Below are 57,671 nucleotides of genomic sequence, written 5' to 3'. Positions count from 1 at the left end.
TGGCCGCACGACATGCATCACGCCTCGCGCCTCGCCTGGGAGGTGGACGATGAGCAACTCGCTCTCCATCGCGACGGTGACGGCGACGCTGCGCACCCTCCTGTTCAACCACCTCCAGGTGGACACGCCGGACGTCACCGTCACCACGCTGCCTCCGGACAAGGCCCGCGCCCGGGACGCCACGCACCACCAGCTCAACCTCTTCCTCTTCCAGGTCGGTCACGACGCCGCGCTCCGCAACACGACCTTCCCGCCCCAGGTGAAGCCCGGCGAGTCGGGCCTCCCGCCCCTCGCGCTGCGGCTCACGTACCTGCTCACGCCCTACGCCCCGTCCGATGACGACGTGGAGAGCCACAAGCTGCTCGGCAAGGCGATGAGCGTCCTCCACGACCATCCGCTGCTCGGGTACGAGGAGCTCCGCGTCGCCGTCCCCGGCAACGACCTCCACCGTCAGGCCGAGCGCGTGCGCATCACCTCGGAGCCGCTCTCCCTGGAGGAGCTCTCCAAGCTCTGGACCATGTTCCAGACGCAGTACCGCGTCTCCGTCGTCTACCAGGTCTCCGTCGTCCTCATCGAGAGCACCCGCCCGCGCGCGACGCCGCTCCCCGTGCTGCGCCCCGTCCTCTCCGTCCAGCCGGACACCCTGCCCCCCTTCCCCCTGCTCGAGGCCATCACGCCTCCACAGCAGCAGGCCAGCGCGCGCCTGGGGGACGTGCTCGTGCTCACCGGCCACGACCTCGCGGGCAACACCGTGGGCGTGCGCTTCCAGCATCCGCTCTGGACCACGCCGGTGACACGTCCCGCCGCCGACGTCACCGCCGCGCGGCTCACCACCTCCATCCCGAATGACGCGGTCAACTGGCCCGCGGGCACCTACGCCGTGTCCGTCATCGTCACCGACACGAACGGCGTCGAGCACGCCTCTCCCGCCCTGCCGCTCACGCTCGCCCCGCGCATCCTCTCGCTCGCGCCCTCGCCCGTGCCGCGCGGCCCCGATGGCGAAATCACGCTCACCGCCACCTTCGGCCCGCACGTCCGTCCGGACCAGCGCGTGTCCCTGCTCCTCGGTGGCCAGGAACTCCCCGCGCCCGAGCGCGTCGCCGCCGTGGACAACCTCACCTTCACCGGACGCGGGTTCAACGCGGGCGACCACCACGTCCGGCTGCGCGTGGACGGCGTGGACTCGCTCCTCATCGACCGGAGCCAGACCCCGCCCGTGTTCGACCCCACCCAGCGGGTGAGCGTCACATGAGCACCTCCGCGCCGACCACCTGGCAGGAGGCCAACCAGCGTCAGCTCACCGCCGCGCTCGCGGTGGTGCGCGCGCGGCTGCTCCAGCAGGTGCGCGCGACGGGCGATGAGTCCCTCCCCGCCGAGGGGAGCGACATCGACGCCGCCCTGGCCGCGCTCGCGCAGGCGGGCTCCGCGATGCCGGCCCCGTCCGCGCTGGAGAACCTGTGCGAGACCTTCCAGCTCTCCCCCTTCGAGCGCGACATCCTGCTGTGCTGCGCGAGCGTGGAGCTGGGCACCGGCTTCGGGGCGCTGTTCGCCGCCGTGAACCGGGACCCGCGGCGCCCCTGGCCCACGTTCGGCCTGGCCCTGTCGATGTTGCCGGACGCGCACTGGAGCGCCCTCACCCCCGTGGCCGCCCTGCGCCGCTGGGAGCTGCTCACCCTCGCGCCGGAAGACGGCCTCACCACGAGTCCCCTGCGCATCGACGAGCGCGTCCTCCACTACCTCACCGGCCTGTCGTACCTGGACCGCCGGCTCCAGGAGCTCGTCTCGCCCGTCCCCGCGCAGGCCCCGCCGCCGCCCTCGCACCAGGAGCTCGCCGAGCGGATGTACCGACTCTGGGAGCGCGAGGCGAGCGCCGCCGTCATCCAGCTGTGCGGCGTGGAGTCCGAAGGCGCGCGCGCCATCGCCAGCACGGCCTGCGCGGCCCTGGGGCTGCAGCTCCACGTCGCGCGCGCGAGCCAGCTCCCCCTCGGCGCCGAGGAGCGAGGGATGCTCGCCCGGCTCTGGGAGCGCGAGGCCCTGCTGATTGGCAGCGGCCTGCTCATCGAGTGTGACGACGGCACCAGCGCCGAGTCGCTCCGCGCCGCGAGCGCCTTCGCCGAGCAGGTGCAGGGCATGGTCATCCTCGCCGCGCGCGAGCCCATGCGCCTGAGAGGCCGCGCGTCGCTGCCGCTGGAGGTGAAGCGGCCCACGCGAGTCGAACAGCAGGCGCTGTGGACCGGAGCGCTCGGGCCCGAGGGTGTCCTGCTCAACGGCGCGCTGGAGCGAATCACCCAGCAGTTCGACCTGCCCCTGCACGCCATCCGCGCCGCCAGCCTGGAGGTGCGCGAGCAAGGCCCCTTCGACGACGAGGGCGCGCTGGGCGCGGTCCTCTGGAACGCCTGCCGCGTGCAGTCGCGTCCCCGGCTGGAGGACCTGGCGCGCAGGCTGGAGCCGACCGCGGGCTGGGAGGACCTGGTGCTCCCGCCGGACAAGAAGGCCATCCTCAAGGAGATCGCCGCCGCCGTGCGCCAGCGCACGCGCGTGTACGAGACGTGGGGCTTCGCCTCCAAGGGCGCGCGCGGCCTGGGCATCAGCGCCCTGTTCGCCGGCGCCAGCGGCACCGGCAAGACGATGGCCGCGGAGGTGCTCGCGCTGGAGCTGGGCCTGGACGTCTACCGCATCGACCTGAGCCAGGTGGTCAGCAAGTACATCGGCGAGACGGAGAAGAACCTGCGCCGCGTGTTCGACGCCGCGCAGGAGGGCGGCGCCATCCTCCTGTTCGACGAGGCCGACGCCCTGTTCGGCAAGCGCTCGGAGGTCCGCGACAGCCACGACCGCTACGCCAACATCGAGGTGAGCTACCTGCTCCAGCAGATGGAGTCGTACGGGGGCCTGGCCATCCTCACCACCAACATGAAGGACGCGCTGGACACGGCCTTCCTGCGCCGGCTGCGCTTCGTGTTGCAGTTCCCCTTCCCGGACGCCGCCCAGCGCGCGGACATCTGGCGGCGCATGTTCCCCGCCGCCACGCCGACGGAAGGCCTGGACGTCGCGCGCCTGGCCCGGCTCAGCGTCACCGGCGGCAACATCCGCACCATCGCCCTCAACGCCGCGTTCCTGGCCGCCGACGCCAACGAGCCGGTGCGGATGGCCCACCTCCAGCGCGCGGTGCGCTCGGAGTTCAGCAAGCTCGACAAGCCCTTGGCGGAGGCCGAGGTCTCGGGGTGGACATGACGACGCCACGACACATCTGCCTGCACATCGACGAGCTGGTGCTCCACGGCGTCCCCGCCTCCCACCGCGAGCAGGTGGGCGAGGCCGTGCGCGTGGAGCTGACGCGCCTGCTCACCGAGCGGGGCCTGCCCCAGGGCCTGTCCGGCGCCGTGCCGCGCGTGGACGCGGGCGCCATCCACACGAGGCCCCACGCCGCGCCCCAGTCGCTGGGCGTCCAGGTGGCGCAGGCGGTGTACGCGGGCCTGGGCCAGGGAGGACCGACGCGATGAGCTCGTTCCCTCGCACCCCGCGCACGCAGCGCGGCGCCATCGTCGGGTTGGACCCGTTCAACCCCGTCGCGAGCCTGGTGGTGTTCCAATACAACCCGGACACCATGACGCGCACGCTGACGCCCCAGATGTCGGGCGAAGGCGGGGACCGCACGGAGGCGCTCAGGCTCAAGGGCGCGCCCGTGGAGAACATCCGCGTGGAGGTGGAGATAGACGCCACGGACCAGCTCGCCCAGGGGGACGCGCTGGCCGGCAGCGTGGGCATCTACCCGCAGCTGTCCTCGCTGGAGATGCTCGTCTACCCCAAGTCCGCGCAGGTCATCCTCAACGCCGTGCTGATGCAGGTGGGCACGCTGGAGGTCGTCCCCGCCACCGCGCCCTTGACGCTCTTCGTCTGGGGCCCCAAGCGCGTGCTGCCGGTGAAGCTCACCGAGTTCACCATCACCGAGGAAGCCTTCGGCCCGAACCTCAACCCCATCCGCGCCAAGGTGTCCCTGGGGCTGCGCGTGCTCTCGTACAACGATTTGCCCCTCACGCACCCCGGCTACGCCCTCTTCCTCACGCACCAGGTCGTCAAGGAAGCCCTGGCCGTCGTCGGCAGCGTCTCCGGCGTGGCCAACGCCTCGCTGCCTCGCTGAAGCCCCTTCGTCACCCGGGAGTCACCATGCTCGACCCCACCAGCCGCTACGCGAATCTCGAGACCGCCACCCTCACGCTGCCCGACGGGCGCGTGGCGGCCTACAAGCGCCGCCGCTTCATCCCCGCGGGCAACGCGCTCAAGGTCCTGGCCGAGGTCACCGTCACCGAGGGAGACCGGCTGGACCTGCTCACCCACCGGACGCTGGGAGACCCGGAGCACTTCTGGCGCGTGTGCGACGCCAACGACACGCTCAACCCCTTCGAGCTGATGCGGGAGACGGGCTCCGTGGTGCGTATCGCCATGCCGGAGTTCTGAGCGCGCGATGAGCCTGCTGGGAATCCATCTCACCTTGCTGGTGGGCCCCACGGTGGCGGTGCCCGCGCCCGCGTCGTTCATGGAGGCCCTCCAGAACGTGGAGGTCACCCACAACGACGAGGGCCGCTCGGGCTTCCAGCTCACCTTCGGCGTGGGCCGGGCGGGGGCCATGGACCTGCTCGACTACGGGCTGGTGGGCCACCCGCTGCTCAAGCCCATGAACCGGGTGGTGCTGCTGGTGACGTTCAACGTGGTGCCCCAGGTGCTCTTCGACGGCATCATCACCCACCGCACGCTCACGCCCTCCCATCAGCCGGGCGCCTCCACGCTCACCGTCACCGGTGAGGACATCAGCGTGGCCATGGACCTGGAGCAGAAGGTCCACGAGCACCCCGCGCAGGTGGAGCCCATCATCATCGCGCAGCTCGTGCTGGGCTACGCGCAGTACGGCCTGGTGCCGGTCATCATCCCGCCGCCCACGCTGGACGTGCCGCTGCCCATCTACCGCACGCCCGTCTTCCGAGGCACCGACTACGCCTACCTGCAGGAGATGGCCAGCCGCTACGGCTACGTCTTCCACGTCACCCCCGGCCCCGCGCCGCTGATGAACACCGCGTACTGGGGCCCGCCCAACCGGCTGGGCATCCCCCAGCGGGCGCTCTCGGTGAACCTGGGCGCGCAGACCAACGTGGACTCGCTCGACTTCCAGTACAACGCGCTGGCGCCCACCACGGTGAAGGGCCAGGCCATCGTCTTCGGCCGCGCGCTGCCGGTGCAGACCTTCGCCAGCCTCCGCGTCCCGCCGCTGGCGAGCCAGCCCGCGCTGCTCACCCAGTCCAGCGTGCGCACGTCGCTGCTGGAGGACGTACCGGACGGCGCGGGCTACCTCGCCGCGTTCGCCCGGGCGCAGGGGCAGACGGACGCCTCCACGGACCAGGTGCTCACGGGCTCCGGGGAGCTGGACGCCACGCGCTACGGCGACGTGCTGCGCCCCCGGGGGCTCGTCGGCGTGCGCGGCGCGGGCTTCCAGCACGACGGCTTCTTCTACGTGCGCAACGTCACCCACTCCATCCGCCCCGGTGAGTACAAGCAGCGCTTCACCCTCACGCGCGAGGGTGCCGGGGCGCTCACTCCGGTGGTGCCGCCATGAGCTCCTACTTCGGGAAGTACCGCGGCGAGGTCGTCAACAACATCGACCCCCTGATGATGGGCCGCGTGCAGGTGAAGGTCCCCACCGTCCTGGGCGACAGCCAGCTGGGCTGGGCCATGCCGTGCATGCCGTACGGCGGCAGCGGCAAGGGCTTCTTCGCGGTGCCCGCGGTGGGCGCCAAGGTCTGGGTGGAGTTCGAGCGCGGGGACTTGAACTACCCCATCGTCGCCGGCTGCTTCTGGGGCGAGGGCGAGGCGCCCGCCACGCCGGGCCTGCCCACCACCAAGGTGTGGAAGACGGACGCCGTCACCGTGAAGCTCGACGACCTGCCGGGCGCGGGGGGCTTGAGCATCGAGGTGAGCCCGCCCGCGGTGCCCATGCCGCTGAAGGCGACCTTCACGGCGGCCGGCATCGAAATCAACCACGGGGGCACGGCCAAGGTGGTGCTCAGCGCCACCGGCATCGAGCTGTCCTTCGGCGCCGCCAACATCAAGCTCGGCCCCACGGGCGTCAACGTCAACAACGGCGCGCTGGAGGTCATCTAGCCATGGGAGCCTTCGTCGTCCACGTCGGAGCCACGGTGATGTGTCCGCACGGGGGCCAGGTGCAGACGATGCCCGGCAACCCGCGCGTGAAGGTGGGCGGGCAGTTCGTCGCCACCATGGCGGACCAGTACCTGGTGACGGGCTGCACCTTCCCGCCACAGAGCGGAGGGCCGTGCGTGCAGGTGAAGTGGATGGTGCCCTCGGTGCGCGTGCGCGTGGGGGGCCAGTTCGTCATCCTGCAGAACAGCGTGGGGATGTCCCTGGGGGCCGCGCCCCTGGGGCCGCCGCAGGTGGTGATGACGCAGGTCCGCGTGAGGGGGACCTGACCATGCACATCGCCTTCCCCTATCGCCTGGATGGACGGGGCCGCACGGCGGACGCGGACCTGGACACGCACGTGCGGCACCTCATCGAGCAGGTGCTCTTCACCTCGCCCGGTGAGCGCGTCAACCGGCCCACCTTCGGCACGGGCCTGGGGCAGCTCGTCTTCGCGCCCAACAGCTCGGAGCTGGCCACCGCCACGCAGTTCCTGGTGCAGGGCGCGCTCCAGCAGTGGCTGGGGGACCTCATCCAGGTGGAGGCGGTGGAGACGCACAGCGAGGAGGCCGCCCTCCAGGTGACGGTGCGCTACGTGGTGCGCCGCACCCAGCAGCGCCAGACGGCGCAGTTCTCACGGGAGCTCTGACATGGGCGCGCGCTACGTCTGCCAGAGCGAGCAGCGACGCCGGTTGGTGGAGGCCCACCCCACCTTCAACGGCATCGACTACCTGGAGGTCCTGGACGAGGAGGCCGCCACCCTCGAGCTGGAGCGCCAGCGCACGCTGTGGGTGCGCTGCTACAAGCCGCTGCCCGTCACCATCAGCGCGGACAACGTGGGAATCACCGGCGGCGTGCGCCTGAAGGACATCGGCGTCGCGCTCGCGTTCCGCATGGACCAGCCGCCGCCGGACCCGCTCACCACCCAGGCCGAGCGCGATGAGTACGCGCGGCGCGTGGCGCTGGACGTGGAGAACGGCACGACGGAGACGCAGCAGACGCTGGTGGTGCGCACCACGTCCTCCGGCGACTTCTCCACGTACACGCTCGCGCTCCTGCGGGGCTTCCTGGACACGGTGCCCCTGGAGGGCTTCGACGCCCTGTTGTCGCGCGTGGACTTCACCTTCAAGGTGGAGTGCCCGAGCGAGTTCGACTGCGCCCCGCCGAAGTCCGCCGTCACGCCGGACGGCGTGGACCCGACCCTCGACTACCTCACGCGCGACTACGCCAGCTTCCGGCGGCTGCTCCTCGACCGGCTGTCGGAGGTGGCGCCGCAGTGGAAGGAGCGCAACCCCGCGGACCTGGGCGTGACGCTGGTGGAGCTGATGGCCTACTCGGCCGACTACCTCAGCTACTACCAGGACGCGGTGGCCACCGAGGCGTACCTGGGCACCGCGCGCAAGCGCACCTCCGTGCGCCGCCACGCGCGGCTGCTCGACTACCCCATGCACGACGGCGGCAACGCCCGCGCGTGGGTGACGGTGAGCCTCACGCCCGATGCCGAGGGCACGACGCTGGCCGGCCCCACCGAGGTGACGCCCGGCACGGTGTTCCTCACCACCGTGGACGCGCCCCGCGTGGTGGACGCCCGGCAGCTCCAGGCCGCCATCGTCTCCGGCGCGGAGGTGTTCGAGTCGCTCCACCCCACCACGCTCTACTCGGGCCACGGCCGCATCACCTTCCACACCTGGGGTGAGGACCGCTGCTGCCTTCCCCGGGGCGCCACGGCGGCCACGCTGCTCAACCCGCCCTCGCCCGCGGACCCGACGAAGAAGACCTTCACGCCGGAGAACTTCTCCGAGGGCAAGGTGCTCATCCTGGAGGAGGCGCGCGGCTCTCAGACGGGGCGCGCCGTGGACGCGGACCCGTCCCGCCGCCACGCGGTGCGGCTGACGCAGGTGGCCTTCGGCGAGGACCCGCTGCTCGGCGTGGACGTGGTGGAGGTGTCCTGGCACACCGAGGACGCGCTGCCCTTCGAGCTGTGCCTGTGGACCGTCACCGTCCCCCACGACTCCACCGGGGAGAAGGAGGACGTGCCCGGCCAGCCCGCGCCGGTGAGCGTGGCGCGCGGCAACGTGGTGCTGGTGGACCATGGGCGCACGCTGACGGAGGAGCTGCCCGCCGTGCCCGGGACAGGGGGCTACCGTCCCCGACTGTCGCGTGGCCCGCTCACCCAGGTGTCGCGGGTGGAGGGCGGCCGCGCGGTGGACCCCACCGCGTCCGCCACCGCCGCGCTGCGCTCCGCGCCGGAGGAGTCCCTGCCCGCGCTCTGGCTGCGCGAGGCGGAGAGCGGCCGCGTCTGGGTGCCGCGCCGCACGCTGCTCAACAGCGGCCGCTTCAGCCGGGAGCTGGTGGCCGAGGTGGAGGACGACGGCCGGGCCCGCCTGCGCTTCGGCGACAACGTGCTCGGCGAGCGCCCCGGCGCCGGCGTGGGGATGACGGCCACGTACCGCATCGGCAACGGCGTCGCGGGCAACGTGGGCGCGGAGTCGATTTCGCATGTGTACTCGCCCGTGGGCGGCGCGTGGCGCGACGGCATCCTCCGCGTGCGCAACCCCCTGCCGGCGCAGGGCGGCGTGGAGCCGGAGGCCGTGGAGCGGGTGCGCATCGACGCGCCGGAGGCCTTCCGCATCCAGCAGCGCGCGGTGACGGAGGAGGACTACGCGGAGGTGGCCCAGCGCCACCCCGAGGTGCAGCGCGCGGTGGGCAGCCTGCGGTGGACGGGGAGCTGGCACACCATGTTCATCACCGTGGACCGACGCGGCGGCTTCCCGGTGGACGCGGACTTCTCCGAGCGGCTCACCACCTTCCTGGAGCGCTTCCGGCTGGCCGGGTACGACCTGCGCGTCGACGCGCCCCTCTTCGTCCCGCTGGACATCGCGATGACCGTCTGCGTGCTGCCGGGCTACCTGGCCGCCAACGTGAAGGCCGCGCTGCTGGAGGTCTTCGGCAACGGGGAGCTTCCCGATGGCCGTCGCGCGTTCTTCCACCCGGACAACTTCACCTTCGGCGAGCCGGTGTACCTGAGCCAGCTGGTGGCCACGGCGATGAAGGTCCCCGGCGTGGCGTGGGTGGAGACGGAGGACGCGCCGGGCAAGCCGCAGCGCTTCCGGCGCTTCGGGCAGGTGCCTCGCGACGAGTGGAAGAACGGGCTCATCGCCATGGACCGGCTGGAGATTGCCCGGCTCGACAATGACCCGAGCCAGCCGGAGAACGGCAAGCTCGACTTCTACATGCAGGGGGGCCTGTGAGCACGTCCATCAAGGGCTCTGGGGACTGCGACGCGTGCGAGGCGCAAGGCGCGGCGGAGGCGGCGCCGCTGTACAACCGCCCCGGCCAGCCCGCGCTCGCGTACCGCATCGGCACGCACTCCAGCTTCTTCCAGCGCATGCTCGCGCGCCTGCCGCGGGAGTTCCTGCCGGACGGGGAGTTCGCCGGCACCCGGCCGCTGGCGGCGCTGTCCACGCGTGGCACCGAGGATTTGTCCATCGCGATGCTGGACGCGTGGGCCACGGCCGCCGACGTGCTGACGTTCTACCAGGAGCGCATCGCCAACGAGGGCTTCCTGCGCACCGCCACGGAGCGGCGCTCGGTGCTGGAGCTGGCGCGGCAGCTCGGCTACGAGCTCAAGCCCGGCGTCGCCGCGAGCACGCACCTGGTCTTCACCGTGGAGACGGCGCCCGGCGCGCCCTCGCGCGTCCAGGTGCCGGTGGGCGTGCAGGTGCTCAGCATCCCCGGCCAGGACGCGCGGCCCCAGACGTTCGAGACCACCGAGGCGCTGGAGGCGCGCGCGGAGTGGAACCTGCTCCGGGTGCCCAGGACGCAAGCCCAGCCGCTCTTGCGCGGGGAGAGCACGCTGTACCTGCGCGGCCTGCAGCCCGGCATCCAGCCCGGCGACGCGCTGCTGCTCGTGGGCGAGGAGCGCGAGCGCCAGCCGGGCAGCGAGCAGTGGGACCTGCGCTGGGTGAAGACCGTCACCCAGGTGCCGAACCCGAAGGAGCCCGAGCTCAACCACACCGTGGTGACGTGGGAGCCGGGGCTGGGCAGCGAGACGCCGCGCATGGACCCGGCGGACCACCCGCGCGCCTTCGTGCTGCGGCTGCGCGGCAACCTGTTCGGCTACAACGCGCCGTCCTTCAAGGCGATGCCGGACGACATCAAGCAGCGCTACAACCCGGACTACCGCCCCGGCGACGGGCGCTTCACCCAGTGGCCCCAGTTCGAGAACACCACCGCGGTGCAGGGAATCGTGGACCTGGACCGCGAGTACCCCACGCTGGTGCACGGCAGCTGGGTGGCGCTCTGGAAGTCGCGCTACGTGGAGCTCTACCGCATCACCGACATCCAGCCCTGGGCGCGGGAAGACTTCACGATGACCGCCAAGGTGACGCGGCTGACGTTCGACACCAACGAGCACCTGTCCTACTTCCCGCTGCGCAGCACCGTCGTGCTCGCGCAGAGCGAGGAGCTGCCCATCGGCGAGATGCCGCGGACGGACGCGGTGCAGGGCGACTCCATCGAGCTGGACCGCGCGGTGGCGGGCCTGGAGCCCCAGCACGTGCTGCTCATCGAGGGCAGGACGCTCGTGGACGGGCAGTCGGGCGAGTGGCTGCGGCAGGTGGTGGCGTTGGACCGCGCGGAGGCGCTCCCGGACGGACGCACGCGGCTGGTGCTCCAGGAGCCCCTGGCCGCGCCGCTCGCGCGCGACACGGTGCTCATCCACGGCAACGTGGCGCCCTCCACGCACGGCGAGACGGTGCGCGAGGTGCTGGGCGGCGGTGACGGCTCGCGCACGCATCAGCGCTTCGTGCTGCGCAAGCCGCCGCTCACCTACGTGGCGGCGCCCACCGACACCGGCGGAGAGAGCACGCTGGAGATCCGGGTGAACGGCGTGCTGTGGAAGGAGGTGCCCACGCTCTTCGGCCAGGACGAGCGCGCCGAGGTCTACATGGTGCGCCTGCAGGACGACGGCACGGTGGTGGTGACGTTCGGCGACGGCGTGTCCGGCGCGCGCCTGCCCACGGGTCAGGAGAACATCACCGCGGTGTACCGCTCCGGCATCGGTCCGGAGGGCGAGGTGGACTCCGGGCAGCTCGCGCTCCTCAAGGTGCGCCCGCTGGGCATCCGCGAGGTGGGCAACCCGCTGCCCGCCACCGGGGCCGCCGCGCCGGAGTCGCGGGACGAGGCGCGCGACAACGCCCCCGCGTCGGTGCTGACGCTGCGCCGCGTGGTGTCGCTGCAGGACTACGAGGACTTCGCCTCCACCTTCGCGGGCATCGGCAAGGCCCAGGCCGCGGACCTCACCAACGGCGAGCGCATCCTCGTGCACGTCACCGTGGCCGCGAACAACGGCGAGCCGGTGGAGCCGGGGACCCAGCTGCACGAGAGCCTGGAGGAGGCCCTGCGCGCGCACCACGACCCGGTGCGCCAGTTCGCGCTCTCCTCCTACGAGCGGCTCTACTTCGCCGTGGAGGCCCGGCTGCGGCTGGACACACGCTACCTGCCCGAGGACGTGCTCGCCCGGGCGGAGGCCGCGCTGCGCGAGGCGTTCTCCTTCGAGCGGCGCCAGTTCGCCCAGGCGGTGAGCGGCGCGGAGGTCATCCGCGTCCTCCAGGACGTGCCGGGCGTGGTGATGGTGGACCTGGAGCGGCTGCACCCGACGACGCCCTTCATCCCGGAGCAGAAGCTGTTCTCGGTGATTCGCGCGCGCGGCGCCCGCTGGGAGCGCACGCTCCTGCGGCCCGCGCAGCTGCTCCTGCTGGACCCGTCGCTCCAGGGTGAGCGGCGGGGCGTGACGCTGGTGCACGACCTGGAGGTGAGCCCGTGACGCCCTCGCCCAGGGACAGGCTGTACAAGCTGCTGCCCGCCATCCACCGCGCCAAGGACACGCTGCAGGGCGAGCCGTTGCGCGCGCTCCTGGCCATCATGGAGCACGAGCTGCTGGCGCTCGAGGAGGACATCGGCCAGCTCCACGACAACTGGTTCATCGAGACGTGCCAGGAGTGGGTGGTGCCGTACATCGGCGACCTGCTCAAGGTGCGCGACCTGGTGCCCGTGGACCCGGGCCTCTTCAGCCAGCGCGCCTACGTGGCCAACACCCTGGCGTACCGGCGCCGCAAGGGCACCGCGGCCATGCTGGAGCAGCTCGCGCGCGACGTGACGGGCTGGCCCGCGCGCGCCGTGGAGTTCTTCCAGCGCGTGGGCACGACGCAGTACCTCAACCACCCGCGCCTGACGAGCCTGCGCACGCCGGACCTGCGCGACGCCAACGCGCTGGAGCTGGTGGGCACCCCGTTCGAGAACGCCACCCGCACCGTGGACGTGCGCCACATCGACAACCAGCGCGGCCAGCACAACCTGCCCAACGTGGGCCTCTTCCTGTGGCGGCTGGAGTCCTATCCCGTCGTGCTCGCGCCCGCGTACCGGGTGCTCCCGGCCTCCGAGCCCGGCGCCACCGAGGAGGGGCTCTTCCGCTTCGACGCGCTCGGCTGCGACACGCACCTGTTCAACCTGCCGCAGTCGGAGACGACGCTCAGCTCGCTGGCCGGGGAGCTCAACGTGCCGACGCCGCTGCGCCGCCGGCCGCTGTATGACGAGCTGGAGGCCCGCCGCGCCGCGCTCGCCCGGGGCCAGACGCCCGAGCAGCGCTACTTCGGCGCCACCCCGCCCTTCACGCTCCACCTGGACGCGGGGCCCGGCGCGTTCGAGGCCATCTCCCCGGACGAGGTCCTCATCTGTGACCTGTCCACCTGGCACCGCCCGCCCGCCACGCTGCCCTACCCGCCGCTGGACCCGAGCCTGCCGCCGGTGAACCGGAGCATCCGCGTCGCGGTGGACCCGGTGAACGGGCGGCTCGCCTTCGCCGAGGGGCTGCCGGTGCCCACGGCGCTGTCGGTCAGCTACGCGTATGGCTTCAGCAGCGAGGTGGGCGGCGGCTTCTATGACCGCCAGGAGACGCTGCTCCCGCTGGAGCAGCGCGGCGCCTGGCGCGTCGACACGCGCGTGGGCCCCTACACCACGCTCGCCTCGGCCTTGAGCGCGAGCAGCGCCAGCGGGGACGCGCTGGTGGAGGTGCTCGACAGCGAGCGCTATCCGCTGGCCACGCTGGACGTGGCGGCGGGCTCGCGGCTGGAGCTGCGGGCCGCCAACCTCCAGCGCCCCGTCATCGACCTGCAGGGCGGCCGGGGGCTGATACGACTGGGAGAGGGCGCCACGCTGGTGCTCAGCGGACTGCTCGTGCGCGGCGGCGTGCTGGAGGTGCAGGCCGCGGACAACGCCACGCTGGACTTGCGCCACTGCACGCTCGTGCCCGGACAGGACCTGCTGCCGGACGGCCAGCCGCGCACCACCGAGCCGAGCCTGGTGGTGAAGGGCGAGAAGGACGGCGACTGCACCGTGCTCCTGCATCGCTGCATCACCGGCCCCGTGCGCACGGGCCGCGCCACCGTGCTGCGGCTGGAGGACTGCATCGTGGACGGGCTGGGAGGCCCCGCGCTCCAGGGACTGCCCACACCTCCGGGGCCGCTGCTCCCCGAGGAGGAGGACCTGGAGGCGGAGGGCCTCACGGGCACGCTCCACGTGCTCGCCAGCACGGTGCTCGGCACCGTGGAGACCACGGTGCTGGAGCTGGCCAGCGACAGCCTCTTCACGGGCCGGGTGAACGTGGTGCAGCGGCAGAAGGGCTGCATGCGCTTCTGCTACGTGCCGCCCGGCTCGCACGTGCCCCAGCGCTTCCGCTGCCAGCCCGCGTACGCGGAAGGGACGCCCGAGGACGTGCGGCTGGAGCTCGAGCGCCGCGTGAAGCCCGTCTTCACGTCGGACCGCTACCTGGAGCCGGGCTACTGCCAGCTCCGCGACGACACCGATTCGGGCATCCGCCGGGGTGCCAGTGACGAGGGGGAGATGGGCGTGTTCCACCACCTCCAACAACCGCAGCGCGAGGCCAACCTGCGCGCCAGCCTGACCGACTACCTGCGCTTCGGACTCGAGGCCGGGTTCTTCTTCGTGACCTGAGGAGACGCCATGAAGGGCGATTTCAGCCGGAACACCTTCCGGCCCGCGAAGCACTACTCCACCGTGCGGATGCAGCAGGGACGCGTCCAGCTGGACGCCGACTGGAACGAGCACGTCGACATCCAGCAGTACCTGGACCAGACGACGCGCCGGGACGTCATCGGCCACAGCGGGACACCCCAGGAGCCCGGCACGCCCGCCGAGCAGACGGGGTTCGCCCTCTTCACGCAGGGCACCCGCCCCTTCGTGCGCGCCGGGCACTACTACGTGGAGGGCATCCTCTGCGAGAACGAGCAGGCGGTGGCGCTGGACGCGCAGCCGGACCTGCCCGGCTTCACGCTGCCGGTGGCGAACGGGCGCTACCTGGCCTTCCTCGACGTGTGGCAGCGCCACGTCACCGCGCTGGAGGACCCGGAGCTGCGCGAGGTGGCGCTGGGCGGCCCGGACTCCGCCACGCGCACCCGCACGGTGTGGCAGGTGCGGCTGCTGCGGCTCACGGGAACGAACGCCTCGGGGCCCATCGAGGGGGTGCCCTGCCACACCTTCGGCACCCCGGAGTGGCTGCCCGAGGAGCTGACCAGCACCGGCACGCTCGCGGCGCGCGGCGAGCCCGAACAGGCCAGCGACAACCCGTGCATCGTCGCGGCCGAGGCGGGCTACCGCCGGCTGGAGAACCAGCTCTACCGGGTGGAGGTGCACCGCGGCAACACGGGCGGCGGCACGGCCACCTTCAAGTGGTCGCGCGACAACGGCATCCTCTTCACCCAGGTGGAGTCGGTGGATGTCCTCAACCGGCGCATGGTGGTGACGGAGCCAGGCAAGGACGGCTACCGGCGCTTCCAGCCCAACCAGTGGCTGGAGCTGACCACCGAGGAGCGCGTGCTGCGCGGCGAGCCCGGTGAGCTCATCCGCGTGGAGGCGATGACGGGCAACCGCATCACCATCGACGCGGCGACGTGGCCGGCCACGCTGCCCTCCGGCGCGCTCACCGTGCGCGGTTGGGACAACGTGGGTCCCGCGGGCGCGCTGGACATCGTCCCAGCTCCGGCGGACCCGGCCTTGGGGTGGACCTCGCTGGAGAGCGGCGTGCAGGTGCGCTTCACCGCGGGCCGCTACCGCACGGGCGACTACTGGCTCATCCCCGCGCGCACGGTGACGCGCAACGTGCTGTGGCCCCAGGACGGAGGGCTGCCCGTCTCCGAGCCCGCCCACGGCATCCGTCACCACTACTGCGCGCTGGCCGTGCTGGAGCGAAACTCCGACGGCTGGCACGTGCACGACTGCCGCAACCTGTTCCCCCCGCTCACCGAGCACAAGACGCTGGTGTATGCGGGCGGCGACGGCCAGGAGGTGCTGCCCGCCCGTCCGCCCGCGCCGCCCAGCCGGCTGGCCAGGCCCCTGCGCGCGGGCGTGTTCAACGGGCGGATTCCCGTGGTGGGCGCGCGCGTCCAGTTCAGCGTGGTGCTGTCCGAGGGCCATGGCACCGTGGCGGACGTCCACCTGCCGGACGACGCGCAGACGACGATTGTCGTCTACACCGATGCCAGCGGCATCGCGGAGGTCTTCTGGACGCCGGCCATCGACGGCTGGCAGACGGTGAACGACCCCCGGCACAGCCAGGTGGTGGAGGCCCGGCTGCTGGACCACGGGAACGAGGCCATCCACGCGCCGCTGCGCTACTTCGCGAGCCTGAGCGTCGCGTCCAAGGTGGCGTACGACCCGGACGACGCGCAGGAGATCCTCAACGACACGCACACCGTCCAGCAGGCGCTGGACACGCTGAGCCGGCAGTTGGTGCTCACGTACGAGGGCGGTGACGGCCAGGAGGTGCTCCCCGGCGAGCGGCTGCCACATCCGCTGCGCGTGGGCGTGGCCCGTCACCAGCGCCGCGCGGCGAACCAGTCGGTCCGATTCCGGGTGCTGAGCGGCGCCGGCGGCCAGTACACCGGCGTGCGGCTGGCGGGCTCGGGCAACCCGTGGACGGAGAGCATCGTCGTCACCACCGGCGACGACGGCCTCGCCCTGGTGGAGTGGCTGCCCAACCCCAACGACGTCACCCAGCAGGTGGAGGCGCGGCTCCTGGTGTCCGAGGGCGGCCCGCTCGTCGAGGCCCACCTGCCCCTGGTGTTCACCGCGCGCCTGAGCCTGGCGAACCGGGTGGCCTACCAGTCCGGCGGGTGCCAGACGCTGCTGAACGCGGACACGGTGCAGGAGGCGCTGGACACGCTGTGCCGCCAGCGCACGTTCCTGTACCTGGGCGGAGACGGCCAGGAGGGCGCGCCGCTGCAGGAGCTGCCCACGCCGCTCATGGTGGCGGTGATGCAGGGAGAGAACCCGGTCGCCAACGCGCTCGTGCACTTCCGCATCCTCCAGGTCGCCGATGGCGCCAGCCTCCGCCCCGCCGAGGGAACGGGCACGCCCGGCGCGTCGCTGCTGGTGCGCACCAACACGCAGGGCATCGCCGCCGCGCTGTGGACGCTGTCGAACGCGCCGACGCAGCGGGTGTCCGCCCAGCTGGTGGAGGACGCCCAGACGCCCACGCGGGTGCCGCCCATCCTGTTCAACGCGCGCTCCACCGTCTCCGTCGCGGCCGAGCCCTCGGTCAAGGTCACCCGCGTGGAGATGGCCACCAACGCCCAGCTCGCCATCGAGAACGACAGCGTCGTGGAGTTCGAGCCCTTCGTCACGCTGGCCCAGGGCATCCGCATCATCTGCTCCGAGGAGCTGGCGCCGCTCATGTCGCCCGCGGGTGCGCCGCTGCCGCTCCCCCGCCCCGTCGTGTCGTTGTCGGTGGAGATCAACTACCCGCTGACCACCCACGACTCGACGTGGTGGCGCGAGCAGATGGGCCGGCTGGTGGGCATCGTCGGTCATCAGACCTTCGAGCTGCGCGGCGAGGCGCGCATCTTCGGCTCGGACATCGTCTGGATTCCCTCGCTGGAGTCCTACCGGTGGCTGGGTCATCTGCGCAACTACGACACCGAGGACCGCGCCAATCCCCGCCTGCTCGTGAAGCTGCGCATCCGGGGCGGCTACGTCCACTCGCGCGACGGCAGCCGCGTCCTGGATGGCGAGGTGATTTCGCGCTCGCTGGCGCAGCGCTTCGCCGCCGGCCTCCCCAACCGGGGTGACGGCCGGCAGGGCGGAGACTTCGAGCTGTGGTTCTGGATTCGCAGCTTCACCTTCTCGCCGCCGGGCATCGCCCCGGGGACGCTCGGCCCGCGCACGCTCATCGCGTCCAGCACCGTGACGTCCGCGCTGGAGCAGCCGTGGGGGCTGGCGCGGGACGCGAAGCGGCAGGAGCTGCTCGTGGCGGACACCGGCGCCAACGCCGTGGCGCGCCTGAGCCTGGAGAACCACGCCGCGGTGGGGAAGCTCGAGGAGGGCCTGGAGCAGCCCACGGCCCTGGTGCTGGACGCGCGGCGCGACGAGCTCTACGTCGCCAACGCGGGCGGAGACTCGGTGGCCGTCTTCCGCCATGACGACCAGGGCGGCTTCCAGCCCGCGCGCGTGCTCGCCGGGAAGAAGACGGGGCTGAGCGGACCGCTGGGTCTGGCGCTCGACGCGGAGCACCAGCGCCTCTTCGTGGCCGGCTCGGGCAAGGGCCAGGCGACGGGGCTGACGGCCGGGCCGAAGGGAGGACGTGGGGCGTACCTCGCCCTCTTCGACGCGCAGGCCCAGGGCGACACGGCGCCGCGCGCGCGGTGGACGGGCGAGCAGCTCAAGCTCAACCGGGCCGCGGGGCTCGCGTGGGACGCGGTCCACGAGGAGCTCTACGTCGCCGACTACGGCTCGGACGCGGTGGCCGTGTTCTCGCTGGCGTCGCTGCTCGACACCAAGGCGGCGGCCGTGAAGCCCTTGCGCGTGCTCCAGGGCAAGACGACGGGGCTGTCGCAGCCCACGGGCGTGTCGCTGGATGCCTCCGGCGAGGAGCTGTGGGTGGCCAACGCGCGCACGAACAGCATCACCGTGTACGCGCGGGACGCGGCGGGGAACGCGGCGCCGCTGCGCACGGTGGAGGCGCCCTCGGAGTCGGGCAAGCGCCTGCGGGCCGTGCTGCCCTGAACGCACGAAGGGCCCGGAGCCGAGTCCCCGGGCCCTTCGCGACGACGGACCGCCGCCTCAGCGCGCGCGGGGCATCGCGGCCTTCAGCTCGGCCACGCTCCGGCGCAGCTCCGCCAGCTCCGCCCTCGGCGCGTCCACCTCCGCGTCGCGCTCGCGCAGCTGCCGGGTGCGCCGCTCCAGCGCCTGGATGGCGACCATGTTGACGCCGTCGATGTCGAGCATGCCGATGCTGGTGTCATCCATGCCCAGCCCTTCGCGGGCGGCGCATCGTCTCCACAGCCCACGGCGCCCAGCGCCAGGGCTCCCAGCGTGGCACACCGCATTCGCGTCTTCAGGTCGCATCCTGGCTCACGGCGGCTGGCCGGCGGCTGACCGCACTCGGCTCGAGCCCTTCGGCAGGATGTGACTTTTTCACGGCGCGCTCACCGGGCAATCGGACGCACCGGAGGCACGCAGCGATTCACGCTGTACGGCCGGACCCACGCGCACCACTCGGGCTGCCCCGACGAAGACCAGGAGATATCGAGGTCCGATGAATCACCGTTTTCAACCTCACCGACCCAGGTCTCCAGCAGCTTCGAGCCTTCTTTCGGGCTCCAGCGATACAGCTCGATGGGCGCCTCACCGCGCGTCCCCGACACGATGAACGCCAGCGAGTCACCGGGGCCGCAGGACAGCCGGGGCACGGCCCTGAGCCCCCGGTGCAGCACCGCGCGCTGAGCGGCCCCGCCCGGCTCGAACCACACGGCCTCCAGCGTGGTGCCCAGCAAGCCCTGCGCGCTTCCGAAGTCCGCCAGGGGCGAGGACACCACCAGTCGCGAGTCACCGCACCACGCGCGCTTCGAGGTGTGCGGCGGGAAGCGGAGCACGATGTCCCCGGAGCGCAGGTCCACGAGCGAGCTGGAGCCAGCCAGCTGGCCGACGAGGGCTCGCGTGACGCTGGGGTTCGCCTCGACGAAGGTGACCTGCTCGAAGCGGACCTCGCCCGCGCGCAGCACGGAGTCCGCGCGACAGGAGTTGTTCTCCCAGTCAAGCCACTCGCACGAGCGCTGGTGCGTGAGCTCCGCGGGGCCCACCTTCTCGATGCGTGGGGCTTCCTGGCGCCGACAAGCGCCCATCGTCAGGAGCAGCAGCACGAACAGCGCGGAGCGCATATGGCCTCGAGGAGCCCGGAGAGCAAAGGAGTCTAGCAGGCCCTCGCCCGCCCTCGCCCCCGAGGCTCCCACCTCGAAGAGAGAGGATGACGCGCCGGGTCCTCCGCGTTGCCTTCTTCATGCGCGTCCATGAAGACACCCCGCAGCCCGCCCCCAGCCAGCCGTCTCCAGCGAGCGGTGTCACCCCGGACGTCCAGGCCATCGCTCGAATCGACGCCGTCAAGACGGTCCTGCGAGTGCTCCTTCAGACCACCGGCCTGCGGCTGGCCGTCGTGGCCCGCGTCACCGCGCAGGAGTGGCGCTGCTGCGCGGTGCTGGACGAGATGAGCTTCGGCCTCAAGCCGGGCGACACGCTCGCCATCTCGACGACGTTCTGCAACACGGTGCGCACCTCGGCCACCCCGCTGCTCGTCAACCACGCCAGCCAGGAGCCCCGCTTCGCGGGCCACCCCGCGCCCAGGCTCTATGGCGTGGAGAGCTACATCGCCGTGCCGCTGTACCGCAGGGATGGGGCCTTCTTCGGCGTCATGTGCGCGCTGGACTCCAACCCGGCCGCGCTCCCCCAGGACAAGCTGGAGGTCTTCCGACACCTGGGAGACCTCATCGGCCATCAGCTCGAGAACCAGGACGCGCTGGACCGCAGCGCGGCCCAGCTCTTCGACGAGAAGGAGGCGGCCCTGCTGCGCGAGCAGCTCATCGGCATCGTCAGCCACGACCTGCGCAACCCCCTCAACGCCATCCTCATGTCCGCCGCGACGCTGGTGCGCCGCACGGACCTGGACGAGCGGGCGCGCCGGGCGGTGCGGCGCATCGTCGACTCGGCGGACCGCGCGCAGCGGCTCATCCGGGACCTGCTCGACTTCACCCAGGCGCGCATGGGCCAGGTGCTGCCCGTCGACCGTCAGCCCATGGACCTGCACGAGCTGACCTGTCAGGTCGTCGAGGAGGTCCAGGCCGTCGCGCCGGAGCGCGTGCTGGAGGTCCGGACGAAGGGCCACGGCCAGGGGACCTGGGACGCGGACCGCATCGCCCAGGTGCTGCACAACCTGCTCGCCAACGCCATGCAGTACAGCCCCTCGGGCGCGCGCATCCAGGTGTCGAGCGAGGCGCATGACGGGGAGCTGGTCCTGCGGGTGCACAACGACGGGCCCCCCATCCCGCAGGAGGTGCTCCCCACCCTCTTCGAGCCCATGAAGCGCGGCACCACGAACGGCGCGGAGCGGCGCAGCGTGGGCCTGGGCCTGTTCATCGTGGACCAGATTGCCCGGGCCCATGGAGGGAGCGTCGAGGTGGCGTCCACGCAAGCGGAGGGCACGACCTTCAGCGTCCATCTTCCGCGGCGCGGATGACGGCGCGCGCGCGTGGAGTATAAGTCGCCGGATGGACGGCCTCCCGTCTCCCACCGCGCGCGACTGCGTCGACCCCTGGCGTCTTCCCCTCTTCTGCCTGGCCGCCGCCGTGGTGCTGGCGCTGACGCTCCAGCTCAGCAACGGCACGCTGCTGGACACGTCCCTGCGAGGCCTCACGCTGGCGCTGGGCCTGGCGCTGCTGGCCGTCGTCGGCCCCGGCGGCTCGCGCCCGTGGACGTGGGGTGAGGCGGCGCTCGCGCTGGGCCTGGGCGTCGGGCTGCTCCTGCAGCTCCAGGTGCTCCTCACCGACTACCCGTCGTCCGCGCTCAGGCTCCAGGGGCCCTGGCCCTTCGCGCTCTTCCACGAGCGGCTGGCGGCCGCGGCGCTCATCAGTGGCGCGCTGCTCGCGGGGCCCAACTGGCTGCGCAAGGTCGGCGTGCCCGCGCTCCTCGGGGTGTACCTGCTCTTGGGGCTCTGGATTCTTCGCCACGCGCCCTCGCCCCACATCGACGTGCTCGTGTTCCAGGTGCAGGGCGCGGACGAGCTCCTGCGCGGCCAGAACCCGTACGCGATGACGTTCCCCAACATCTACGGCCATGGGCACTGGTACGGCGAGGGGCTCGTGCGGGACGGACGGCTGCTGTTCGGCTTCCCCTACCCGCCCCTGAGCCTGATGTTCGCCACCCTGGGCCGCGCGCTGGCGACGGACCCGCGCCACGCGCAGCTCGTGGCCACAGCGCTCGCCGCCGGCCTCATGGCCTGGACGCGGGGTGGTCGTCTGGGCGCGGGCGCCGCGGCGCTGTACCTGCTCACGCCGCGCGGCTTCTTCGTGCTGGAGCAGTCCTGGACGGAGCCCTTCCTCGTGCTGCTGCTGTCGGCCACGGTCTTCTGCGCCGTGCGCTTCCCTCGCGCGCTGCCGTACGTCTTCGGCCTGACGCTCGCCATCAAGCAGCACACGGTGTTCCTGCTGCCGCTGGCGCTGCTGCTCCTGCCCGAGCCTCGCCAGCAGCTCTGGGGCTTCTTGTGGCGTGCCGCCGCCACCGCGCTGGCCGTCAGCCTCCCCTTCGCCCTGCCGGACCCGAAGGCGTTCTTCCACAGCGTGGTGGCGCTGCACATCCACCAGCCGTTCCGCGTCGACTCGCTGAGCTACCTGGCCGCGTGGGTGGCCAAGGGTCATCCCACCCCACCCCTCTGGATTCCCTTCGCCGCCGTGGCCGCCGCGCTGGGCTTGAGCCTGTGGCGCGCGCCCCGCACCCCCGCGGGCTTCGCCGCCGCCACCGCGCTCACCTACGCCACCTTCTTCGCCTTCAACAAACAGGCGTTCTGCAACTACTACTACTTCGTCGTGGCCACCCTCTGTCTGGCGGTGGCCGCCACGCGCCTGCCCTCGGCCCCCACGCCCGCCCGGTGACAGTTTCCCACGCGGCCGGTGTTCCAGGCCCCGGACGCGGGCACCAGGCCCGGGGGAGACATGGACATGTGGATGCGCGCGGCGGTGGTGCTGCTCACGGCGGGCTGGGTGACGGGGTGTGACGTCCACGAGCGCGGTAACGGCGACACCGTGACGGAGGCCCGGAGCGCCGAGGGCTTCGAGGCCGTGGCGTACGAGGGCCACCTGGACGTGCGCGTGCGCGAGGGCGCCACCTCCTCCGTGGAGGTGACGCTGGACTCCAACCTCCAGGACAACGTGCGCGCCTTCGTCCAGTCCGACGGGACGCTGCGCATCGAGACGGACGGCCACCTGGACCCCCAGGGCCCCGCGCATGTGGACGTCACCCTGCCGCGCCTGACCGGCGCCTCACTCTCCGGCTCCGGCCAGGTGCGGGTGGACGGCTTCGTGGGCCAGCAGTCCGAGCACGTGCGCCTGCGCGCCCAGGGCTCCGGAAGGCTCAGCTACTGCGGCGCGGCCCGCGTGCTGGAGGCCCACCTGGACGGCTCCGGGGAGCTGAAGGTGTGCATGCCGGAGTCGGGGGTCGCCCAGTCGGTGGCGCTGCACCTGTCCGGCTCCGGGGCCCTGTCCTGGTCGGGCGCCGCCGACACCGTGCGGGTGACGAGCGAGGGCTCCGGGAAGACGCGGCTTTCGGGCCATGCCGAGCGGCTGGACACCCGCCTGTCGGGCAGCGGCGACCTGGAGGCCCGGGCCCTCGGGGCCGTCCACCTGGATGTCCGGCTGGAGGGCTCCGGGGACGTGGAGGCCCGCGTCGAGGGGGGCAGCGTGAAGGTCTCCCTCGAGGGCTCCGGGGACGTGGAGCTCTGGGGGAGCGCCTCCCTGCGGGACATCGACGTGGACGGCGGCGGTCGGGTCATCTGGCACTGACGCCCGGCCGTCCCCCCTCCATCCAGGGAGGGCCCGCGAGCGGTCCTTTCTTCGAGGCCCCCTGCCGGGATATGCACCGACGGCCATGAAGGACGCTGAGACAACCTCGCCCGCGCTCGACGCCGCCCCGCCCCCCGAAGCCCCCGCCTCGCTCGACGAGGTCCGTCGGTGCACCCGCCTCCTGGAGGCCATGGCCGAGGACCGCATCCTCCTGGCCAGGCTGCCCGAGGAGGACAAGCGCGCCCTGCTCATCGCCGCCGGCCGCATCGTCATGCCGGACCGCACCGCGAAGTCCCGCCTGGAGAAGGCCCTGCGGCGCGAGAAGCGCCACGACAAGCAGACCAAGGACCGGGAGGTGCGCGCCAGCACCCGCATCCGCACGATGCGCCGCGCCCCCGTCTTCAACGCGCCCCTGCTTCCGGCCGGCGAGGTCCCCGTCGAGGAGGGCCCCGAGCGGCTCCTGGAGACGCCGCGCAAGTGCTACGTGTGCAAGGCGGAGTACCGCAAGCTGCACTTCTTCTACGACGCGATGTGCATCGAGTGCGCGGACTTCAACTACGCCAAGCGCACCCAACGCGCGCCCTTGTCCGGCAAGGTCGCGCTCATCACCGGCGCGCGGGTGAAGATTGGCTTCCAGGCGTCGCTGATGCTGCTGCGCTCGGGCGCCACCGTCATCGCCACCACGCGCTTCCCCCAGGACTCGGCGCGGCGCTACATGCTGGAGCCGGACTTCGCGGAGTGGTCCCACCGGCTGCACATCCACGGGCTGGATCTGCGCCACGCGCCCAGCGTGGAGATTTTCGCCCGGCACATCGAGCAGACGCACTCGCGGCTGGACATCCTCATCAACAACGCGGCGCAGACGGTGCGCCGGCCGCCGGGCTTCTACGCCCACCTGCTCGACGGGGAGCTGCGCCGGTTCGAGGAGCTGCCCGAGGCGGCCCGCCCGCTGCTCGCCAGCCACCGGGCCTGCCTCACCGAGCTGAACCCCGTCCTGGGCGCGGGCGGCACGGAGCCCTCCGCGATGACCACCTCGTGGCGCAGCAACGACCCGGCGCTGGGCATCCACTCCTCCGCCGCGCTGTCGCTCCTGCCGTACGCGCTGGAGAACGAGGGTGACACCAGCGCCCTGTTCCCCCAGGGCCGGTTGGACGCGGACGAGCAGCAGGTGGACCTGCGCGACATGAACTCGTGGCGGATGAAGCTCGCGGATGTGTCCACGGCGGAGATGCTGGAGGTGCACCTGGTGAACGCGGTGGCGCCCTTCATCCTCTGCGGCAAGCTCAAGCCGCTGATGACCCGCGACCGCACCACGCCGGGCCACATCGTCAACGTGTCCGCCATGGAGGGCAGCTTCTCGCGCGGGACGAAGACGGACCGCCACCCGCACACCAACATGGCCAAGGCCGCGCTGAACATGATGACGCTGACGTCCGCGGCGGACTACGCCAAGGACCGCATCTACATGAACGCGGTGGACACCGGCTGGGTCACCGACGAGGACCCGGCCGTGTTCTCCCAGCGCAAGGTGGAGGACCTGGACTTCCAGCCGCCCCTGGACATCGTCGACGGCGCGGCGCGCATCATCGACCCCATCACCACCGCCGAGAACACCGGCGACTACTCCTGGGGCAACTTCTTCAAGGACTACCGCCTCACCAACTGGTGAGGCGGGTCCTCAGGGCAGCGCGCGGCGGTACATCAGGTCCGTGCGCACCACGTACTTGAGGCCGCCCGTCACCGTCGCGCCCTCGTGGTACAGGTGGTGGTTGAAGACGAGCCCCATCCCCCGACGGGGCGTCACCGAGCGCCCCAGGTCCAGGAAGTTCGTCGCGCCGCCCTCGGCCCCGTCGTTCAGGTACACCAGGTACGTCAGCAGGCTGCGCTCGTTCCTGTCGCGCACGAAGGCGCCGTCGTAGTGCGGCGCGAAGTACTCCCCCGCCTCGTAGCGGTAGCAGCGCAGCCGCTCGTTGGCGCCGCACAGCTCCCAGGTGCGCTCCAGCCTGCGCGGCACGTGGGTGAGGACGCGCTGGTGCAGCAGGTCCGCCAGCGCCGGGTCATCGAACATCACCCGGGAGTTGTTGCGGAGGTCGGGGCGCATCACCATGCCCTGCGACGTGGTGACGGGCGCGGCCGAGGGCCCCAGCGCCTCGATTCGCTCCACCAGCTCCTGGCACTCGTGCTCGTTGAGGAGGTCCTCGAGGGTGAGGACCAGCGGATTGGCTTCCCCCAGCGCACGGTCCGGGTCCGGCAGCAGCGGCGACATGCCCGCCATCCAAGCGCCCTTCCCACGCGTTGACCAGGGAAACGAGGCGCCGGAACAACCCCGCCCGCGGAGGAGCCACACTCCCCAGGATGACTCCTCCGCGAGCGTCCCTACAGCCCTCCGCTGACGTAGCTGGAGGGCGCGTCCACGTGGAAGACGAGCTCCAAGGTCCTCGTCTCCGCGGGCGCGAGCGCCACCTGCCAGGTGGCGATGCCGTCGTCCTTCGTCAGTGCCAGGCCCGCCGTCGACTCCGGCGCCACCTCCACCTTCACGTCGTCCAGCTCGGAGACGGGGATGTGCTCGGACAGCACCACCTTCTCCTCGCGCTGACGCAGGTTGGTGAGCTGGAAGCGGTAGGCGTAGCGGAAGCGCTGCTTGCCCCCGAAGAGCCCCTGCGGGCGCTTCACCTCCTCCACCGTCGTGCGTGTCACGCGAAGGGCCTCCTCGATGCCGAAGGTGAGCTCGAAGGGGAGCCCGCTCGCCACGCGCTCCAGCCGCTGACGTCCCAGGAAGCCCGTGCCCCGGAAGAGGCTGACCTCACCCGGCAACAGCGGGAAGGACGTGGTGTTGGCCAGCCGCGCCACGCGGAAGACCACCGGGTGCAGCTTGGGCACCGTGCGCCACGAGAACTCCGCGGGCAGGCGGTGACGCCCCAGCACCACGCGCACCGCCACGCCGTCCCCCGGCACGCGCGCCGCCTCCTCGGCCTCCCACTGCACGGACACGCCTTGGGACACCGCCCGCGGGCCCTCGCCGGAGGCCGCCTCCCCCTCGACGCCGCCCTCCACGGATTGCCGCGCCTCCTGACGCGCCGTCAGCACCTGGCGCTCCTTGGGCTGCTTCAGCGCCCGGACGAGCAGCGGCGCCACCTCCGGCGGCGTGGCGTTCTTGCGAGGCAGCGCCGTGGAGAGCACGAGCTTCGCGCCCGACCAGTCCTCGCCCGTCTGCTGGCGCACCGTGGCGAGCGCCGTCAGCTCCACCGTGCCCGAGGCCTCATCCGCGCGCGCCTCGTAGCTCGGCTCCCAGGAGCTGCCGCCCACCAGATACGTCAGCGACACCCGGGCCTTCTTCCCCTCGGGACACGACAGGCGCACCTCCACCCGGTACTCGGCGCGGGCGGCCTCGGTGCTCAGCCGCGAGAGCTGCGCGGAGACCTCGTCGCGGCGCTGCTTCAGCGCGCGGCGCTTCTCCGCCAGCTCCCACGCCTCCCTCACCGCGCGCATCCGCACCGACAACGCCGCGTCGAACGCCGAGGCCCACGCGCGCGTGTCCGGCTTGCGGCCCGTCAGCTCCCGCGTGACGTGGTCCACGGCCACGTCCGTGTAGCCCTCCGACAGCCGCTCCAGCCCCGTCACCCGCGCGAGCGCCGCGTCCAGCGTGAGCTCCTCCTGGGTCAGCGCGTCCCACCGCGCCCTCCACTCGCGGCGCTCCGCGGAGAGCTGCTGCTCGAGCGTCTGGCGCTCGGCGGTGAGGCCCTCCAGGTCCGCGCCAGGGGCCCGCGCCCGGAAGCTCTCGCGCGAGGCGGCCTCCGGCACCTGCTCGAAGACGGCGGTGGTGGGGCCACGGCACGTCACGTCCTGGGTGCGCGTGACGTGGGCCCGGTCCGGATAGACGACGACGGAGGACACCTGGGGCGCGGCGGCGAGCACCAGGAGGGACAAGGGGAACAAGGTCATGGTGGCTCCTCGCGGCTACTGGGTGAGCTTCCAGTTCTGGGGGCGCTTCAGGCGGTACTCGAAGGTGAGCGTCTTCTTGCTGGAGGCGGGAATCACCACGTCCCAGCGCAGCACCCCCGTCTTGGGGTCCTGGCTCGCCACGGGCTCGGTGCGCACGAGCGTCGCCTCCACGTCGCCACCCCAGCCCAGGGGCCACTGGTCCACCACGTGCGTCTGCATCGCGAAGGGATAGGGGTTGGAGACCTCCAGCGTGACTTCGTACGTGTTGAGGTCGTCCTTGGAGATGAAGCCCTCCTTTGATTGCACCAGCCGGACGTCGCGCGCGGTGCGCACGGCCGGGTCCATGCCCAGGGGCAGCGTGAAGGGCTCGCCCGGGACGATGAGCGGCAGCGACGCGGTGCCGGACGGGTCGTCTCCCACGAAGAGCGAGGCGGTGCCTCCGGGCAGCGCGCTTCGCGACGGACTCTTCAGCCGCGCCACCAGGTACGCCTCCGACGCCAGCGCGGGGAAGACGCGGCGCTCCACCTGCACGGGCCATGACTCCAGGAGCAGCGGGATGGTGCGCTCGCCCTGCCCGCTGGGCACCGTCTCCGAGCGCGGCGCGGTGAAGGCCAGGTCGTGGCCTCCCGCGAGCGACGCCGGCAGCTGCGAGTCCAGCGCCGGACGACGCCAGCCCGGAGGCGGCGCCAGCCCCACGTAGCGGTCCACGACGGGCTCCGGCCGCCAGTTGGACATGGGCGCGCCATGCAGCGAGAAGCCCACCCCGGTGTGGGTGCTGCCCACGTCGACGGTGGGCGGCGCGCCCACGATTTCGACGACCTCGCCCAGGCTCTCCGGGAGCAGCTCCACGTTCATCCGGACGGTGCGCTGCATCCACACCTGGATGTCCGCGCGCGCGTACGGCTTGAACTGCTCCTTCTCGAACCGGAGCGTGTAGACGCCGGGCGGCAGGGGCGGGAGCCGGTAGTTCCCCTGCGCGTCGGTCACGGTGGTCTCCTCCCCCGGCAGGCTCGGCGAGGTGGCGGTGACGACGACGTCGCCCACGGGAGTTCGCGACTGGGCATCGATGACGTTGCCCAGGACGAAGGCATCACCGCCCGGTGCGACGCGCGCGGTCGGCGAAGGACGGGAAGACTCCGGCTCCGGGCTCCGGGACTCGGTCGGCGTCGGCGCCGGCCTCGACGCCTGGGCCACCTTCTGCGGGGCACGCGGCGCGCCCTTCCCCTGGGCTCGCGTCTCGAGCTCGCGGCGCAGCAGCGCCACCACGTCCAGCGGGGCCACGGGCCGGGGCAGCGGCGGCGGCTCGCTCGGGAGCTCGTCGGTCCTGCGCGCCGTGGGGATGAAGCGCTCGGCGGTGCCCAGCCTCCACGTGGTCAGCTTCGGCAGCGCGGTGAAGGTGGACGGCAGCGCGGTGCTGAGCGTGAGGCGGGCCTGGGTCCAGTCCTCGCCCGTCTCCTGGCTGACCAGTCCGGAGAAGGCCACCTGCACCCGCTGCTGCGCCGGGTTCAGCTGGAGCTCGTAGCGCGGGTACCAGCGCGCCTGCTGGAGCACCACATAGGACAGGCGCACCTTCGCGGCGCCCGAGCCGGTGAGGGCCACCCGCACCTCGAAGCCCCGGGGCGAGGGCAGCGCCCCCAGGCGGCCCGCCTCCACCTGCCGGGCGTCCAGCTCGTTTCGCAGGACCTGCATGCGCGCCTCCAGCTCCCGCATCCGCACCTCGCGCTTCGTGCGCAGGTCGACGAGGAACGCGGCGGCCTGGCTCCAGCCCCCGGGCGCCAGCGCTCCGCTCGCGTCGTCGGCGTCCGCGCCCGGCCCCTTCGGCTGGATGCGGCCGAGCGCGGCGACCTGGCGCTGGTTGGCCACGTGCTCCGCGTTGACGCGGGAGAGCTCGTCCCCCAGCCGGTCCAACGTCGAAAGCAACGCGGTGGCCTCCGCGACGGGGAACGGCGCCGGCTGGGCCGCGCGCACCTCCACGGACGCGACGCGGGCCCCTTCCGCCTCCACCTGGATGGAGTCCGGGTCCACCGCCTCCGGCAACAGGGGCAGCTCCAGCCGCTCGGTGCCGGAGACCTGGAGGGAGGCGGTCCGCACCACCCGCGCCCGGTCGCTGTAGACGGTGACGTCGGTGATGGGAGCCTCGGTGGAGGCGTGCAGCAGCTGACTGACGGCCCAACCCAGTCCAAGAAGGAGCATGCGGCCAAGGTACGTGTCCGGCTGTGCTCACATCTTCACGAAGTCATCACGGCGCCCGCACGATTGTCTCAGCCCCGGACGCCTCGGGTGGCACGCTGGCCTCCGGACCGACGCCTCATCGAAAGGAAGTCATGCAGCTCATCACCAGCGCGAGTCAGGGAGCCAAGGTGCGGTTGGAGAAGCTCTCCACCACGCCTCCGAAGCACGAACAGAAGGTCGACGCGAAGGCGGAGTTCGAGGCCCTGGGCGAGGAGCTGTTCGACCTCCAGGACCTGATGTGGGGCTCGCGGCTCAACTCGGTGCTCATCGTCCTGCAGGGCCGCGACACCGCGGGCAAGGACGGCACCATCAAGCACGTGGTGGGCAGCCTCAACCCCCGGGGCGTCTCCGTCGCGTCGTTCGCGGCGCCCACGCTGGAGGAGCGCGAGCACGACTTCCTCTGGCGCATTCACCGCCACACCCCGCGCCTGGGCGAGTTCTCCATCTTCAACCGCTCCCACTACGAGGACGTGCTCGCCGTGCGCGTGCACGAGCTGGCGCCCCCGTCCCTCTGGAAGGAGCGCTACGGCCACATCCAGGACTTCGAGGAGATGCTCGCCGAGCACGGCACCATCGTCCTGAAGTTCTTCCTCCACATCAGCCAGCAGGAGCAGGAGCAGCGCCTGATGGACCGGGAGAAGGAGCCGCGCAAGGCGTGGAAGATCAGCGCCGGTGACTGGGAGGACCGCAAGCTCTGGGCGGACTACACCCGGGCCTACCAGGACGTCTTCGCGCGCACCTCCACGAAGCAGGCGCCCTGGTGCATCGTCCCCTCCGACGCCAAGTGGTACCGCAACCTCGTCGTGGCCCGCGCCGTGGTGGCCGCGCTCAAGCCACACCGCGAGCGCTGGCAGGCGCGGCTGGACGCGCTGGGCGCGGAGAAGAAGGCCGAGCTCAAGGCGTGGCGCCGCAAGCGCTGAAGCCCCGCTGGGAGGCCCGCACGGCCACGCACGCCACGTCGCCTCGCCGGGCCGCTCCGATGTCCGCCGCCACGCGACACCGCGACACTCAACGACACGCCTGTCACCTGGTTCACGGGTCGGGTGCGACAAGCCCCCTTGCTCCAGGCGCCATACCGACATCGTGCCTTCCATGCGCTCCGACGGCTTCCGCCCAGGGGACATCCCCCGGGAAGCCCGTCGGTGAGCGATTGGAATGGAGCGAGACATGGAGTTCAGTCGAAGGGCCACGACGTGGCGCGCGCTGGGCGCGGTGTTGCTGTGCACCGTCCTCGGTGCTTGTGGTGCGAATCCCCAGGACGAAGAGACGCTGGAAGGCGAGTCGGAGACGCCACTCGAGGACGCCCAGTCCGAAGAGAGCGCGGAGCTGGCGGTGGTGGACCCGTACGCGGACGCGGCCACGCCCAGCGGCCTCAACGTCGTCCTCAACCCCAACAACGCCGTGGGCGCCCCCGACGGCCAGCGCGCCACCGTGCTCTCCATCCTCGGCGGCTCGCTGCTCCTGGACATGGGCCAGGGTGAGGAGGGCCGCGGGCCCCTGCGCATCCACTACGGCGGCCTGACGCTGACCGTGCTGTTCACGGTGGACTTCCTGAGCGCCGACCGCACCGTCATCGCCACCGGTCAGGCGAACCTCATCCAGCTGGGCGTGGGCCGCTTCTCCGTGGACGTCCCCTACTCCAACGCCACCCCGTACCGCTACGTGCGCCTCAACCGCGCCCTGGCGGGCCTCTACCTCATCGACGCCGTCGAGACGACCGGCCCCCTGTGCGGCGATGGCCGCGTGGGCACCGGCGAGTCATGTGACGACGGCAACCGCACGGCGAACGACGGCTGTAGCACCATCTGTCAGGTGGAGCCCGGCTACACCTGCCAGGGCAGCCCCAGCGTCTGCACCGACGTCAACGAGTGCACCAACGGCACCTCGCAGTGCTCCGTCAACGCCACCTGCACCAACACGCCCGGCAGCTACACCTGCACGTGCAAGGCGGGCTACTCCGGCAACGGCCGCACCTGCAACGACATCAACGAGTGCACCAACGGCACCTCGCAGTGCTCCGTCAACGCCACCTGCTCCAACACCCAGGGCAGCTACAACTGCACCTGCAAGGCGGGCTACTCCGGCAACGGCCGCACCTGCAACGACATCAACGAGTGCACCAACGGCACCTCGCAGTGCTCCGTCAACGCCACCTGCTCCAACACCCAGGGCAGCTACAACTGCACCTGCAAGGCGGGCTACACGGGCAACGGCCGCACCTGCACGGACATCAACGAGTGCACCAACGGCACGCACACGTGCACGCCCGGGCAGCGGTGCGTGAACCAGCCGGGCGGCTTCGACTGCATCCCGGGCAGCTGCCCGCCGCCGCAGGTGAAGTGCGGCTCCTCGTGCGTGAACGCGAACACCGACCCGGCGAACTGCGGCTGCTGCGGCAACACGTGCGGCGCGGGGAAGACGTGCACCAACGGCGTCTGCGGGGCTCGCGCGCCCCTGGGCACGCCCCTGGGCGTCACGGCGAGCTGGGAGCGGGCGCAGGACCAGGACCTCATCGTGCGCACGCCCAACGGCGAGCTGCTCGCGTACGGCCCCGCCAAGGCGGGCGCGCTGGCCCCGTCCGGCCCGGAGGGCACGCCCCCGAGCGGCACCTACTTCATCTGCCTGAAGAGCACGAGCTTCGAGGCGTCCCCCACGGACGACACGCCCGTGCCCTACTCGCTCACCGTGAAGCGCCAGGGCCAGGCCGACCACGTGCTGCGCGGCGTGTTCCTCGGCGCCGACGCGGATTCCCTGTGCGGCGCGGACCACCCGTCCCTCATCGAGGCCATCACCTACCCCTGAGGCCGTGCCTGGATGACCTCCGGGCGCGCGGGCCGACAGCTCGCCGCGCGTCTGGAGGACACCGGCTCCGTCACCCGTCGTGACGGGGCCTCGCGGGCGCCCGGTGGCTCATCGCCGCCGGGCCTCGCGGAACACCTCGGTGAGGCGCAGCATCTCCGCCTCCACCGTCGGAGTGGTGGCATCCCCGAGCCGGGGCGTGGTGACGACGAACAGGCCCTTGCCGCCGTCCACCCACTCCACGCGCTCCGGTGGCAGCCGCGCGAGCACCGCGCGGTCGAACTGCTCGACGTGCCCCTTGCCCAGGAAATTCGCCCAGAAGACGCCCGCGAACAGGGGCCGCAGCGTCACCGCGGAGTCGTACTCGCCGGTCTCCAGCGCCTCGTAGCGCGCCAGGGGATGGATGGCGGCGAACTCCGTGGTGTCGGGCGAGTGGGCCGCGTGGAAGGCGGCGAGCAGGAGCGCGGAGCCCGCCTCGTCCTCGTACGCCGCGCCGTCGAACTGGAAGACGAAGGTGTTGAGCCCCGCCACCCGCCCCTCGTCGGCGACGAAGCGCGAGATGCCCACCGTGAGCGTCCACGGCGAAGGCGTGCTCCCCCAGGCCTTGAGGAACGGGTGCTTCTCCTTCTTCGGAATCTCCGCCATCACCCGCGCGCCCACGCCAGGCCCCTGGAGCTTCACCGCGCGGCGCGTGGCGTCCTCGTCCCAGCCGCACACCCCCTCCACCGTCCCCACCAGCCCCGCCTCGGCGAGCGCGTCGATGAAGGCCGCCGGCGCGCGCCGGTCATTCCAGTCATGGTGCTGCGAGCTGGCGGTCCACTTCACCTCGGCCATGGCGTGTCCTCGCTAGAGCTTCGTCAGCACGTTGGGCTGCTTCACATACCAGACGGTGATGCCGCGCGCCTTGAGCGCCGAGTTCAGCTTCGCGGCCTCCTCGGTCGGGAACAGGTAGTTCAGCGACTTCACCTCGGCGCCGGAGCTGTTGCCCTTCGTGCCGAGGAAGGAGAGGTAGTCGTCCACCTGGCCGGGCGGCACCTTGTCGGTGAGCTGGTGCTTGACCTCCCACAGCTCGCCCTTGTCCGCGAAGAAGCGGTCCGCGGTGCGGCGCTTGCCTCCGGGGACGGTGAAGGTCTCGCGCGTGAAGGCCTTGCCGGCGAACTCCTGCAGGTGGGTGCGCGCGAAGGCCTCGAACATGGGGCCCTTGAGGGCGGCGCCCTGGCGCGGGTCCGCCTTCACCACCGCCTCCACGATTTTGTTGAACGCGCCGATGTCTCCACCCGTCTTCGACGGCACCACCAGCGTGAGGTAGCGGGTGAACGTCTGATACGCCGTCTTCGGGTTGAGCTTGTCCGCGTCGGTCATGAAGTCGACCAGCTTCGCCAGGTCCAGGTCCGTCAGGTCCGCCTTGCGGATGAGCTCCATCAGCGCCGGGTACTCGTCGAGGTACTTCTTGATCTTCCCGATGTTCAAATCCTTGGGCAGCGCGACGAGCACGCTCTCCGGCGTGGTGAGCTTCTTCGCGCCGGTGGCGCCCTTGGCGGCCAGCTCCGCCAGGTACTTCTGGATGGCGCCCAGGTCCACCTTGCACGGCGAGGCGCAGCCCAGCACGCGCGCCTTGGCCACGTCGCTCAGCTCGCTGAAGCGCTCGATGGCCCACTGGGGCAGCCGCTTGAGCCGCTCGAGCGCCTCCGCGGAGAGGTTCTGCAGGATGTGGCCGGGCACCTTGAGCACCCGCACGGCCCAGTCGCGCGCCGTGGTGAGCGCCTTCATGCCCTTGCGCAGGGACTCGGCCTCCTTGAGCCCCTTGGCGGCCTCTCCGGCCTTCTCCAGGAACTTCGCCGCGCGCGGCATCTTGGCGAGGAACTGGGCGAACTTGCCCGCCTTGCCCGCGCCCTTGAGCGCCGTGAGCGCGCCGCCGCTGAAGAACAGCATCACGATCTCCGCCAGCGCGTAGCCGGTAATCCAGCCCCGGAAGTGCCAGCGCTTGAGGAGGCTCGGGTCGTTCCACTTCTTGTCCAGCGCGTCGAGCCCCGCGGCCACCAGCTGCTTGAAGTCGAGCTTGGACAGGTCGCTGAAGAAGCCCCGGATGTCGGAGAGCAGGTTGCCGGTGACCAGGCTCCACACCAGCTTGCCCGCGAGCTTCGCCAGGTCCACCAGGCCCACCAGCGTGTCCCAGAGCGACTCGAGCACGCCGTGCAGCAGCCCCGCCACGAAGGCGATGGAGCCGGCCAGGAACTCACCGATGGCGGTGATGACGTTCTTGACCTTCTGGTAGGCCTCGTAGGTGATGGAGCCCGAGGAGACCTGGCCCTTGAGCGTCTTGGCGAGCTCGACGCCCGGTATCCATATCTGCGAGCCCGCGTGCGTCTGGGTGGTGTCCCAGTCCCCCTCCGGGTCCGGCTTGAAGATGCCCTTGCGGCCGCGCTCCGCGTTGACGAACACCAGCACGTTGACGAAGAAGCGCTCGTCCTGGCCCCACTTCGTCGCGTCGGACTTGTAGAAGCGTTTGACGATGTCGAGCGCCGTCTCGCCGGACGCGATGCGGTACAGCCTCGCCTCCGGGTCGGGCATGTCCACGGTGACATGCGACTTGGCCACGTAGCCGAAGCGGCCATCCACCAGCATCACGAAGTACCAGCCGCCGGACTGCTCGCGGCTGACGAACATGCGGGTGTTCTGCGGGAGCCGCTCCAGCGGGGCAGAGCCGGTGTCGGGCGAGGCGCGCAGGTTGACGCCCTCCTCGGCGGCGACGAGCCCGTTCTTGTTGACGGGGGTGCCCGACTGGGTCGGCGGCACATCCGACGTCGTCTGGACGGGCGCGGGCGGCGGCGGGGGCGGCGCCGGAGAGGGCGGCACCGTGTACTTGGACGCGGGCGCGGGGGTGAAATCCCGGGCCACGCCCAGGCGGTGGCGCCCCGGCTCACGCGTCGCGCCGTCCGCCATCACCGCGTCCGCCATGGACTCGGCCTCGCGCTCGGAGGCGTCCCCTGGGGAGGTCACCGACAGCCCCCCGGTGGCGAAGCGGGCCAGCCGAGCGCCGGAGGTGGCGCGGCCTCCGGTCTGCTGCAGCACGTGCGTCAGCTCATGCGCGAGCAGCCGACGTCCCGCGTGGGTGGACGGTGAGTACGCGCCCTCCTGGAAGGCGATGTCGCTGCCCACCGTGTACGCGCGAGCCTGGAGCGCGCGCGCCGAGTCCGCCGCCCTCGCGTCGGTGTGGATGCGCACGCCCCCCAGGTCCTGGCCGAAGCGCGGCTCGAAGAAGGCGCGCGCGGAGGACTCCAGGGGCTGCCCGGAGCCAAGCCCACGGGCGACGTGCGCGGACACATTCTCGGAAGGCCCCGCGCTGGAGACACCGGGCTGCGCGGCCCGGGCCACCTCCTCCTGCTTCTTGTCGCAGGACGAGCAGGAGCAGGAGCCCCCCGCGCACGCGACGCGCTGCACGCTGGGGGTGAGCGCGAGCCGGCTGAAGTCGAACCGGACGCCCGGCGCCGTGGCTCCGGGCTCGGCCACGGCGTGCGCCGAGACCGCCTGCCTCGCGACCGACGCGAGCGGACGCGACGCGGGGGTGGCGCCCCGTGTCTCGGACGAATGACTCGCATGAACCCGAGCCGCACTGCGTCGCATGGCTCCCCCCTGGTCTGGAGGCGCGAGTGTACGCGAGGGCGCGTCACATCGACGAGGGACACAGCGGGCTACATCTGGACCTCCGCGTCGCATCGGCGCGGGACGTCAAGAATGGCCTCGACGTCTACATTCACCCACGGTCCGCATTTCTTTGAGCGCACGTGCGGGTTCATGGTCGGCTCCCGCGCGCAAACCTCATCCAAGGAGTGGTCGACCATGAAGCGCATCCTGACGCTCGTGCTCTCCGTCTTCGCCCTGGGCTGCTCGGGGTCCGTGGGCGAGCGGTTCTGCAAGCCCAATAGCCAGGCGTGCAATTGAGGTCGGCCGCGTAGCACGCGGCAACCCCAGTCATCGCGGCCTCAGGGCCCCCGGCGGCGCGGCAGCCACACCTTGAAGCAGGTGCCGCGCTCGTTGGAGAACACCTCGATGCTGCCGCCATGTCCCAGGACGATCTGCCGGGAGATGTAGAGGCCCAGGCCGATGCTGCCCTGGCCGGCGCGCGCCTCCGGCCCGCGGCGATAGGGCTCGAACAGCGTGGGCAGCAGCCCCGCCGCGATGGGCCTGCCCACGTTGTGGACCTCCAGGAGCACACCGTCCCCGGCCTCGCGCAGGTGGACGCGGACACACGAGTCCGGAGCGCTGTGCTGGAGCGCGTTGCCCACCAGGTTGGAGACCACCTGGGCCAGCCGGTCCGCGTCCGCCTCCAGCCGCCCGTCCCCCCGCAGCTCCACCTGGATGTCGCGCCGCGGGTGCGCGAGCAGCACCTCGTCCACCACCTTGCGCGCCAGCACATGCAGGTCCATGGCGCACGGCCGGATGGGGATGCGCTCCCCCGCTCTCGCCTGGGTGAAGTCCAGCAGGTCTCGAATCAAGCGCGAGGCCCGCTGCGTCGCCTCCATGATGCGCTCCAGCCCCTTCACGCCCCCCTCCGGCAGGGTGCCCTTGCGCAACAACGACGTCGCCGTCAGCTGGATGGCATGCAAGGGGTTGCGCAAGTCATGGCTGACGATGGCCACCACGTCCTCGCGCACGCGCACCGCGTCCCGGGCCTCGCGGTACAGCCGCGCGTTCTCGATGGCCACCGCCGCGCGGTCCGCCACGCCCCGGGCCAGCTCCACCAGCGCCTCCATCTCCAGCGAGTCATGCGGCCGCGTCCACACCAGGTGGATGAGCCCGAGCGCGCGCCCGCGTGACACCACGGGCACCAGCGCCGCGGAGCGCGCCCCCAGCGCCTCCAGCAAGGCCCGGTGCGCCGCGTCGCTGGAGACCGAGTCGAGGAACCGGGAGGTCACCTCCGGCACGACGATGGGCTGCGCCAACGCCAGCGCTCGCGCCAGCGGGCCGTCCTCCTCCGTCCGGGGCGCGAACGCCAGGAGCTTCCGGATGAGGTCCTGTCGCTCGGGCTCCCTCGCGGCCGCCTCCTGTCGGACGAGCCGGCCGCTCGCCTCCAGCAGGTCCACCACGCAGTAGTCGGAGACGTGCTCCACGACCAGGCCCGCGAAGGCGCCCAGCGTGGTCTCCAGGTCCAACGAGCCCGCGAGCACCCGCCCCGCCTCCAGCAGGAAGTCCCTCGCCGTCTCGCTCTGCTTCTTCGCGGTGATGTCGCGCGCCACGTTGGCGAACCCGCGCAAGCGGCCCGCCTCGTCGCGCACGGCGGCGATGTCCAGGTCCGCCCAGAAGCACGAGCCGTCCCGCCGCTTTCGTCGCAGCTCTCCCCGGAAGTGACCGCCGTCCGCCACTTCGCGCAGCAGCCGCTGGGGCTCTCCCCGGGTCACCTGCTCCTCGGGCGCGAAGAGCGCGTAGTGCCGCCCGAGCACCTCCTGCTCCTGCCATCCGGTGAGCCGCTCGGCGCCCGCGTTCCAGCTCACCACGCGGCCCTCCGGGTCCAGCAGGAGGATGGCGTAGTCCTCCACCGCGTCCATCAACAGGCGGAAGCGCTCCTCGCTCTCGCGCAGCGCCTCGTGGGTGCGGCGCGCGTCGGTGATGTCCGTGGAGATGCCGCAGATGATGGGCCCCTCCGCGCCCACGGTGGGCAGCGGGAACTTCATCGCGAACCAGGTGCGCACGCCCTGGACGCCGGGGATGTGCTCATCCTCCGTCACGGGCCGAAGCGACTGTCGCACCCGCTCGTCGTGCTCCCGGTTGCGCCGCGCCACGGCGGCGGGGAACAGGTCGAAGTCCGTCTTGCCGAGCACGCTGGAGCGCGACCTCCCCAGCGCCTCCTCGAAGCTCCGGTTGACCAGCACGAAGCGCCCTTGCGCGTCCTTGGCGAAGATGACCGGAGGCGCGTGGTCGATGATGGCCTGCAGCCACCCCTCGCTCCTCGATGCCACCGTGCTCGACGCCAGGCGCCCCACCGCGTCCGTGCTCGCCGCATGGAAGACCGCGGCCAGCATGCGCTGCTGTCGCGGCGTGGCCGTCACCCCCGCCTCCTCCATCAGCTCGAGCAGGCAGTCGTGCAGCAGGCCGTACTCCTGGACGACCCCGCAGGCCTCCAGGCCGTGGCAGGCATGCCAGCGCTCCGCCTGTCCGGCTCGCAAGTACCGGAGCACCTCGGCCGAGGGAGGGAGCGCGTCGTCCTGGAGCGCCCGGGCGAGCGCCGCCAGGAGCACCGGCAGCACCTCCTCGAGCCCGCTCTGGACGAGCCCGGCTCGCTCGCGTCGAAGCCCATGACGCGTCCGCAGGACGGGCCCCCACCGCGCCAGCAAGCCTCCCCATGAGAGGGAGACATCCTCCTCGAGCGCCAAGGCTCGGCTCCTTTCCGGCCGACGGACGCGGACGGTGACGCCCCGGGCAGCCCCTCGTTCCGCTCACGCGCCCCACGTCGCGTCTGCCTCCCGGTTTGACGGTGGGGCTCGTCACGACTCCGCGCATGGGCGGCAAGGTACTCCTCCCGGGTGGGCCGACTGGCCGGTCCCACTGCCGGGTCCTGCGTCCAACCCTTCACGGGAAGAGGTGCCAGGAGAGAGGCGCCTCGTTAAGAAGGCCGCCATGACGCCACTCGCCGACCTCTTCCCGACCGAAGCGCAGCTCCCCTCCAGCGTGCGGCTCCCGCCCTATCTCGAGCAGCGGGAGTACCTGGTGGGTGGCGAGCTGAAGACCTGGGAGGGAGACCTCAGCCCCGTGCGAAGCCCCGTCTTCCTCCGCACGCCCGAGGGGCTCCAGCAGCGCGTGCTCGGGGCCACGCCGCAGCTCACCTCGAAAGAGTCGCTCGCCGCGCTCGCCGCGGCGGTGAAGGCGTACGACTCGGGCCGGGGCGTGTGGCCGACGATGAAGGTGGCGGAGCGCATCGAGGCGGTGGAGCGCTTCCTCGTGGCCATGCGCGCCCAGCGCGCCACGGTGGTCAACCTGTTGATGTGGGAGATTGGCAAGACGCAGCCGGACTCGGAGAAGGAGTTCGACCGCACCGTCGACCTCATCGTGGAGACGGTGCGCGCGCTGAAGGAGCTGGACCGCACCTCGTCCCGCTTCGTGCAGGACCAGGGCATCATGGCGCAGATTCGCCGGGCCCCCATGGGGGTGGCGCTGTGCATGGGGCCATACAACTACCCGCTCAACGAGACCTTCAGCACGCTGTTCCCCGCGCTGCTGATGGGCAACACGGTGGTCTTCAAGCCGGCGAAGTTCGGCGTGCTGCTCATCCGGCCGCTGCTGGAGGCGTTCCGCGACTGCTTCCCTCCGGGCGTCATCAACATCATCTACGGCAAGGGCCGCGAGACGGTGGGCGCGCTGATGGAGAGCGGGCAGGTGGACCTGTTCGCCTTCATCGGCACCCACCGGGGCGCCAGCGAGCTGAAGCGGATGCATCCCCGGCCGCACCGGCTCAAGTCGGTGCTCGGGCTGGACGCGAAGAACCCGGCCATCATCCTGGAGGATGCGGACCTGGATAACGCGGTGAAGGAGTGCATCATCGGCGCGCTCTCCTTCAACGGCCAGCGCTGCACGGCGCTCAAGCTGCTCGTGGTGCACCGGAGCATCGCGGAGGTGTTCCTGAAGAAGCTCACCGCCGCGGTGGACGCGCTCAAGCCCGGCATGCCGTGGGAGCCGGGCGTGGCCATCACCCCCCTGCCGGAGCCCGGCAAGGCGGACTACCTGCAAGGCCTGGTGGACGACGCCGTGGCCAAGGGCGCGCGCGTGGTGAACGCCACCGGAGGTCAGTCGTCGCACTCGTTCTTCGCGCCCGCGGTGGTGTACCCGGTGACCAGGGACATGCGGCTGTCGAGCGAGGAGCAGTTCGGCCCCGTGGTGCCGGTGATGGTGTTCGACCGGGACGAGGAGGTCATCCAGCTCGTGGTGGAGTCCCAGTTCGGCCAGCAGCTCAGCCTGTTCGGCCAGGACCCGGCGCGCATCGGCCGGTTCATCGACGCGTTCTCGAACCAGGTGGGCCGCATCAACCTCAACTGCCAGTGCCAGCGAGGGCCGGACACGTTCCCCTTCAACGGCCGCAAGGACTCCGCCGAGGGCACGCTGTCCGTCGCGGACGCGCTGCGCGTGTTCTCCATCCGCACGCTCGTCGCCACCAAGACGACGCCGGCCAACACCCACCTGGTGCAATCCATCCTCACCCGGCGGGAGTCGGACTTCCTGACGACGGACTTCCTGTTCTGACCCTGGGGTTTCCCCTGGGTCTGGTTGAACTCGTTGCCCACCCGCGCGCGTCATCGTTCGACGCAAGCGCGTCTCGAAGCAACGCCCGAGGCCCAGGGGATGTGGCGGGGCCCACCTCTTCCGGGCGGTTGGCACCTCTCCCCTCCCCGGGCCCCTTCCTTGCAGTAGCCCCGCGCGCCTTCGTCTCCTCACACCCCGAGGTGATTCATGCGCGTCGTGTCTGCCTTCGCTGGGAAGCTGCTGGTGGGCGGTGTGCTGGCCTCTGCGGCCATCATCGCCTGTGCGACCTCCTCTCCCAATCCGGGCCCCATCGGCTCCACGGAGGCTCCGCCGCTGCCCCAGGCGTGCAACCCGGACCCCACCTGTCCCGGCTCGACGTGCGCCACCGCCATCACGCCCGCGCTCGCCGTCGTCCCCGCCAACGCGTGTCCGCGCTTCGGTGAGTTCCAGTCCGACGTGGATGTGTATTCGTGGAACACCTTCATCGCGCTCAACTGGCCCGCGAATCCCTCCTCGTGCACGGCCAATACCCAGAGCAGCATCCTCAGCGGCCAGGGGCCCACCGTCTGGGAGACCTACCCGGATGACCTGGACATGTTCGTGCCACCGGGGAGCAAGCCCGGCGCGTGGTGCAGCTTCAACACACCCGCGGCCTTCGAGACGAAGCTGCGTCAGCGCACGAAGCTGCTGGAGACCGGTCGCCTCCAGGCTCTGAACACCGGCGTGCACAAGCTGCTGCTCAGCACCTCCAAGGCCTCGGCCGCCATCGGAGAGAAGCTCCCGGACATCGAGCAGGCCGTCGGGGGTCCGCTGACGGACCAGAACGGGCGCTTCGTGCGCTACGAGAAGCGCCTCAACCAGGACGAGTACAACTACCTCATCACCAACAACCTCTGGAACGCAGCCGGACAGAAGGGCGTCACCATCTCCTTCCCCACCGGCGCCAACCAGAGTCCGGGGCCGTGCAATGGCAAGCCGTGCGGCCCGGTGGGCGCCATGGAGGTGAAGGCATCGTGGAAGGTGCTCTCCGCGGAGGAGATTTCGGGCAAGCGCTTCTTCATGCGTCAGGCCTGGGTCTTCAACGATGACGCCGGAGACCCGAGCCCCGGCGCCAACCCCGTCACCGTGGGCCTGGTCGGCCTGCACATCATCCACAAGACGGACACGCAGCAGACCTGGTTCTGGTCCACCTTCGAGCACGTGGACAACACGACGTCCTCGTTCTTCAACCCGCACTGCACGGGGAACTGCACGCCCAATACCCAGACGGCGAAGGAGCCCTACACGGAGCTCGCGCCCGACGGCGGGCCGCTCAACGCCCCGGTCCAGGTGACGCGCACCACGCCCATCCAGGCAGACCCCGGCCTCAATGCGTACTACCGCGCGCTGCTCAAGGGCTCCGTCTGGGAGAACTACCAGCTCATCAGCACCCAGTGGGCCACCGGAGGCGCGCCGCAGGGTACCCCGCCCGTGCTCGCCAACACCACGATGGAGACCTACATCCAATCCACCGCGAGCTGCCTGGGCTGCCACGGCCAGGCCCCCAAGGCCAGCGGTGACGGCTCCGCGGACTTCAGCTTCCTGTTGATGGAGGCGCAGTAGCGCGCGAGCTCGTCAATCGAGCCCTGGGTCCAGCGCGAAGCCCCCGGACGTGCTTGGATGTCATTCACTTCCAGGAGCTGGAGCCACACATGGGTCTCTCATCGGGTGTCGCGCGTCGTGTCTTCTCAGGGATGAAGTGGGCCTTGCTGCTTGGGGGAGCGGGCTGCGGGGCTCCCCTGGAGCCAGGGGTTGAGGATTCGATGGAGACCCAGTCGCGGCCCCTGACCTATCCCAGTGGCGGGGCGAGGACGGTGGTGTCCCGGCGTGTCGTCTACAAGAATGGCTCGGGCGCCTACCTGGCAGCGGCGGGCTTCGAGCAGTTCCGCGCGGCGGGCGCCCCTGACCTCGTGCTTCACAACATCCGCATCGCGGAGGTGGATGCTCCCGGTCCGCGCGAGGCGCTGGTGGTCATGTCAGCGGGGCAGAAGATTTCGAGCAGCGGGCACTCGAGTGGTGTCACGGGGCAGTCGTCCAATTGGGACGCATCCTGTGACAGCGTCTCGTGCCCCAATGTCACGTTGGATGGCCGCTCGCTGGCGATGAAGCTGGACACCCTGGGGTGGTTTCCTCGGGGCAGGACGTACCTGTCCGTGGTCAACGACAACAACTTCGACCACTTGTTCGACAGCGACACGAAGCAGCGAATCGTCAATGGCTTCTCAGGCTGGCTCCAGGCACAGGTCCGTCCGGAGACACGCTCCATCTACCTGGCGGGCAGTTCGCGAGGCGGCTGCCTGATGATGCGGCTGGCCCAGGCGCTTCGCGCGAACGGGGCACTGGATGGAATCGACCTCTACGTGTCGTCGTTCGACGGCGTGTGCCGCAACAGCCAGGGAGAGTTGGGCACCCACGACACCAAGATCGACAATCCCGTGCGGCCCTGGGGCACGTTCTATGGCGCGTGGGCCACGGACCTGAGTGCCCAGTTCCCCCGGCGGCAGCGGCTCCATCTCTTCCAGGTGGTGGGCGGCCAGGAGGTGGCTCCGGCCACGGGCATTCGCGCGTTCTCCGGCTACGCGGGTGCCTCGCCACCCTCGACGGGGACGAATCTTGACTGGGGTTGGTACAAGCAGACGTGGGTGAAGTGGAAGCACAAGGAGATTGGAAATCCATACACCGACCCCAGCGCCTCCGAGCAGGCGCAGGCCGTGGCGGACACCCTCGACGCACACCTGACGTGGCTCGACGCCCGACTCCCCTGAGGCCTCGAGTACGGGAGTCACGCCTCGGCCGGGGCGCGATGCGCGGAACGGGCGATGCACAGCTGCGCCGCCCAGTACGTCAGCATCACGACGTAGCTGCCTCCCGTCACCGGCGTCACGAACAGCTTCACCGCGAGCACCCCGTCGCTGAGGGCGAACAGCAGCGCCCCCGCGAACGCGAACCCCTGCTCCCGTCGCGTCAGTCCGGACGCGCCCAGCAGCGCCGCCGCGCGCCAGGTCATCGTGCAGATGACCACGACATACGCCGTCACCGGCCCGGCCATGGCGCCCAGGTGGGGGCCCAGCACGACGCTGGCCCCCACCGCCAGCACCAGGAACGGCAGCGCCCTCCCCCACCGGAGCTCGCGCGTCGCACAGAGGTACGCGGCCGTGTAGCTCACATGGGCCAGCAGGAACGCCCCCAGCCCCGGCAGGAACAGCGCCTTGCTGGCATCCAGCAGCACGTCCCCCAGCAGCGACAGCCCCAGCCCCGCGAAAATCAATCGCGCATAGCGTCCCCGCGGCGGCCACAGCCACAGCAGCAGGCAGAGCATCGGCAGCGACTTGGTCACCAGGCGGACCTCGACCGGGCCCGTGTCCAGGCACAGGAGGAACCCCGCCGCGCCCAGGACACCCACTCCCGCGAGAATCCTCGTCCCTACCGTCGAAGCACCACGCATGCGGCCACCTTACCCTGGCGGCTCGCGGGGACGACGCCTGTCCCGACCTCAATCCGTGGCGGGCGGCGCGAGTCGCTGCTCCATCCGGTACCACCGGTAACCGTACCCCTCCAGCGTCACGCGGTGGCGTCCCGTCTTGCCGGGCGACGAGTGGTCCTCCGAGAGCAGGTGGACGAGCCGCGCCGGAGGCCCTCCCGGTGAGAAGCTCACCTCGCAGGCCTTGCCGGACAGGTTGTGCAGCGTCACCAGTGTCTCGCCCTTCCAGTCGTACCGCAGCGCGAGCACGTTCTTGTTCCTCACGCTCAACAACCGCCACGCGCCCCACCCCAGCTCCGGACACTCCTTGCGCATGCGCACCATGCGCTCCATCCAGTTGAGCAGCGAGCCCGGGTCCCTGCGCTGGTGCTCGACGTTCACCTGCCGGTAGCCGTGGGGCGCCCGCTCCACCACGGGCCGGAAGGGCTCCTCGGCGCGCGTGAAGCCACCGTGCGGCTCGTCGGCCCATTGCATGGGCGTGCGCACGCTCTGGCGCTCATGCAGCGACAGGTCCTCGCCCATGCCCAGCTCGTCGCCATACCAGAGCACCGGCGTCCCCGGCAGCGACAGCATCAGGCTGAACGACACGTCCAGCCGCCGCCGGTCCCCCGCCAGCATGGGCGCGAGCCGCCGCCGCAGGCCGCGCTCGTACAGCTGCATCCTCGGCTCCGGGCCCAGCTCCGCGAAGACGCGCTTGCGAGCCTTCGCGGGCAGGCGCCCCAGGTCCAGCTCGTCATGGTTGCGCAGGAAGTTCGCCCACTGCGCCAGGTGCGGCAGCCTGGGCGCCGAGCGCAGCGACTCCACGAGCGGCGTCGCGTCCTCCGTCACCAGCGACAGGAAGTAGCTCTGGTTCGCGGCGAAGTTGAAGACCATCTGCATCCGGTCTCCCTCCTTGCCGAAGAAGTTCATCACCTCGTCCATGGTGACGTTGGCCTCGGCCAGGAGGATGGCGTCCCCGCTCCTCCACGAGAGGAACTCGCGCATCCGGTCCAGCAGCTCGTACGGGTCCTCGATGCCGTGGCTGCGCAGGCCCTTGAGCTCCACCAGGAAGGGCACCGCGTCCACCCGGAAGCCGGACACGCCCAGCTGCAGCCAGTACCCCATCACCTTGAGCAGCTCCTCGCGCACCTCGGGGTGGGCGATGTTCAGCTCGGGCTGGAAGGGGAAGAAGCGGTGGAAGTACCAGCGCTTCACGCCGGGCGCGTACGTCCACGTGGTGTGCTGCGAGCCCGGGAACACCATGCCCTTGTGCGCATCCTTGGGCTTCTTGTCGGACCACACGTAGAAGTCGTGGAAGCGGCTGTCCCGGTCCTTGCTCGCGGCCTGGAACCAGGGGTGCTGGTCGCTCGTGTGGTTGAGGACCAGGTCGATGATGACGCGCAGGCCGCGCTGCTTCGCCTGGTGGGTGAACTCCACGAAGTCCCCCAGGCTCCCCAGCCTCGGGTCCACGCCGTAGTGGTCCGTGATGTCATACCCGTTGTCGCGATTGGGCGAGGGGTGGAACGGCGTCAACCACAGGCACGTCACGCCCAGGCCCGCCAGGTAGTCGAGCCGGCGTTGGAGCCCGCCGAAGTCGCCCACGCCATCGCCGTTGCCGTCCATGAACGTCTCGACGTCCAGGCAGTAGATGACCGCGTTCTTGTACCAGAGGTCCTGAATCATCCGTCTCCCCTGGGGCGAAGGTGGAGATGCTGGACGAAGGACGCACCCGGGGGCGCGTCATGCGTGCGACAGCGCACAGTCATGGACACGAGGGACTCGCGACGGCACGCGGGCGGCACCAACGTGCGCGCGCATGCTCACGCTCGGTTATCACGCCTCCCATGAGCAGTTTCCTCCCAGTGAGTTGTTGCGCCTGGTGCGCCGGGCCGACGCCGCGGGCTTCACGGCCGCGCTCAACTCGGACCACTTCCACCCCTGGAGCGAATCGCAGGGACACAGCGGCTTCGCGTGGAGCTGGATGGGCGCGGCGCTCGCCACCACGCGGCTGTCCAGTCTGGGCGTGGTGAACGCTCCCGGACAGCGTTATCACCCGGCCCTCATCGCGCAAGCCCTGGGCACGCTCGCGGAGATGTTCCCGGGTCGCGCCTGGGCCGCCCTGGGCAGCGGGCAGTTCGTCAACGAGGGCATCACCGGGGAGCCCTGGCCCCCGAAGGACCTGCGCAACGCGCGCCTGCGCGAGTGCGTGGACATCATGCGCGCGCTCTTCCGCGGGGAGACGGTGACGCACCGGGGCCTGGTCCGGGTGGAGGAGGCGAAGCTCTACTCGCGGCCCCAGCAGGCGCCCCTGCTGGTGGGCGCGGCGATAACGCCTCAGACGGCCGAATGGGTGGGCGGCTGGGCGGACGCGCTCATCACCGTGAGCAAGCCCCCGGACGAGCTGCGGAAGATGGTGGAGGCCTTCCACCGGGGTGGCGGCGAGGGCAAGCCGATGTTCCTCAAGGTGCAGCTCTCCTGGGCGGAGGACGAGCAGGCCGCGCTCCAGGGCGCGATGGAGCAGTGGGCGACGAACATCTTCGCCAGCTCCGTGCTCACGGACCTGCGCTCGCCCGCGCAGTTCCAGGAGCTGGCGCGCACCGTCCAGCCCAAGGACCTGGAGGGACACGTGCGGGTGTCCTCCAGTTTCCAGCGCCACGTCGACTGGCTCGCCGAGGACGTGAAGCTCGGCTTCAGCCACCTGTACCTGCACAACGTCAACCGCGGACAGGAGCGCTTCATCGGCGCGTTCGCGGAGCACGTGCTCCCAGCCCTGCGCACGGCGCGCTGAAGCCGGGGCCCGCGCACGAGGATGACACGGGTGTCATCCCCGCCACTGTGCGAAGAGGTTGTTCACGACAGGCCTGTCAGCCGCCCCTCGGAATTCGGGGATACTCACGCGAGACGCGGGCTCTCACCAGAGCAGCCGCCAGCCGATGCCCAGGCTGAGGTAGTCCGCCTCCCTGTCCGTCTCGTAGGTGTAGTTGTGGAGGTTCTTGTGGAGCCGGCCCTCCAGGGCGAGCGGCAGCCACGGCGTGGGACGGAACTCCAGCTCCGCGCCCACCGAGTAGCCCAGGTTGCTGACGGTGCCCTTGTTCCAGCCCGCGCCGAAGAGCACCGCGGGCCGGACGCCGCCCAGGTCCACGCCCAGCCGTGCCACGCCTCCGAGCTGGAGGAGCGCCCGGTTCCGCAGGTCATAGTGGTGCTGCGAGCCATCGAAGGTGACGTCCATCCGGGAGCCCGCCCTCGCGTACACGGCGAGCTCCGGACCGATGGAGAAGAAGCGCCCCAGGTGCTTGAGCAGATGCAGCCGGACGCCAGGCCCGCCATGCGTCTCCCCTTCCAGGTCCTTGCCTCGGGCGTAGCCCACGCCCACGCCCAGCTCCGCCCCCGTGAGACGGGCCTCGTCCTGTGCCCAGGCGCCCGTCGACAGCAACAACGCTCCCGCGACCACTGCCTTCATGTCCAAGCCTTCCGCGTGTCCCGGCCCCCCGACGACTGTGCGGTCTTCAAGATCCGGGCCCGACGCGTCCTTCACGAAGTGGGTGGGCGCGGTTCGCGATGACGCGGCTCGACGTCGGCCCACGGAGCAGCCGCGACGACCACGCCGGTGTCCATCCGCCCCGGATGACTCCCGCGCGCCGCGAGGCGAACCACCGACGTCAGTCCGACTTGGGCGTTCCCTGTGCGCCGCGAGACTCCGGGCCATCGCGACGGGGGACCGGGCGCGTCCCCGTGTGTGCGGACGGGCCATGCGTGCCCGCCTTGTCCGGGGCCATCGAGGGCGCCTTCCCTCGTCGTCGGCGACGCCGCCGCTTCGACGCGGTCCCCGGAGGCGCGCCCCCCAGCTCGCGCAGCACCAGGGCCCGCGCACCACCCTCCAGGCGCAGCTCGCGCGTCAACGCCTGCACCTCTGCGGCACCGCGAGGATGGCGCAGCGCCTCGCCCAGCCGCTCGACCAGGTCGATTCTCAGCACCACCGGCCCCAGCAGTTCGTAGCCGAAGGCTCGCGCGTCGCGCACATTCCATCCGGCCGCGTCGAGCACGGGCTCACGGGGCACCCCGCGCGGCGCGGGCTTCTGGAGGAACAGCGCCGTCAGCATGCACCGGCGCTCCAGCGCCTGCGGAGCGAGCGCGCCGGCCACGTAGACGAAGCGGCGGCCCTCGCGCACGCCCACGGCCTTGAGCCGCTCGCGCGACTCCTCGTCCAGCAGCGCCCACTGCTCGCGCGCCTCGCCCACGGTAATCAGTCCGACACCCTCGGCCAGCCGGTACGCCAGCCCACGCGTCGGCGGCGAGCGCCCCGCCCCGGTGAGCGACTCCGCCGGGAACCCGCCCATCGCCTCCGTGACCAGGTCGCGGGCCAGCGCATGGAGCCGACGCTCGAGTCGCCGCCTCGCGCCGCCCGTCCACACCTCCGGCTCCGCGAGCGCGACCTGCGGCGAGCGCCGGTCCGTGCCGCGCACCAGCCGCCCCAGGGGCTGGCTCTCGAAGGAGATGTTCCCGGACGCATCCACCTCGAAGACCTCGTGCGTCGCGTCCACCACGCGCTGCACGAACTGCTCCTCGGTCATCAGTCCCTCCGCGGAGCCGGTCTCGCCCAACAGCGCGCCGAGCTTCGCGAACGGGTTGTCCGAGCTCGCCGCGGGCGTGGCGGAGGCCCGCACGAAGCGCCGTGCGCTCCTGCGCGCGGCCCGCTGGACGAAGCGCTCCACCAGGCGCTCGTGCAGCGCATCCCCCAGCGCGTCCTCGATGTGCCGCGTGCGCTCCTGCCACTGCTCCGCGTCGCGCAGCCAGCTGGAGCGGTGGCTGATGTACGTCCAGATGCGGATGGCGGCCAGCCGGTCCATCAGCGTGTGGATGTCTCCGGAGACGTCATCGAGCGGCGACACCTGCTTGGCCAGCCACGTCGCGTCCAGCATCCCGTCCCCCGCCGTGAGCTGGAGGAACGTCTCCCGCAACAGGCTGACGTGCTGGCCGAACAGCCCCTTGCGGAAGTCGGGGATCTGGCAGACCTGCCACAGCAGCTCCACGCCCGCGCGGTCCGTGACGACGTCTCGGACGGCCGGCAGTTGCGAGAGGTCCTTCAGCGCATCGAAGTCGTCGGCGCGTTCCACCCGGACGAAGGCGTTGTGGCGCGGGGCCCGCGACAGCGAGTCCAACAGCGCCTCGGGGCTCGCGAAGTCGAGCTCGGCGTTGCGCCAGATGAGGCTGCGCACCGCGGGGAAGCGGTGGGTCTCGATGGCGGTGACGACCCGGGGCGGCAGCTCGTCCAGCGTGTTCAGCGTGCCAAACGTCCCGTCGTTCAGGTGGCGTCCCGCGCGGCCGGCGATCTGCGCCAGCTCGTCCGGGAACAGCTCCCGCTGCTCGGCCCCGTCGAACTTGGAGAGCGAGGCGAAGGCCACGTGGCCCAGGTCCAGGTTCAGCCCCATGCCGATGGCATCCGTCGCCACCAGGTACTGCACCTCCCCGGACTGGTACATCGCCACCTGGGCGTTGCGCGTCCGGGGCGACAGCGCGCCCAGCACCACGGCCACCCCACCGCGCAGCCGGCGCAGCGCCTCGGCCAGCTCATAGACGCGGTCCGCGGAGAACGCGACCACCGCGGAGCGCGGCGGCAGGCTCTTCAACGAGCGCCGGCCCGCGTAGCGAAGCTGGGACAGGCGCGTGGCCCGCTTGAGCGAGACGTGCGGGATGAGCGACTGCACCATCGGCCGCATCGTCTCCGCGCCCAAAAACCACGTCTCCTTGCGGCCTCGCGCGTGGAGCAGCCGGTCCGTGAAGACATGCCCCCGCTCGCGATGCGCGGCGAGCTGGATTTCGTCCACCGCCAGGAAGTCGACGACGCGGTCCAACGGCATCGCCTCCACCGTGCATATCCAGTAGTCGGGGCGCGGCGGCAGGCGCTTCTCCTCGCCCGTCATCAGCGCCACGCGCCCCTCGCCCACGCGGGCGGTCACCCGGTCGTAGACCTCGCGGGCGAGCAGGCGCAGCGGCAGCCCCATCATGCCCGTGTCGTGCTCGAGCATCCGCTCGATGGCCCGGTGGGTCTTTCCAGTGTTCGTGGGCCCCAGCTCCGCCACGACGACGGACGAACGGCCGGATGCGCTGGAGTTCATTGCGGAGAGTCTAACCTCGCGCCCGGCCTCGCGCCCTGCGACGGCTTTCCAACCCATCCTCGGCTGCCTCCTGGGCTGGGCACGCACGCGCGGGCGCGCCGCGTCCTGACCTGGGCCCCCTGGAATGGACGACCCCGGCAAAGCCCCCTAGGGTCGCGCCCCATGGCGAACCCCGTCCGAGACACGCTCCTGGGCCAGCTCGACATCGCGTGGGCCCTCACCCGCTACCACCTGGAGGGGCTCACCACGGAGGACTGCCTGCGGCGCCCCGCGTCGGTGGGCCTGCACGTGACGCAGGACGCGCAGGGACACTGGCGCGCCCAATGGCCCGAGCACGAGGGCTATGACCTGGGCCCCGCGAGTGTGGCCTGGCTGACGTGGCACCTGGGCTTCTGGTGGTCCATGGTGCACAACCACTCGTTCGGCGACGGCACCCTGACGCGGGAGGCCGTCGTCTGGCCCGGCTCCGCGGACGCGGTGCGCGCGTGGATTGTCGGCCTGCACGACACGTGGCGCGAGGCCATCACCCGCCTCACCGACGAGGACCTGCGGTCAAGCGCGCGCACGCGCTGGCCGCTCACGGGCAAGCCCTTCGGCGACATCGTCGCCTGGGCCAACGTGGAGCTGATGAAGAACGCGGCGGAGCTGGGCTACGCGCGCTTCGTGCTGGCCGTGCCCCCTACTTGAGCGCCGGCGCGTTCGCGTCCCGCCGCAGCACGAAGAAGTACGGCGACGGCATGCCGCGCGCGTCCATCAGGCCCAGGAGCGTGTTCTCGTCGGCCTGACGGAACACGTCGAGCGTGGGCCAGTCGTCGTAGATCATCGTCGCGCTGAGCTGGCCCCGGTACTCCACCTTGCGCAGGCGCGCCTTGAACTTCGACGTCTCCACGTCGGCGCGATGCGGCCCCACGGGGCCACGAATCGTCGGGGACGGCCACTTCCGCGGGTCCACTGGGAACACCGCCGCGCGGTCCTCCGTGTAGAACAGCAGCGGGTGCACGCTCTCGGCGTCCAGGAACTGCTTGCCGTACCAGCCCGTGGCGCCCAGCATCCCGTCCATCGGGTGTCCGGTGCGCAGCTCACTGCCCTTCCACGTGCCCACCAGGGACTCAAGCTCCACCGGCCCCAGGCTGTCGAACAGCGCGAGCGCCTCCGCCTGGCTCAGCGTCCCCGCCTTCACCACCTCGTCGAAGCTCATCGTGCCGCTCCTGTGTGCATGCGCAGCACGGGCTTGATGGCCGTGCGCGACTCCATGTCGTGGACCGCGTCGTTGATGGCCTCGAAGTCGTACGAGCGGCTGAGCTTCTCGATGGGGAAGCGTCCTTCCGCGTGCAGCGACACCAGGCGGGGGATGAAGCGCTTCGGGTCGGCGTCGCCCTCGAGCATCCCCACCAGCCGCTTGCCGAACAGCAGCGCCGTCATCGGGATGGAGACCTGTGCGTCCGCGCCCGGCAGGCCGAGCAACGCGCACGTCCCCAAGGGGCGCGTCACGTCGAACGCCTGTCGCAGCACCTTCGGAGAGCCGACGCACTCCAGCGCGAAGTCCACCCCGCCCCGCGTCTTCTTGAGCACCGTGCGCGTCAGCTCCGGCTCGTCCGCGAGGAAGGTGTCGGTGGCGCCCAGCTCCCGCGCCAGCTCCAGCCGCCGGGCGTCCAGGTCCACCGCGAAGATGCTCGCCGCGCCCGCCACGCGCGCCGCCATCACCGCCGCCAGCCCCACCGCGCCCACGCCGAAGACGGCCAGCCGCTGTCCGGGCTGCAGCCGGAACGACTCCAGCACCGCGCCCGCGCCCGTCTGGAAGCCGCAGCCCAGGGGCGCCAGCAGCTCCAACGGCGCGCCTCTCGCCACCTTCACCGCGTTGTGCTGGTGCGCCAGCACGTGCGTGGCGAAGGACGACTGGTGGAAGAAGCCCGAGCGGATGGGCTCGCCGCGCCAGCGCATCGGGTACGTGCCGTCCGGCCGCGCCCCCGAGAAGTTCCCCGCGTAGCCCTGCTCACAGTACGCGGGCTGTCCGCGCGCGCAGGTGCCGCACGCGCGGCAGGAGTAGTAGCTGAGCACCACCGCGTCCCCAGGCTCGAAGCCCGCGACGCCCTCACCCACCGACTCCACCACCCCCGCGCCCTCGTGGCCCAGCACCGCGGGGAACGCGAAGCGCCCCTGCCCCGCCCGGTAGCTCAAGTCCGTGTGACAGATGCCACTGGCGTGCACCCGGACCCGGAGCTCCCCCTGGCGGGGCGCGTCCAGCTCCACCTCCTCCAGGACGAAGGGCGCATTCACTTCCCGCAGCACCGCGGCACGGACCGGAAGCGTCATGTCCGGAATTATTGGCAGACCGCCAACAAAATCACCAGGGCTCCGAGGCCCGGTCAGAACGCGTCGCCGGGCCCCAGCTTGAGCAGGAAGGTGTCGGTGGCGTCGGGGACGAGGGAGCCCGTCCCGAAGTCCTCGGTGTGGGAGAAGTGGCCGAACAGCAGCGTGCTGCCGTTCCCCTCGCCGGAGGGCACGGCGCTCACCACCTGCTCGGAGAAGAGGTTGGACGGACCTCCGGAGCGAAGGAAGAAGCGGTTCCACAACTCGCGGCCCTCCAGGTTGAAGCGGCGCGCGAACAGCTGCGGGTTCTGCGCGGGGTCGCTCGCGCCCGGCGCGGGGTGCGGGAAGTCGCGCGACAGGCCGCTCGCCACCACGCGTCCGGCGGGCTCCACGGCGATGACGACCTTCTCCGAGCGGCCCAGGCTCTTCACCCAGCGCGGTGTGCCCGCGGCCTCCGCCACCAGGAGGAAGGCGAGCCTGTCGCGCAGCGTCTGCGAGCCCCAGCGCAGCTCGCCGGCCTCCATGCTCCCCGATGCGACCAGCGTGCCCTTCGCGGTGGTGCCGAGGCTCGTCACCCAGCCGTTGGCGCGGGGAAAGGCGTTGAACCAGGTCAGCTGTCCCTCCCGGGAGAACGTGGCCAGGAAGGGAGACTGGCCCAGTGCGGTGAAGGTCCCCTTCGCCGTGCGGACCGTGCCGAAGTAGGAGCCGCCCAGCGCCACACCGCCGTCGGGCAGCACCGCGAGGCTCACCGCCTCCGCGCGGTAGTTGCCGCACTCCGGCTCGGAGACGCGCTGACGCCACACGACGGTGCCCGAGGCGCTGATGCGATAGAGCGCGTTCTCCGTCGGAGCGCACCGCAGCGCCTCCGAGTACGGATGGGAGGCGCGCACGCTCACGTAGGCGCCATCGTCCCGGCTGGCCACGAGCGCGAGTCCCACCTCGTTGAGCCCCTGCAGCGGCAGGGACCACTCCCCGCGCCCCTCCGGGTTGAAGCGGGACAGGGCCAGGCCGCTGAGCGGCTGGCTCGGCGTGTCCATCGACACGGTGCCATGGCGGACATCCGTCATCAGATAGAGCCGGCCCGTGGACGACACGCTCATGGCGACCGTCCCCGAGACATCCATCGGAGATTCGCCATCAAAAGGATGCAGCGCGAAGGAGCGCGTCCACACGCGGGCGCCATCGGGCGTGTAGCGCTTCAGCTCCAGATGGGACGAGGCGCCGTCAGCGCGCCCGAACGAGGTCGACGACCCCTGGATGGAGGCCGTGTAGATGGACGCCCCATCCCAGGTGGTGCCGACGCTCGCGGCCATGTCGTGGAGGGGTTGGCGCTCATGGTTCAGCCAGAGTGTCTTGCCGGGTGTGCCGGGCTGCGGCGCGGTGCCACCGTCCTCGGGCGGGACGGTGCCGCCGTCCGACTCACCGGGAGCGCCGCCACCGTCGGGAGCACCTCCGCCGTCCGGAGTCCCCGCGTCTGGTACGCCCGCATCCGGAGTGCCCGCGTCGGGAGGGACTCCCGGAGCCGGCTCGCAGGAGGCGGTGGCCTCACAAGAGGCCACGGGAGGCGATGAATCATCTCCATCACAGCCGGCCATCCCCAGACACAACACGAGCCATGCGCCAAAGCCACGCCAGTCAGCCACGGTGTCTCCCTCCCGAAACACACCCGGGCGACAGGTTGGGCACGGCGCACGGGGCCGCCAAGACACGAGGCTCCAGCCTGCCTCCCTCCTCTGCATGCGTGCGGCGCGGAGGCCCCGCCGAAGCGCTCGTTCACTCCGGGACACGGCGCACGCGAGCGCGGCCGTCACCCGTTGGGGCGCGAGTGCTTCCGGATGTACTCCCACGCCTCGATGATGCGGCGCGTCTCCTCCTGCGCCAGCTCCTGGAGCTTCGGTCCGAGCTGCGCCACCTTGTCGGGGTGGTACTGGGCGACGAGCGCGAGATAGGCGCGCTTCACGTCCGCCAGCGGCGCGCCTCGGACGACGCCCAGCACCTCCCACGGTGACGGAGGTGGAGCCTGGGGCCGCGGCGCGGGCTCCTCCTCGGCGGCCTCCTCCTCGTCGTCCTCGGGGGGCGCGTCCTCCTCCGCCTCGGAGGGCTCGGGGTCGGGCTCCTCGGGCGCGCGCGTGTCGGCCACGGGCTCGGCGCCCTCGCCACAGCTCGAGCACAACAGCCGCTCCCGCGACTCACCTCCGGACGCGGTGACGACGACGTCACAGCACTCACCGCACACCACGTGCTGACACTGCTCGCAGCGCGCGGCGGAGGCGGCTTCGTCCAGGCCCACGCCACACCGGGGACACGCGTCGGGGAGCGGAGCCTCCTCACCGCACCGCACGCAGAACGCCCAGCCCCGGTCCACCTGGACCTCGCAGGCCTCGCACTCCAGCGCCCCGGGATGCTCCCAGTGCTTCTCCTCGCCGCACCACGGACAGAACGGCATCAGCCACGCGAGCTTCCCCGCGCAGTCCTCCGCGTCACAGTCGAAGTCGAGCCGGTATCCGCGGGCGACGGACTGGGGGACGTTCTGCTCGTCGAACGACTCCCCGCAGTTCCAGCAGCAGTTGAAGAACCGATGTGACGGCGCGCCGCAGGCCTCGCACGCGGGGTTGCCGTGCTCGCTCTTCCAGACCACCTCGTCGCCGCAGGTGGGGCAGAAACCCATGCAGGCCTTCACCTCGGCATGCGTACAGGTCTCCCGAGCGGCGCGGCGCGCGCGCTCACGTTGCCCGCGAGGGGCGGCGAAGGAAGGTGTGCGCCCCTCCTCCACCAGCGCCTCCCACAGGCACGAGCGGCACACCCGCCCCTTCACCTTCCTGGACCCCGCCTCGGAGGCGCCCGCGCGCTTCTGGAACACCGCCGCCGCCAGCGACTCGACGCTCAGGCACGACTGGCAGACGGCGTCGCCACACGCCTCGCAGTGGCCCGCGAGGCGCCGGCTCCCGAAGCCCAGCAGACCTGGCGTCAGCGTCTCCAGGCAGCACGGACAGGCTCGCATGCACTTCCTTCGCCGGGTGGGGCCGCCAGAGCGAATCCCCGAGGTGGAGCCCTCCGGCATGCCCGACTCCCACCCGGAGGTCCAGAAACCCACCGCACGTCACGATTCGGTGTCATCCACCGGGCCGGAGTCGCGCGCTGGTGACACTTTTCTTGTCATCACAAAATTTCATCTGTCTCACGGATTGCCTGCTACCCGAGGGCCTGGGTAAGGGAGCACCTCCCTCGCTGTCCCCACGGGTGTCCTCGATGCGTCGTCTCGGCTCAGCCCTTCTCTCCATGAGTCTGCTGGTTGGCTGTGGTCCCACCGAATCCGCTCCGCCGGCCGAGCCCTCCGCGCCGGCCGACACGGTCCAGAACGAGCAGGCGCCGCTCACCACGACGGACGTCGACGTGGCGCCGGAGTGTGAAGGCATCCTGCAGTTCGCGAACACGGCGAGCTTCTTCAAGCTGGACCGGTATCTGCCCAGCGACGCGGCCAACAACATCATCGCGGCTCGCACGGTGGCGCCCTTCACGACGCTGGCGCGGCTCTCCGGTGTCTCGGAGATGGGCCCGGTGCGGCTGAAGCAGCTGGAGCACGGCGCGCGCGCCGAGGAGTACATCGACCAGAGCTGCCTGGGCATCTACGACGAGCTGGCGCTGTCGCAGGATGACGCCGCGGCCATCGTCACGCTGGTGAACACGGCGAGCACGAACACGCTCTACGCCGTGCTGCCGTATGCGTGGAACGGGGCGACGAGCCTCATCAACCTGCGTCCGTTCACGAGCGTGCTGGGCATCTCGAATGCGTTCGGCATCGGCTCGGTGAGCCTGCGCAACCTGCGCAACGCGGCCACCATCGGCTACTCGCTGGACATGCTGGTGTCCGCGGTGAACGCGCTGCCGGAGGACGAGTGGGAGGTGAAGATGAGCACGGGGTTCAACATCGAGACCATCCTGGACGGGGCCTACGGCACGGACCGGCTCGCCTCGGCGGACTGCTTCGGCATCGACCTGACGGGCCGCTCGGGACAGTTCGAGGACCGGGGCTACCTGGCGGACGCCACCGAGGTGCGCAACTACGTCCACAGCGCGGTGAGCACGGCGAACCGGTACAACGCGATTGACGCCGACATCGTCACGGACGGCAAGGCGGACCTGGCCGCGCGCACCGCGGGCCGCACGTTCAAGGGCTGCCACATGCACTACGAGAACGGCCCGTGGGCGGGCGTGCAGGTGCACTTCTTCGTCGACACCGCGTCGGACTTCCGCATCCTGACGGTCCAGCACTGGGTGGAGTGATTCACGGCTGAGATGCACCCACGGCGGCGACTTCCCACGCGGAGGTCGCCGCCGTTTCGTTTGGGAGGTTGCTAGACCTCCGTGAACTTCACCCCCGTGGCATTGACGTGCTCCAGCGCGAGCTTGAGGTCCTCCGAGACGATGAGGGCGCCCGTCCAGCCCTCGGGTCTGAACACCCTGGCGGTTCCCACCTTCGACTTGTCGATGCGCAGGTCTCTCACGGAAGCGTAGTGCCCCACCTTCTCGGGCACTCCGTCCTCGTGGGTCCAAAGCCGGATGCGGGAAGCATGCTCGTCGATGCAACGGATGAGACGGGTGGCGACCAGCAGCAGGTACTGGTCTGCGTGCCCCTGGATATCCACGGGGATGAGCTGAACGTCTGCTGGGGCCAGCTCCGCGAAGAGCTCGGCGACCCTGACCTGGACGACCGGGATGCGCAGCCCTGCCTCCGTGAAGTCCAAGGGCGTTCCTGGTGCTTCGACAGGGATTCCCAGGCGCCCCTCGACCTGGACCGGGGTGCCCTGCCGGAACCGGTCCGGCGCATGCACCTCTCGGCCCATGCCATCAACGGGCGTATCCAGGTGCCACCGTCCTGGGACCTGGACATCGTCGTGCAATTCGCAGAAGCGCTGCCCCATGGTCGAGAACCTACGGCGCCGTTCCTCGCGTGACGAGCATCTTCAGCTCCGTGCCGCGCATCGTGACTTCCCGGGCCAGTCGTCTGATTCACGCCTCGGGTGACTAACAGCCCTTAAAGCACACCCTTTACCTGTTCCGGCCACCAGCAGTCTGCCGTGTCTGCCTGCTCTCCCGAGGGGGCTCTACACCATGTGAGGGAGAGCCACGAGACTGGAGTAATTTCATTCTGTCCGCAAGCGCACTCGCGCGCCAACTGGGTCTCCGTTGCCGCCGCGAAGCAAAGCGAAAGTTGGAGTGCCGGCGTGTCACTCGGGAAAGTTGGCGAAAGTAGAACCTCCGAACGCTGGCGAGGGTCAAGTCCCGAATCGTGTGTAGTTGGTTCGGAGGGGGTTCGGGGGAGGAATGCTCCTTGGCGGTGTCAAGCAGCGGCAGTGTCTGGGGTTGAGTTGAGCAGGGTCATGTCGAGGTAGCGGCGGTCGTCCCAGATACCAGTCACTTCGAGGGCGACGGCGGTGATGAGACGCAGCGCGCTGG

Annotated in this window: 42 protein-coding genes; 25 read left to right on the top strand and 17 right to left on the bottom strand. The window is 71.2% G+C overall.

The window, feature by feature from the left end; genetic code table 11:
- Positions 1-49 precede the first annotated feature (49 nt).
- Genes K8625_RS34080 through K8625_RS34020 form a run of 13 tightly spaced genes read left to right on the top strand, consistent with a single transcriptional unit; the run spans position 50 to position 18,264 of the window.
- Positions 50-1,252 (top strand): DUF4255 domain-containing protein, encoded by a 1,203-nt coding sequence (locus K8625_RS34080; protein WP_223785032.1) that lies wholly within the window; start codon positions 50-52, stop codon positions 1,250-1,252.
- A complete protein-coding gene (locus K8625_RS34075) occupies positions 1,249-3,231 on the top strand; it encodes an ATP-binding protein (protein ID WP_223785031.1) in 1,983 nt (660 codons plus the stop codon). Before K8625_RS34080 ends, K8625_RS34075 begins: the two co-directional genes overlap by 4 nt.
- Complete coding sequence (locus K8625_RS34070) at positions 3,228-3,500, top strand: hypothetical protein (protein ID WP_141328751.1); 273 nt, start codon at positions 3,228-3,230, stop codon at positions 3,498-3,500. Before K8625_RS34075 ends, K8625_RS34070 begins: the two co-directional genes overlap by 4 nt.
- Positions 3,497-4,138 carry a hypothetical protein gene (locus K8625_RS34065; RefSeq protein ID WP_223785030.1) on the top strand — a complete coding sequence of 214 codons (642 nt, stop codon included), beginning with the start codon at positions 3,497-3,499 and terminating at the stop codon, positions 4,136-4,138. The genes K8625_RS34070 and K8625_RS34065 overlap by 4 nt, the downstream gene beginning before the upstream one ends.
- Before the next feature lie 26 nt (positions 4,139-4,164).
- Entirely contained in the window at positions 4,165-4,455 is a 291-nt protein-coding gene (locus K8625_RS34060; protein WP_046712450.1) for a hypothetical protein, read from the top strand.
- Positions 4,456-4,462: 7 nt separating this feature from the next.
- Entirely contained in the window at positions 4,463-5,605 is a 1,143-nt protein-coding gene (locus K8625_RS34055; protein ID WP_223751501.1) for a hypothetical protein, read from the top strand.
- Positions 5,602-6,150, top strand: coding sequence for a phage baseplate assembly protein V (locus tag K8625_RS34050; protein WP_141328757.1), 549 nt, complete (start codon positions 5,602-5,604; stop codon positions 6,148-6,150). The genes K8625_RS34055 and K8625_RS34050 overlap by 4 nt, the downstream gene beginning before the upstream one ends.
- Before the next feature lie 2 nt (positions 6,151-6,152).
- Positions 6,153-6,476, top strand: a complete 324-nt coding sequence (locus K8625_RS34045) for a hypothetical protein (protein WP_141328759.1) — start codon at positions 6,153-6,155, stop codon at positions 6,474-6,476.
- A gap of 2 nt (positions 6,477-6,478) precedes the next feature.
- Positions 6,479-6,835, top strand: a complete 357-nt coding sequence (locus K8625_RS34040; RefSeq protein WP_223751500.1) for a GPW/gp25 family protein — start codon at positions 6,479-6,481, stop codon at positions 6,833-6,835.
- Position 6,836: 1 nt separating this feature from the next.
- The gene (locus tag K8625_RS34035) at positions 6,837-9,437 is read left to right on the top strand and encodes a putative baseplate assembly protein (RefSeq protein WP_223785029.1); all 2,601 of its coding nucleotides are present in this window, start codon (positions 6,837-6,839) and stop codon (positions 9,435-9,437) included.
- A complete protein-coding gene (locus K8625_RS44675; RefSeq protein ID WP_223785028.1) occupies positions 9,434-12,013 on the top strand; it encodes a putative baseplate assembly protein in 2,580 nt (859 codons plus the stop codon). The genes K8625_RS34035 and K8625_RS44675 overlap by 4 nt, the downstream gene beginning before the upstream one ends.
- Positions 12,010-14,199, top strand: a complete 2,190-nt coding sequence (locus K8625_RS34025; RefSeq protein WP_223785027.1) for a hypothetical protein — start codon at positions 12,010-12,012, stop codon at positions 14,197-14,199. The genes K8625_RS44675 and K8625_RS34025 overlap by 4 nt, the downstream gene beginning before the upstream one ends.
- 9 nt (positions 14,200-14,208) lie before the next feature.
- Positions 14,209-18,264, top strand: a complete 4,056-nt coding sequence (locus K8625_RS34020) for a DUF6519 domain-containing protein (protein ID WP_223785026.1) — start codon at positions 14,209-14,211, stop codon at positions 18,262-18,264.
- 57 nt (positions 18,265-18,321) lie between these two features.
- On the opposite strand, the gene K8625_RS34015 is transcribed toward K8625_RS34020, so the two are convergent.
- Positions 18,322-18,507 (bottom strand): hypothetical protein, encoded by a 186-nt coding sequence (locus K8625_RS34015; protein ID WP_223785025.1) that lies wholly within the window; start codon positions 18,505-18,507, stop codon positions 18,322-18,324.
- 179 nt (positions 18,508-18,686) lie between these two features.
- Positions 18,687-19,418 carry a hypothetical protein gene (locus tag K8625_RS34010; protein WP_223785024.1) on the bottom strand — a complete coding sequence of 244 codons (732 nt, stop codon included), beginning with the start codon at positions 19,416-19,418 and terminating at the stop codon, positions 18,687-18,689.
- A gap of 86 nt (positions 19,419-19,504) precedes the next feature.
- Between K8625_RS34010 and K8625_RS34005 the strand changes: the two genes are divergently transcribed.
- From K8625_RS34005 to K8625_RS33990, 4 genes are all read left to right on the top strand, one after another.
- Positions 19,505-20,767, top strand: a complete 1,263-nt coding sequence (locus tag K8625_RS34005) for a GAF domain-containing sensor histidine kinase (protein WP_223785023.1) — start codon at positions 19,505-19,507, stop codon at positions 20,765-20,767.
- 31 nt (positions 20,768-20,798) lie between these two features.
- The gene (locus K8625_RS34000) at positions 20,799-22,178 is read left to right on the top strand and encodes a hypothetical protein (RefSeq protein WP_223751492.1); all 1,380 of its coding nucleotides are present in this window, start codon (positions 20,799-20,801) and stop codon (positions 22,176-22,178) included.
- Between the two features lie 60 nt (positions 22,179-22,238).
- Complete coding sequence (locus tag K8625_RS33995) at positions 22,239-23,084, top strand: head GIN domain-containing protein (protein WP_223785022.1); 846 nt, start codon at positions 22,239-22,241, stop codon at positions 23,082-23,084.
- A gap of 85 nt (positions 23,085-23,169) precedes the next feature.
- Complete coding sequence (locus K8625_RS33990; RefSeq protein ID WP_223751490.1) at positions 23,170-24,753, top strand: SDR family NAD(P)-dependent oxidoreductase; 1,584 nt, start codon at positions 23,170-23,172, stop codon at positions 24,751-24,753.
- Between the two features lie 9 nt (positions 24,754-24,762).
- Here K8625_RS33990 and K8625_RS33985 read toward each other — a convergent pair whose 3' ends face one another.
- The 3 genes from K8625_RS33985 to K8625_RS33975 all read right to left on the bottom strand — a co-directional run bounded on the left by K8625_RS33985 (position 24,763) and on the right by K8625_RS33975 (position 29,219).
- Positions 24,763-25,350, bottom strand: a complete 588-nt coding sequence (locus K8625_RS33985; RefSeq protein ID WP_223751489.1) for a 2OG-Fe(II) oxygenase — start codon at positions 25,348-25,350, stop codon at positions 24,763-24,765.
- Between the two features lie 110 nt (positions 25,351-25,460).
- Positions 25,461-27,026: a mucoidy inhibitor MuiA family protein gene (locus K8625_RS33980; RefSeq protein ID WP_223751488.1), complete on the bottom strand. Its 1,566-nt coding sequence runs from the start codon at positions 27,024-27,026 to the stop codon at positions 25,461-25,463.
- A gap of 15 nt (positions 27,027-27,041) precedes the next feature.
- Positions 27,042-29,219, bottom strand: coding sequence for a mucoidy inhibitor MuiA family protein (locus tag K8625_RS33975; RefSeq protein WP_223785021.1), 2,178 nt, complete (start codon positions 29,217-29,219; stop codon positions 27,042-27,044).
- Between the two features lie 131 nt (positions 29,220-29,350).
- Here K8625_RS33975 and K8625_RS33970 point away from each other — a divergent pair, with 131 nt between their 5' ends.
- Complete coding sequence (locus tag K8625_RS33970) at positions 29,351-30,178, top strand: polyphosphate kinase 2 family protein (protein WP_223751486.1); 828 nt, start codon at positions 29,351-29,353, stop codon at positions 30,176-30,178.
- A gap of 247 nt (positions 30,179-30,425) precedes the next feature.
- Complete coding sequence (locus K8625_RS33965) at positions 30,426-32,060, top strand: EGF domain-containing protein (protein WP_223785020.1); 1,635 nt, start codon at positions 30,426-30,428, stop codon at positions 32,058-32,060.
- Positions 32,061-32,168: 108 nt separating this feature from the next.
- On the opposite strand, the gene K8625_RS33960 is transcribed toward K8625_RS33965, so the two are convergent.
- From K8625_RS33960 to K8625_RS33950, 3 genes are all read right to left on the bottom strand, one after another.
- The gene (locus K8625_RS33960; protein ID WP_223748973.1) at positions 32,169-32,891 is read right to left on the bottom strand and encodes a hypothetical protein; all 723 of its coding nucleotides are present in this window, start codon (positions 32,889-32,891) and stop codon (positions 32,169-32,171) included.
- 12 nt (positions 32,892-32,903) lie between these two features.
- Positions 32,904-35,567 (bottom strand): DUF4157 domain-containing protein, encoded by a 2,664-nt coding sequence (locus tag K8625_RS33955; protein WP_223785019.1) that lies wholly within the window; start codon positions 35,565-35,567, stop codon positions 32,904-32,906.
- Positions 35,568-36,040: 473 nt separating this feature from the next.
- Positions 36,041-38,428: a PAS domain S-box protein gene (locus tag K8625_RS33950; protein ID WP_223785018.1), complete on the bottom strand. Its 2,388-nt coding sequence runs from the start codon at positions 38,426-38,428 to the stop codon at positions 36,041-36,043.
- 244 nt (positions 38,429-38,672) lie between these two features.
- Between K8625_RS33950 and K8625_RS33945 the strand changes: the two genes are divergently transcribed.
- From K8625_RS33945 to K8625_RS33935, 3 genes are all read left to right on the top strand, one after another.
- Positions 38,673-40,289, top strand: coding sequence for an NADP-dependent glyceraldehyde-3-phosphate dehydrogenase (locus K8625_RS33945; RefSeq protein ID WP_223748970.1), 1,617 nt, complete (start codon positions 38,673-38,675; stop codon positions 40,287-40,289).
- Positions 40,290-40,496: 207 nt separating this feature from the next.
- Positions 40,497-41,891 carry a hypothetical protein gene (locus K8625_RS33940; protein ID WP_223785017.1) on the top strand — a complete coding sequence of 465 codons (1,395 nt, stop codon included), beginning with the start codon at positions 40,497-40,499 and terminating at the stop codon, positions 41,889-41,891.
- 200 nt (positions 41,892-42,091) lie between these two features.
- On the top strand, positions 42,092-43,093 hold the full coding sequence (locus K8625_RS33935; RefSeq protein ID WP_223785016.1) for a hypothetical protein: 1,002 nt from the start codon (positions 42,092-42,094) through the stop codon (positions 43,091-43,093).
- Between the two features lie 17 nt (positions 43,094-43,110).
- Here the strand turns inward: K8625_RS33935 and K8625_RS33930 are convergent, their stop codons facing one another.
- Both K8625_RS33930 and K8625_RS33925 read right to left on the bottom strand, forming a co-directional pair.
- Entirely contained in the window at positions 43,111-43,773 is a 663-nt protein-coding gene (locus tag K8625_RS33930) for a lysoplasmalogenase (protein WP_223785015.1), read from the bottom strand.
- Positions 43,774-43,821: 48 nt separating this feature from the next.
- On the bottom strand, positions 43,822-45,471 hold the full coding sequence (locus K8625_RS33925) for an alpha-amylase family protein (RefSeq protein ID WP_223748966.1): 1,650 nt from the start codon (positions 45,469-45,471) through the stop codon (positions 43,822-43,824).
- Positions 45,472-45,604: 133 nt separating this feature from the next.
- On the opposite strand from K8625_RS33925, the gene K8625_RS33920 reads away from it, so the two are divergent.
- Positions 45,605-46,576: a TIGR03885 family FMN-dependent LLM class oxidoreductase gene (locus tag K8625_RS33920; RefSeq protein ID WP_223748965.1), complete on the top strand. Its 972-nt coding sequence runs from the start codon at positions 45,605-45,607 to the stop codon at positions 46,574-46,576.
- Between the two features lie 123 nt (positions 46,577-46,699).
- On the opposite strand, the gene K8625_RS33915 is transcribed toward K8625_RS33920, so the two are convergent.
- Both K8625_RS33915 and K8625_RS33910 read right to left on the bottom strand, forming a co-directional pair.
- Positions 46,700-47,248 (bottom strand): outer membrane beta-barrel protein, encoded by a 549-nt coding sequence (locus K8625_RS33915; RefSeq protein WP_223785014.1) that lies wholly within the window; start codon positions 47,246-47,248, stop codon positions 46,700-46,702.
- A gap of 199 nt (positions 47,249-47,447) precedes the next feature.
- Entirely contained in the window at positions 47,448-49,904 is a 2,457-nt protein-coding gene (locus K8625_RS33910) for a helicase-related protein (protein ID WP_223785013.1), read from the bottom strand.
- A gap of 162 nt (positions 49,905-50,066) precedes the next feature.
- Between K8625_RS33910 and K8625_RS33905 the strand changes: the two genes are divergently transcribed.
- Positions 50,067-50,591 (top strand): DinB family protein, encoded by a 525-nt coding sequence (locus K8625_RS33905; protein WP_223748962.1) that lies wholly within the window; start codon positions 50,067-50,069, stop codon positions 50,589-50,591.
- Here K8625_RS33905 and K8625_RS33900 read toward each other — a convergent pair.
- The 4 genes from K8625_RS33900 to K8625_RS33885 all read right to left on the bottom strand — a co-directional run bounded on the left by K8625_RS33900 (position 50,584) and on the right by K8625_RS33885 (position 55,215).
- Positions 50,584-51,102, bottom strand: a complete 519-nt coding sequence (locus tag K8625_RS33900) for a DUF4334 domain-containing protein (RefSeq protein WP_223748961.1) — start codon at positions 51,100-51,102, stop codon at positions 50,584-50,586. The two genes, K8625_RS33905 and K8625_RS33900, sit on opposite strands and share 8 nt — an antisense overlap.
- On the bottom strand, positions 51,099-52,217 hold the full coding sequence (locus K8625_RS33895) for an NAD(P)-dependent alcohol dehydrogenase (RefSeq protein WP_223785012.1): 1,119 nt from the start codon (positions 52,215-52,217) through the stop codon (positions 51,099-51,101). The genes K8625_RS33900 and K8625_RS33895 overlap by 4 nt, the downstream gene beginning before the upstream one ends.
- 53 nt (positions 52,218-52,270) lie before the next feature.
- Positions 52,271-53,857 carry a hypothetical protein gene (locus K8625_RS33890; RefSeq protein ID WP_223785011.1) on the bottom strand — a complete coding sequence of 529 codons (1,587 nt, stop codon included), beginning with the start codon at positions 53,855-53,857 and terminating at the stop codon, positions 52,271-52,273.
- A 164-nt stretch (positions 53,858-54,021) separates the two neighbouring features.
- Positions 54,022-55,215, bottom strand: coding sequence for a DnaJ family molecular chaperone (locus tag K8625_RS33885; protein WP_223785010.1), 1,194 nt, complete (start codon positions 55,213-55,215; stop codon positions 54,022-54,024).
- Between the two features lie 278 nt (positions 55,216-55,493).
- Here K8625_RS33885 and K8625_RS33880 point away from each other — a divergent pair, with 278 nt between their 5' ends.
- Positions 55,494-56,498 carry a hypothetical protein gene (locus tag K8625_RS33880; RefSeq protein WP_223785009.1) on the top strand — a complete coding sequence of 335 codons (1,005 nt, stop codon included), beginning with the start codon at positions 55,494-55,496 and terminating at the stop codon, positions 56,496-56,498.
- 71 nt (positions 56,499-56,569) lie between these two features.
- On the opposite strand, the gene K8625_RS33875 is transcribed toward K8625_RS33880, so the two are convergent.
- Complete coding sequence (locus K8625_RS33875) at positions 56,570-57,136, bottom strand: imm11 family protein (RefSeq protein ID WP_223785008.1); 567 nt, start codon at positions 57,134-57,136, stop codon at positions 56,570-56,572.
- Positions 57,137-57,671 lie beyond the last annotated feature (535 nt).

Source organism: Myxococcus sp. AS-1-15 (genome assembly GCF_020037055.1).
GTDB lineage: Bacteria > Myxococcota > Myxococcia > Myxococcales > Myxococcaceae > Myxococcus > Myxococcus fulvus.
Note: the sequence above shows the minus strand (reverse complement) of the source record. Positions and strands in the feature narration are given on the sequence as shown.

Excerpts from the sequence above, each read along its gene's own strand:
- K8625_RS34080 (WP_223785032.1), top strand. The coding sequence starts at position 50 with ATGAGCAACTCGCTCTCCATCGCGACGGTGACGGCGACGCTGCGCACC.
- K8625_RS34075 (WP_223785031.1), top strand. The coding sequence starts at position 1,249 with ATGAGCACCTCCGCGCCGACCACCTGGCAGGAGGCCAACCAGCGTCAG.
- K8625_RS34070 (WP_141328751.1), top strand. The coding sequence starts at position 3,228 with ATGACGACGCCACGACACATCTGCCTGCACATCGACGAGCTGGTGCTC.
- K8625_RS34065 (WP_223785030.1), top strand. The coding sequence starts at position 3,497 with ATGAGCTCGTTCCCTCGCACCCCGCGCACGCAGCGCGGCGCCATCGTC.
- K8625_RS34060 (WP_046712450.1), top strand. The coding sequence starts at position 4,165 with ATGCTCGACCCCACCAGCCGCTACGCGAATCTCGAGACCGCCACCCTC.
- K8625_RS34055 (WP_223751501.1), top strand. The coding sequence starts at position 4,463 with ATGAGCCTGCTGGGAATCCATCTCACCTTGCTGGTGGGCCCCACGGTG.
- K8625_RS34050 (WP_141328757.1), top strand. The coding sequence starts at position 5,602 with ATGAGCTCCTACTTCGGGAAGTACCGCGGCGAGGTCGTCAACAACATC.
- K8625_RS34045 (WP_141328759.1), top strand. The coding sequence starts at position 6,153 with ATGGGAGCCTTCGTCGTCCACGTCGGAGCCACGGTGATGTGTCCGCAC.
- K8625_RS34040 (WP_223751500.1), top strand. The coding sequence starts at position 6,479 with ATGCACATCGCCTTCCCCTATCGCCTGGATGGACGGGGCCGCACGGCG.
- K8625_RS34035 (WP_223785029.1), top strand. The coding sequence starts at position 6,837 with ATGGGCGCGCGCTACGTCTGCCAGAGCGAGCAGCGACGCCGGTTGGTG.
- K8625_RS34020 (WP_223785026.1), top strand. The coding sequence starts at position 14,209 with ATGAAGGGCGATTTCAGCCGGAACACCTTCCGGCCCGCGAAGCACTAC.
- K8625_RS34015 (WP_223785025.1), bottom strand. The coding sequence starts at position 18,507 with ATGGATGACACCAGCATCGGCATGCTCGACATCGACGGCGTCAACATG.
- K8625_RS34010 (WP_223785024.1), bottom strand. The coding sequence starts at position 19,418 with ATGCGCTCCGCGCTGTTCGTGCTGCTGCTCCTGACGATGGGCGCTTGT.
- K8625_RS34005 (WP_223785023.1), top strand. The coding sequence starts at position 19,505 with ATGACGCGCCGGGTCCTCCGCGTTGCCTTCTTCATGCGCGTCCATGAA.
- K8625_RS34000 (WP_223751492.1), top strand. The coding sequence starts at position 20,799 with ATGGACGGCCTCCCGTCTCCCACCGCGCGCGACTGCGTCGACCCCTGG.
- K8625_RS33995 (WP_223785022.1), top strand. The coding sequence starts at position 22,239 with ATGGACATGTGGATGCGCGCGGCGGTGGTGCTGCTCACGGCGGGCTGG.
- K8625_RS33990 (WP_223751490.1), top strand. The coding sequence starts at position 23,170 with ATGAAGGACGCTGAGACAACCTCGCCCGCGCTCGACGCCGCCCCGCCC.
- K8625_RS33985 (WP_223751489.1), bottom strand. The coding sequence starts at position 25,350 with ATGTCGCCGCTGCTGCCGGACCCGGACCGTGCGCTGGGGGAAGCCAAT.
- K8625_RS33980 (WP_223751488.1), bottom strand. The coding sequence starts at position 27,026 with ATGACCTTGTTCCCCTTGTCCCTCCTGGTGCTCGCCGCCGCGCCCCAG.
- K8625_RS33975 (WP_223785021.1), bottom strand. The coding sequence starts at position 29,219 with ATGCTCCTTCTTGGACTGGGTTGGGCCGTCAGTCAGCTGCTGCACGCC.
- K8625_RS33970 (WP_223751486.1), top strand. The coding sequence starts at position 29,351 with ATGCAGCTCATCACCAGCGCGAGTCAGGGAGCCAAGGTGCGGTTGGAG.
- K8625_RS33965 (WP_223785020.1), top strand. The coding sequence starts at position 30,426 with ATGGAGTTCAGTCGAAGGGCCACGACGTGGCGCGCGCTGGGCGCGGTG.
- K8625_RS33960 (WP_223748973.1), bottom strand. The coding sequence starts at position 32,891 with ATGGCCGAGGTGAAGTGGACCGCCAGCTCGCAGCACCATGACTGGAAT.
- K8625_RS33945 (WP_223748970.1), top strand. The coding sequence starts at position 38,673 with ATGACGCCACTCGCCGACCTCTTCCCGACCGAAGCGCAGCTCCCCTCC.
- K8625_RS33940 (WP_223785017.1), top strand. The coding sequence starts at position 40,497 with ATGCGCGTCGTGTCTGCCTTCGCTGGGAAGCTGCTGGTGGGCGGTGTG.
- K8625_RS33935 (WP_223785016.1), top strand. The coding sequence starts at position 42,092 with ATGGAGACCCAGTCGCGGCCCCTGACCTATCCCAGTGGCGGGGCGAGG.
- K8625_RS33930 (WP_223785015.1), bottom strand. The coding sequence starts at position 43,773 with ATGCGTGGTGCTTCGACGGTAGGGACGAGGATTCTCGCGGGAGTGGGT.
- K8625_RS33925 (WP_223748966.1), bottom strand. The coding sequence starts at position 45,471 with ATGATTCAGGACCTCTGGTACAAGAACGCGGTCATCTACTGCCTGGAC.
- K8625_RS33920 (WP_223748965.1), top strand. The coding sequence starts at position 45,605 with ATGCTCACGCTCGGTTATCACGCCTCCCATGAGCAGTTTCCTCCCAGT.
- K8625_RS33915 (WP_223785014.1), bottom strand. The coding sequence starts at position 47,248 with ATGAAGGCAGTGGTCGCGGGAGCGTTGTTGCTGTCGACGGGCGCCTGG.
- K8625_RS33910 (WP_223785013.1), bottom strand. The coding sequence starts at position 49,904 with ATGAACTCCAGCGCATCCGGCCGTTCGTCCGTCGTCGTGGCGGAGCTG.
- K8625_RS33905 (WP_223748962.1), top strand. The coding sequence starts at position 50,067 with ATGGCGAACCCCGTCCGAGACACGCTCCTGGGCCAGCTCGACATCGCG.
- K8625_RS33900 (WP_223748961.1), bottom strand. The coding sequence starts at position 51,102 with ATGAGCTTCGACGAGGTGGTGAAGGCGGGGACGCTGAGCCAGGCGGAG.
- K8625_RS33895 (WP_223785012.1), bottom strand. The coding sequence starts at position 52,217 with ATGACGCTTCCGGTCCGTGCCGCGGTGCTGCGGGAAGTGAATGCGCCC.
- K8625_RS33885 (WP_223785010.1), bottom strand. The coding sequence starts at position 55,215 with ATGCGAGCCTGTCCGTGCTGCCTGGAGACGCTGACGCCAGGTCTGCTG.
- K8625_RS33880 (WP_223785009.1), top strand. The coding sequence starts at position 55,494 with ATGAGTCTGCTGGTTGGCTGTGGTCCCACCGAATCCGCTCCGCCGGCC.
- K8625_RS33875 (WP_223785008.1), bottom strand. The coding sequence starts at position 57,136 with ATGGGGCAGCGCTTCTGCGAATTGCACGACGATGTCCAGGTCCCAGGA.